The following is a 47,258-nucleotide window of genomic DNA, read 5'->3' on the forward strand; positions in this document are numbered from 1 at the left end:
TAATTAAAAAGAGCAAAAAAGAAAAGAATCCGACTAAAAATCGTCCAGTAGATTTTAAAAATAAAGAGCGATGTAAATTAGTTGTCCATTTAAAAATCGATGCTTTAGAAACGACACTACTTATTTTTTTACCCGTACTAGGGTTAATGTAAAAAGTTTTATTTTTTCCGTTTTTGGTAATCACTGCAGCGGTCACAAAATTATGTTCATCAACCTCTAAAGTAATTACTTCTTTATGTTCTTTTTTTAAAGAAGTAATTGTTTGAGAAATTGTAACATTATTAGTGGTTACAGCATAAGGTTTTAACTGATTTGATATCGGTTCAAAACTTAAAATAATACCGGTTACAGCAGCAATAAGTATAAAAATAGATGAAGATATAGCCAAAGCTAAGTGGCTATATCTCCATACAGAAGTTGTAATTTTCATTAAATGTTTTTTGTAAATTATTGAGGAATCATACGGATGTAGCGTATAAATCCTTTTCCTTCAACTTTACTTTTTACATTTTCAGTAGTAAGTTCAAACTCAACATCATCTTTATAGTATTCCTGATCTTCAACGGCAGATTCGAATCTGATTTTGTAACCGTTATTTATTTTGTTATTCGGTATTTTAAGAACACTAATAGTTCTGTTTCCTCCACTAACAGTTGCGCCTGTTATAGCGTCAATATCAGCCCTTTTTTTACCTTGAAACTTCCACCATTCGGTTATGTCAGAATACCAATCTTCATCGTCACCTTGCACGTATAAAGTTTCCTCATATTCTCCTTTAGGGTTTATTAAAGAAACGGTAATATAAGCACCTTCACCTGTATAATTTTTTAATTGAATCATACATTTATAAGTTGCACTATTTGAAGTAGTAAAAGCCATTACTCCAAATGCTAAAAATAAAATTAGAAATATTTTTTTCATGTTATTTGTTTTATTTTAAAAAGCTAATATCCGTATTTTTTAACGATTCATTTTCTTTAGCTAAATCATATAAAGTTTCATCAAAATCTGTTTTTACAGTTTTATCAGCTCCTTTACTAAGTAATAATTTTATGATTTTATCATTTTTAGCAATTAGAACTGCTTCTTGCAAAGCTGATAAGCCTTTGTTGTTTTTTGCGTTGATATCAATTTTATAATCAGCTATAAAGTTTAACATAGCAATACTTTGTTTTTTAACGGCTAAATGAAATAACGTGTTTCCGTTTTTTTGTGCTTGTTTAACACGCATTCCTTTAGCTTTTAAAAGTGTAAGTTTTTGTTGAAATTCTTTTGCTTTTTTAGAGTTAAAGGTTTTAAATAAATGATAATTTAAGTTGTTACCTTTGGTGTCAACAATAGTTGCGTTTGCTCCTTTTTCTAGTAAAAATTTAACGACCTCTGAATTGTTTCTTAAGCTATTGGTAAGCGCAGATTTTCCTTCATTGTTAGTATGATTTATATTTTTAGTTTTTGATGCTAACAATTGTATAATTTCGAAAGAGTTTCTTCTTGCAGCATTAATTAAAGGAGTGTTTCCATTGTTGTCAATTTGATTTGCATTAACTCCTTTGTTTAAAAAATAGTTATAAACGTTGATATCTTTATTACCATAAGCAATATTATGAAGTGGAGTTATACCATCATTATTGGTAACGTTAGGATTGATACCTAAATTTTCTAAATATTTAATAAAACTTAAAGGGTTATAGCCACTTCGTGAACCGATGGTTGATGCTAATATAGCATTATCTCCATTAGAACTAAGTTTCTTATAAGAGACTCCTTTTTTTATTAATAACTCTAGCATTGCTTTGTTGCCTTTGTATGCCGTGTAATTAAAAACCCCATTGCCGTGGTTATCTTTACTATTAAGGTTTAACCCTTTATTGATAAAATAATCTACCAGCTTAAAATCTTTTAAATGACCAATTAATAATAATAAGGCATTCGCACCTTTTTCGTCAACATCCGTTTTAATATCAATACCATTTTTGATAAATAAATCATATATATCTGTATTGGTTTGTCCTGCAACAGCAGCAAAAGTTAATGGTGAAAAGTTATGAGAATCTTTTAAATCTAACCTTGCTTTGTTCTTTATTAAATATTTAACCAATTCTAAATTACCTTTATAGGCTGCCCAAAACACATAAGTTCTTTTATCATGGGTTAGTTTATTAACATCATTACCCTTTATATTTAAAAGGTGTTTAATAACTGTATTTGAAGCTTCTGCTAAAATAGCATTGGTAACCGCATCAAATCCGCTAGGATTTAATGCGACTGCGTTATTGTTTTCTTTTATTTTTTGATTAATAATAGTAACAGTTGGTTTTGTTTTCCAAAAGGCACGATCAAAAAAAACGTTTTTCGTTTGTGCTTGTATCATACTTGCTATAAAAACAAGTAACAGTATTAAGTTTAATTTTTTCATTTATTCTTTATTAAAATTTATAACGTAAAGTTGTTCCGTAGCTAGTAGGTTGAATTCTGTTCAAATATACAGTACGGTAAGCATTATACCCCACCTCATTAAAAATATTGTTTCCATATATATCTAAACTTATTTTTTCATTAAATTTATATGAAGCTTGTAAATTTACAGTTGTGTATGCTTTTAAATTAAAGGGTTTTGTATTTGGCTGTACACCAACATGTGTGTACTTTCTAGACCATACATTATGTGGGCGTTCACCTAAAAAGTATGCTCCGGCTGCTAATGATAATCCATCTAAAGAATTATTGAATGCATATCTTGCCCAAAAATTTGCGGTATGTTTGGGTGTGTTTATTGGGCTTGAGTTGTAATAATAATCTACATGATCTTTGTATTTTGCATCTAAATATGAATATCCACCAATAATTTGTAAGTTAGGTAATACACGACCAATTAATTCGACCTCTACACCGTTTCTTGTATCTTCACCACCTTTAGTAAAATAACCTAAGCTATTTCCTGAAGCATCTAATACTTCTAAATTTAAGTTTTTACTGCTTGTAAAAAATGTAGTTATGTTAAAACGTAAAGCATTATTAAACCAAGTAGATTTTATTCCTGTTTCTAGTTGGTCCCAACGTTCGGTACCTAATTCGTTACCGTTAATATCTGTGTAAAAAGAGGTCATAGGATTAGAGCTACTAGCATACGAACCAAATACAACAATGTTTTCATTAGGTTTAATATTAAAACCAACTAAAGGATTAAATGCATTATCACGTTTAGAACCTGCTAGTGTTCTTCCTAAAAAGTTACCTTTTGTTCTTTCTAAAGAGCTGTAACGTAAACCTAAAAATACATCAGCCCAAGAGTTGATACTAATTTTATCTTGAATGGTAAAACCATATGATTTTGTTTTAGAACCTGAAGCTTTAGCTGGGTTTAAGGTAACACTAATTCCTGAAGGTAATTTATTGTCAATAGGACCTGTAAGGTCTATTACGTCAACATAAGGGTCAGTTGTTGTGTAATTAGTTGTGTATGCTGTATTGTCAAATTCATTAGTTCTATAATCTATTCCTATTTGAAACGTATGTTTTAATGATCCGGTTTCTACATCTTTGCCTATTAAATCTAATTGAAACACACTATTATTGTCGTCTCTACCACTAGCATAATACTCTCGATAACGTTGTTCATCTGTTAATTGATCTAATCCATTTCGAGGACTTGCTTGAAAAGCGTAAGAAGTTTCGGTATATGTATTTAAATTAGATGTAAAATAACCAGCTTTTAGAGTTAATTTATCGCTAATTTTTCTGTCAAAACGAATAGCATAAGTTGTATTAAGAGTACTGCTTCTGTCTGAATCAAACCCCATAAAGCGATCGTTTGATAATTTATAAATGTTGTTAACATCATAACTACCTATGTTTATGGTTCCTTGGTCAGGCGTACGGCTATCATCCATATAATCCATTTCTAAAATAATAGATGTTTTATCATTTGGTTTCCACGCTAAAGATGGATTGATGTATAAGCGATCAGAGCTTACGTTTACACGATAACTATCTGCTTTATCATAAGCACCAGCAACTCTAAAAGCTACTGTTTTTTTCTTATCTAAAGGACCATAAAAATCAAAAGTAGGGCGTAGTTTACCGTAGCTACCAGCTCTTAAACTAACTTCACCGCCTTCATAAAATTTAGGGGTTTTTGTAACTACGTTAATTACACCACCTGCAGAACCTAAATCGCCGCCTAAACCTTGACTAATGGCTGATATTCCTTTTAAAACTTGTATGTTATCTACACCAGCCATATCAGTAATAACACCGGTTCCTCTAAAATCAGAATTAATACGAACTCCGTTTTTTAGTATTGGAATACCTCTATAACCTCTTAACGACATACTTTCTTTAGTGTTACCATAGGTAGCAAAGGTGTATACACCAGCTACGTTTTTAGTAACATCACTAAGACTTAATGCATTTTGTTGATCAATAAGTTTATGCGATAAAACAGAAATACTTTGTAATTGTTCATTAGGTGCTAACGGTAATCTTGTAAGCGTTTCTAGTTTTTCAGCTCTTTTATTACGTGCTCCAAAAAGTTCAACTTCTTCTAACTGAGTGTCAGATTTTAAAATAAAAACTATATTATTTACATCTTTTTTTACAGTTATTTTTTTTGATAAAGAGGTAAAACCTACAGCACTTGCGGTTATTGTATAATTTGAAAATGGGATGTTTTTTAAAACAAAAGTTCCATCTTCTTTTGTTTCAGTACCTGCTGTTGTCCCTTTTATATAAACATTAGCATAAGGTATTATATTGTTGTTTTCTGATTTTACAATTCCTTTTAAGGTTGCTTGGCTAAATGCTGTTTGAATACAGCTACATATTAATAATACTATTGTAAAAATTCTCATTTTTTTTATTTGAGAGGTTATTTAAAAATTATTTTTTAACGAAAGATTCAATTGTTTCGTTGATAGTTTCTTCTTTGGTTATTTTATCAGAAAATAAATGCTTGTACAACGGTTTGTTTTGTACTTTTTTTTCTAATGAAAGGTTTTTGTTTCTTCCATAAACTTCATCCCATTTATTTCTAACCAATTGCCATTTGTTGGTGTTTTTTAACCACCAATTTTGAGCAGCTTTACACTTGCTATCAGCAACTTTAACGTAGGTGTTGTATCCTTTTTCGTTAGCTAGTACAATATCTTTTTTACCTGGTTTTCTAATAATTTTTTTGTTGTCTTGATCGTGTACCCATCCGTAGTTTGTAATTTCATGGCGGTTTCCTCTTTCGGTTACATTATAGTCGCTACGCTTTGTGTATTCTCTACGTGGTAAAGGCGCGTCTGTAGTATTTTCCCAATAACTTTTTCCGTCTACATGTACCCAAGATCCTGAACCTTCGTAACGCGGACTGTCATCAACTTGATATACTTTTTGTGTCCATTGTTTTTTTACATCAGCTTTTGTTTTCTTTTGATAAAGCCAATTATTATCACCATTAAACATGTAAAAATCTTGATTTTGATATGCCCAATCTTGTCGCCAATGTTTTACAATATGTGGTTTTGCAGGATTACCAACTTGTAATAAATGCTGAATTGAAATGTTGTTTTTACCATCTTCAATTAATTGTGCCCATTCTAAACCCTTAGCAATTTTTGTTTTTGATGGTTTATATAAAGAATCTTTACTGTTGTTAAAAGTTTCAGCAAAATTGAAAGTAACTTCAAAACAACCGCACATTTTTTTTATAGCTGCTTTGTCTTTTGTTTTTTTACTTTGAGCATTTATTGTTAAAGCAGTTAATAATAGCATGCTTCCTAATAATACTTTTTTCATTTTATGATTTATTTTTAGTTGAATTATTTTTTTGACAAAAATATAAATTTTATTTAGATTGATTTAAAATAAAAGATATATTTGCAGAAAATTATTAAGAATGTTTCTAAATAGAAAAATAATAGGTTTTTTTACTTTTATAAGTTTAGCTGCTTTTTCGCAAGAAAAAACAGTGCAAAATGATGAGGGTTTAGAAATAAATGAGTTAGATGAGGTAATTGTTACAGCAACAAGAACTGCACGTCAGTTATCATCAATACCAATGCCTGTTACATTAATATCTAAAGAGCAGATTATAAAATCGGGAGCAATACGTTTAAAAGATATTTTGTTAGAGCAAACAGGAATCGCTTTAGTTTCTGACTTTGGAGGTTCAGAAGGGGTACAGTTGCAAGGAGTTTCGGCAGATTATACTTTAATTTTAATTGATGGTGTTCCGGTTGTAGGAAGAACTTCTGGAAACATTGATTTAAACAGACTAACAGTTAATAACATAAAACAAATAGAAATAGTTAAAGGACCATCATCATCCTTATACGGTTCAGAAGCTATTGGTGGCGTAATAAATATAATTACAACACAACCTAAAAATGAAAAATTAAAAGGAACCGTTGGTTATTATGCAAAAGGCGGTGCTGCAAATGAGTTAGATATTAATACAAACGTTTATGTGAAAAGGAAGGGTTTTGGATTGGTTTCGGGAATAAATTTAAACTCCAGTAATGGTTTTGATTTATCACCTGAAACTACTCCAAAAACAACAGAAGCACACCAAAATTTTACTGGACATTTAAAGTTAAGTTACGATTTTTCTAATCAACTAAAAGTTAGTATAACAAATCGATTTTATCAACAAAATCAGCATAAAAGTAAACAAACCGATTGGAATGTTAATACCACAATTAATCATAAAATAACCGACAAATGGCAGTTAGATTATAATTTTTATACCACAAAATATAAGGCAGAAAGTGTATTTAATAATGATGAAACATTGTATAAACAAACTTTACTACGACCAGAAATTAAATCGACAAATAAGTTTAATTACGGAACTTTAATTGCAGGAGTAGGAGCTAATTTTGACGCTTTAGAAAGAACCGAGTTCAATGGTATTAAAAAATACGATACACCTTATGTATTTGGACAGTTTGATTTTAATCCAACCCATAATTTAAATGTAATTATAGGTGCTCGATTTGAAAATAGTAATCAATACAAATCAGCATTTACACCCAAAATATCATCAAGCTACAAAATTAATAATTGGCTCATTGCAAAAGCATCGGTAGGTTACGGATTTAAAGCACCTGATTTTAGGCAACTATATTTTAATTTTAGAAATTCCGCAAGCGGATACGTAGTTTTAGGAACCCAATCGTTACATGATTTATATGGTAATCTACCAGAAATACAATCAATTGATAAAGAATTAAAACCAGAAAGTTCTATTGGTTATAACTTCGGATTTGAATTAAAACCATTACCAAGCTTAAAACTAAATATTAATTTATTTAGAAATGATATTAAAGACTTGATTGATACGTATGATACTCAATTAAATGCTTCAATATTAGGTTTACCCGCCGGAACACGTACATTTTCGTACAGAAACACAAACAAAGTATACACACAAGGAGTAGAGCTAGAAGCGAATTATAAACTATCCTCAAATTTTAACATTTTAGGTGGTTATCAATTTTTAGATACAGGCGATAAATCGCAAGAAGATTTAATAAAGTCGGGCAAGGTTTTTTACAGAAGAACACCATCATCTTCATCAGAAAAAATGACAATTTCAAATTATTATGGGTTGCCAAATCGATCAAAGCACATGGCAAACTTTAAAATATTTTACGAAAATTATCAGCATGATTTTTCAGCAAACATAAGAGCAGTGTACCGAAGTAAATATGCTTTGTTTGATACTAATAACAGTCAAGGAATTATTGATGAGTATGATGATTTTGTTGTAAGTAATGCACAGGTTAATATAGCGGTATCAAAAACATTTTTCAATTTGATGAATGTTCAGTTAGGAGTTGATAACCTTTTTAATGAAAATGGAGTAGAGAATAAAAATACGTTTAAAAATAACGATAGTGTTTTGCGTATAGGAAGCACTTATTATGGTAGAATACAATTTAATTTTTAATATATAAATCAATAAAAAATGAGAATTTTAAAATCAGTTTTAATCGTTGCAATGTTAAGTTTTGTAGCTATATCATGTAGTGATAATAACGATATAGTACCAGATGAAGTTTCTGCGAAGCAAGTAGTTAATTTGTATGCTAAACAAACAACAGATCGTTCAGTACATCCAGCAGTTGAATCAGGAGAGTTTGTTAAGTTTAGTTTTAAGAGCGGTACAATTGTAACCAATGATAATTGGGATATTGCTTTTAGAGGAACTACTATTTTGGTAAATGGAGGAGAGCCAACAGGTAAGACTCAAGAACCAAATAGAACAGGTAATGCCGCTTTAACCATAGTAGAAGGTAAGTTTTCTGAAATAAAAAAAGTACCGTCAGCAGCAGTGTTTAAACAAGATGCCGCAGATGCATTGGCACTACCCAAAAGTACTTGGTATACTTATGATAGATCAGATCATAGTATAGATCCTGCAACAGGAAAAGTTTTAATTATAAAAACAAATGATGGTCATTATGCAAAAATGGAAATCATAAGTTATTATAAAGATATGGATAGCTCAAATTCAGCAGATCCTGCTAATTCAGGCGCACAATATTACACGTTTAATTATGTGTATAACGTTAATTCTGGAGATAAAAATTTTCAGTAATTGTTAATTATTTTGTTAGTTTTTGTTAATGAAAAGCTGTTCTGGTTATTAATCAGGCAGCTTTTTTATTGGTTTAATATGCGTTCGATATAAAAAATTTGATTTTTAAATTATCACTTCGAGTAATTTTTGACAGAAAATTGTATCGAGAAGTATAATTTTAAAAAACAAAAATGTTGTTTTCTATAATTAAATTTTTCCATAATTTCACTCGAATTGACACCTTTTCTTATACCGAACTTATATTAATTTATTTTCTCTTGTAAATACTTAGCGGTATAAGACGCTTTATTTTTAATTAACTCTTCAGGCGTTCCAGTAAAAATTAAATTCCCGCCATTTTTACCACCTTCTAAACCAAGATCTATAATATAATCGGCACATTTAATTAACTCAATATTATGTTCAATAACAATAATAGAATGTCCTTTTTCTATCAAGGCATTAAATGATGCTAATAGCTTTTTAATATCATGAAAATGCAATCCAGTTGTAGGTTCATCAAAAATAAATAAAGCTTTATCCTTAGTGTTTCCTTTTATTAAAAACGAGGCTAGTTTAATACGTTGCGCTTCTCCACCAGATAAGGTTGATGATGATTGTCCTAATTGTACATAACCCAAACCAACATCTTGTAAAGGTTTTAGTTTTTTTGCAATTTTTGTTTGCTCATGTTTTGCGAAAAAAGCAACGGCATCATCAATAGTTGAATTTAAAATATCATCGATAGATTTTCCTCCAAAAGTAACCTCTAATACTTCTTTTTTAAAGCGTTTTCCGTTACAAGTATCACATTGTAAATGCACATCTGCCATAAATTGCATTTCAATGGTAACTTCGCCTTCACCCTTACAAACCTCGCAACGACCACCTTCTACATTAAAAGAAAAATGTTTAGGTTGATAGTTTCTTATTTTTGATAATTTTTGTTCAGATAATAATTTACGAATATCATCATAAGCTTTTATATAGGTAACTGGGTTTGATCTTGATGAGCGACCAATTGGATTTTGATCAATAAATTCAATATGTTTTAAAGTGTCAAAACTACCAGTAATATCAGTATATTGACCAACTTTATCTCCATATCCGTTTAGCTTTTTCTGCATTGCAGGATATAAAATTTTCTTAACCAATGTACTTTTTCCACTACCTGAAACCCCTGTAATTACCGTTAAGTTATTTAAAGGAAAAGAAACATCTACATTTTTTAAGTTGTTTTCTCGTGCACCAATAATATTAATGGTGTTTTTTGATGTTCTGCGAGAAGTTGGAATATCAATTTTTAATTCTTCGGATAAATATTTGGCAGTTAACGAGTCAGATTTCATAATAGCATCAAAAGTACCTTCGGCAACTACGTGTCCACCATAAGTTCCTGCTTCAGGCCCGATATCAATAATATAATCAGCTTCTTTCATAATATCTTCATCATGTTCAACCACAATAACTGTGTTACCTAAATCGCGTAAATCTTTAAGTACATCAATTAATCGTTCAGTATCTTTAGGATGCAAACCAATACTAGGTTCATCTAAAATATACATAGATCCTACGAGCGAACTACCTAATGAAGTTGCTAAATTTATTCTTTGACTTTCACCACCAGAAAGTGTGTTAGATGTACGATTTAAGGTTAAATAATTTAAGCCAACGTTTGTTAAAAATAATAAACGACTGTTAATTTCGGTAAGTAATCGTTTACCAATGTTTTCTTCGTACTTGTTTAATTTTATGTTGTTGAAAAGTGCAGATAATTCATCTAATGGAAGCGTAACCAGTTCAGAGATGGTTTTGTTGTGCACCTGTACGTAGTTTGCTTCTTTTCGTAATCGTTTTCCGTTACAATCGGTACAGGTTGTTTTTCCGCGGTAGCGAGAAAGCATTACTCTGTTTTGAATTTTATAACTTTTTTCTTCTAACTTTTTAAATAAATCATGTATTCCCTCAAACTTATTTGTTCCGTTCCAAACAATATTTTTTTGCTTTTCTGATAATTCAAACCAAGGTTTATGAATTGGAATATCAAAAGCTTCAGCATTTAAAATTAACTCTTCTTTATATATTTTGTAGGCATCAGTTTTAAAAGGGAAAATAGCATCTTCAAAGATTGATAATCCTGTATTCGGAATCACTAAATCTTCATCAATACCAATTACACTTCCATAACCCTCACACGTAGGGCAGGCGCCATACGGATTGTTAAAGCTAAATAAATGCGTGTTTGGTTCTAAAAAAGTAATACCATCTAATTCGAACTTATTACTAAATTCGGTAGTTGTTTTAGTGTTTAAATTTTCAATAAAACAAATTCCTTTACCTTCAAAAAATGCAGTTTGAATGGCGTCTCCTAAACGGTTATAAAAATCTTCTTCATGTTTTAAAACAATTCTATCAACCACTAAAAATAAGGGTTCGTTTTTATAATCTTCAATAGGAAATTCATCAATTCTTAAAACAGTATCATTGTATTTTATACGCGCATATCCTTGCTGAGTTAATACTTGCAAAACAGTTTTTAAATCTCTATTTTCATTAATTGTAATTGGTGCAAGTAGTAAAAGTTTGGTGCGTTCTTCAAAAGTTTTAATAAAGTTAATTACATCAGATACAGTATGTTTTTTTACTTCATTACCAGATATTGGCGAAATTGTTTTACCAATACGGGCATATAATAGCTTTATATAATCGTAGATTTCGGTTGAGGTACCTACCGTTGATCTTGGATTTGTTGAATTTACTTTTTGCTCAATAGCAATTGCCGGAGCAATTCCTTTTATATAATCTACCTTAGGTTTATGTAATTTTCCTAAAAACTGACGAGCATAAGAACTTAAACTTTCTACATAACGACGTTGTCCTTCGGCATATAAAGTATCAAAAGCTAATGATGATTTTCCAGAGCCCGAAAGCCCCGTTATCACCACTAATTTATTTCGAGGAATAACAACGTCAATATTTTTTAAATTGTGCAGTTTAGCACCTTTTATAATTATGTTTTCTTTAGGATTAACGGTAGATATATCTGTTTTCATTTTGTTGAAAAATAAGCGATAAAAATACCATTTTTGTTAGTAAAAAACCTATATAAATTAGTAATTTTTAAAATATTTAAGATAAAATATATTGAATATTTGTATTTGTTAAAAAAAAAATGAATATTTGTAACTAACTATTAATCAATAAATAAAAGCCTATAGCTTAAATAATTACTTTTTAAAGACATAAACCCCTTAACAAAAGAGAATTTTAATTCTCTTAAAAAGTAATTATATGCATAAAGATGTTGTAAGTGATAGCACCCTAGTTAAAGACTATATTGGAGGAAGAGAGTTGGCGATAGAATTATTGATTAAACGCCACCAACAAAGATTGTACAGTTTTATATATAGTAAAGTACAAAATAGAGACACTACAGAAGATATTTTTCAGGATACTTTTATAAAAGTAATAAGAACGTTAAAGAAAGGGAATTATAATGAAGAAGGTAAATTTTTACCTTGGGTTATGCGGATTTCACATAACTTAATTATTGATTTTTTTAGAAAAAATAACAGAATGCCTACGTTTAATAACACAGAAGATTTTGATATATTTTCGGTACTAACAGATGGTTCTTTAAATGCAGAAAATAAAATTATAAAAGAGCAAATATTAGCTGATGTAAGAGAATTAGTAGAAGAGTTACCTGAAGAGCAAAAAGAAGTATTAAAAATGCGTATTTATAATGATATGAGTTTTAATGAGATATCAGAAAACACAGGCGTTAGTATAAATACCGCTTTAGGAAGAATGCGATATGCTTTAATTAATTTGAGAAAAATAATTGAAAAAAATAAAATAATTTTAGTAAACTAAACAATAATTATAAAATAGCATCGTTAAATACTTGAAAACAAAATATATAAAGGGGATATATGATGCAAATTTACTCGAAAAAATCTTCGGATTTTAAAATGAAACCTAAACAAGAAACAGTTCAATTTTTGATTAATTTTTCTAAATCGTTAAAAGTAGTTAAAACCAAATCAAACTATCTCATTGAATTGAATTTGAATTAAGAGAGGAAAAAGCTTCAACAAATGTTGAGGCTTTTTTTTATAGTTTATTGTTTTTATAATATTCTTGTATAACTGTTTTTCTACCAATAGTTTTAGTAATAATATCGTTATCTAAATTCCAACCACGAGCAGGAGAATAATCTCTACCATACCAAATTATTTGTAAGTGTAAATCATTCCATAATTCTTTTGGAAATAGTCGTTTTGCATCTTTTTCGGTTTGATTCACGCTTTTACCATTCGATAAATTCCAACGAAACATTAACCGATGTATATGAGTATCAATAGGAAATGCAGGAACACCAAAGGCTTGACTCATTACTACACCGGCAGTTTTGTGTCCAACGGCAGGTAATTCTTCTAAATATTCAAAACTTTCAGGAACTTGACCATTATGCTTTTCTATTAATATTTTTGATAAGCCATAAATTCCTTTCGATTTCATTGGCGATAATCCGCAAGGTCTAATAATTTCCTTAATCTCATCAATAGTCATTTTTACCATGTCGTAAGGATTATCCGCTTTAGCAAATAAAAGTGGTGTAATTTTATTTACACGAACATCTGTACATTGTGCAGATAGTAAAACGGCAATAAGTAATGTATACGGATCTTTATGATCTAAAGGAACGGGTATTTCAGGATATTTTTCTTGAAGTGTGTCAATTACAAATTGTACTTTTTCTGCTTTTGTCATAAAAATAGCGTTATAAAAAATGTAAAGTTATAAAGTTGTTGGTAAAATAATCCCTTTGGGATATTATTTTTTAAATTAAATTTGAATGAACTTTATAAACATTGTACTTTTAAGCTTTAAAAACTGAAACAAATGACAACATTAAAAATAGGAGATAAGGCTCCAAACTTTGAATCTGTTGATGAGAAAGGAAATAGCGTAAAACTTTCAGATTATAAGGGTAAAAAATTGGTATTATTTTTTTATCCAAAAGCAAGTACCCCTGGCTGTACAAATGAAGCGTGTGATTTAAGAGATAACTATCAAACTTTTTTATCAAAAGGGTATGAAATTTTAGGGGCAAGTGCAGATTCTGCTAAGCGTCAACAAAATTGGATAAATAAACATGAGTTACCTTTCCCTTTATTAGCAGATGAAACTAAAGAAGTGATTAATGCTTACGGTATTTGGGGGCCTAAAAAATTTATGGGACGTGAATATGATGGTATTCATAGAACGACTTTTGTTATTGATGAAAACGGAATTATAGAAGATGTAATTACTAAAGTAAAAACAAAAGAACATTCAAATCAAATTTTAAAGTAGTTGTAAAAATTACGACTAACTTACTTCATATAAGTTGCTTGACATTGTAAAATGAACAAGTTCGCCTATGGTGTGCAGGTTTAGTTTTTCTTTAATGTTTTTTTTATGTTTTTCAACTGTTAAGCTAGAAATGTTTAAAAGACAACCTGTTTCTTTACTTGTTTTTCCAGAAGCTAAAACAATTAAAACCTCCCTTTCTCTTTTGGTTAGGGAGTTTGTTTTTTCGATGTTTTCAATATCTTCTTTTATATTTAATTTTGTTTTTTTATAATTTAGCAAAGCTAACTCAATAGTTACCTTTAATTGGGTTTCATTAAAAGGTTTTAATAAATAAGAAAAAGGAGTGGTGTTTTTTGCTCTTTCAATAATATTAGGTTGGCTATAAGCAGTTAAATATATTACAGGAGTACTATTTACAGGAACAGTATTTTTTATAAAGTCAATACCGTCTTTATGGTCATTTAAATTTATGTCGCAGATAATAATGTCAATAGTTTCTTTTTGAAATTTCTCAACCGCTTGATTATAGTTTCTAGCAATACTTACAATGTATTCAGCTCCTTTTTCGAGCAAAATTTTTAGATCTTTAGCTATAATAAATTCATCTTCTACAAGTAAAATTTTTTTCATAGACAGTTTTTTTAAAGGTATATAAAATTACAGAGGTATTAAAATTTTATTACTAACACCTTGACTGTTGTCAGTAATTAATTTAGCATTTAACTGTGCTGTCATTTCAGCAACAAGTTCTAAGCCTAAAGATGATTTTTTATTTTTTGTAAAAGAGCATCCCACACCATTATCGGCTATTTTAATTTCAATATGGTCATCATTTTTTTTACAAGAAATACTTAAAATATTGCTATCGTTTTTTTCTTTAAAAGCATATTTATGGGTGTTTGTTATTAGTTCATTAAGTATTAAACCAATTAAAGATAAGTTTTTATTTGAGTAATCTTTAATAATATCAACATCATATATTTGTTTAAATATAGGATTATTTTCGTTAGAAAGTGTATGAATTATTTTGTTAGATATTTCTACAATAAATTTACCTAATTCAACATTTTCAGAGTTTGTATTTAACAACATTTGAATATGGGCTATTGATAAAATTCTATTTTTAGCTACTGTTAAAATGTTTTTTGTTTCTGTATTTTTTATAGAGTTAGCTTGTATGTTTAATAAACTAGAGATAATTTGTAGGTTATTTCTTACCCTATGATTCATTTCTTTCATTAAAAAAGAAATATTTTCTTTTTGTTTTTTTGTTAATGCGTGCGTATTTTTTAAGGTTTTATTTTTTTCAATTAACTCATGAGTTCTTTCATAAACAATTTTTTCAAGTTTAATTTTATCATTTTTTAACCTATTTATTTTATAAAAGTAAAATAAGATAATCGAAAAAAATATACTTAAAATACTTAATATTTTAAACCATAATTGAGCGTACCAAGGTGGTGTTATTTTAATTTTTAATGCTATTGGTTCTTTGTTCCAAATACCAACATCATTTGTAGCTTTAACCTTAAAGGTATATTCACCAGGATTTAAGTTCGTGTAAGTTGTTGCTCTGTCTTTTGTTACTGGTCTCCAATCATTATCAAAACCTTTCATTTTATATTGATATAAAACTTTTTCAGGGTTAAGATAATTTAACGCCGTGTAGTTAAAGGTTAATACATTTTCAGAGCTTTTAAACTCTAATTTGTTTTTAAAAGACTCATTTTTATTAAGAGGCTTGTTAAATAAATCAACAGATTTGATGTAAACCCTTGGTTGGTTTGGATTTTCGTTTATTGTTGCTGGGTTAAAAATATTAATACCGTTGATGCCACCAAAATAAAAATTACCCTTTTGGTCTTGATATCCTGCTTTACCGTTAAACTCAATATTTTGTAAACCATCTTTATCGGTATAATTTTTAAAGGTGTTTTTAGTAACATCTAAAACAGAAATACCATAATTGGTACTTACCCAAATATTATCTTTTTTATCTATATTAATACTATAAATAAAATCATTTGGTAGGCCTTGCTGCTTGTAATAAAGAGTGGTTTTTTCATCATTATCTATCTTTGTTAAACCAGAAGCAGTACCTACCCAATAGTTACCTTTACTATCTTCTTTTATTGCAAAAATTCGATTATTTGATATTTTTCTAGTCACAGGAAGCTCAAAACTATAAAGTTTGGTTTTGTTTTTAGATACTTTATATAGCCCTTCATCTGACCCTAGCCATATGTTTTTTTTAGAATCAACTAGTGATATACGAGCTCTATTTAATTGCTTACCATTAATAAGAACAGGTTTAAATTTTTCAGCATTAATATCAAATTCAAAAATACCAGCGGTCCAGGTAGCTATCCATAAAGTATTTTTATTTATTGGAATGATTTCGATGACCTCGTTATCTGTAATTCCATAATTATTATTAGGTAAAAACTGTTTAAAAGTGTCTTTTTTGTAATTGTATTTTAACAACCCTGAACCAAAACCTCCTGCCCATATATTTTTATAATAATCTTCTTTAATAGTATATATTAAAGTACCTTTAGCTTCGTTGTATAATTTAAATTTATTTGATTTATTGTTGTATTTAATAATACCTTGTCCACTAGCAATCCATAATAAAGAATCTTTGTTTTTTAAAAAATTATAAGAACTTATCTTTTCAATATTAGGAAACTCTTTTAGCTTTATCTTGGTGGTTTTAAATTTTTTTTGATATTTACTGTAATGAAATAATCCCTCACCTTCACTTCCAAACCAAATATTACCTTCTTTGTCACTTATTATTTTAATGATATTTACGGGGTGTATTATTTTATTACTACTTTTAAAAATAATGCGAGTAAATTTTTTACTAGATAAATTATATTTATAAACTCCTTTTTTTGTGGCTACATATAATATTTCTTCTATCTTATAAAAAAATTGAACAAAAGATTTTATAATTGTTTTTTCTAAATTTTTATTGTTATCTAATATTTTTAAACCCAAAGGAGTTCCTATAATTATTTCGTCTTTATTTTTATAAACGGCCGTGGTATTACTAATATCACTATATAAAGATGTTAATCTTAATGATTTCAAGTTTAGGTTTAAAATTCCAGAATTACTGGTAGCTATTAAAATATTGCTATTATTTGTTTTAAAGAAATCTAACGCAATATTTTCTTTTTGAGATTTTGGAAGGCGTATATAATTTGATTTTTTGTTTTTCTGATTATATAAAATGATATGATTTTTTGTAGAAAAAATCATTTTCTCATTAGATATTTTAACTACTCGATACCCAAATTGATTCTCTTTATTTTTTGTCGAATTATAAATATCAAAAAAATGATTAGTTGAAAACTCATACCCTACAATGCCATTTGTGTTAGTGGCTATAAATAGAGTGTCATTTACAGCATTTAAATCTCTAATATGATCATCTTTTATACTTAAAGAATCTTTAGGGTTGTGAACAAAATTATCAAATTCATATGCATTAAATCGATGAAGCCCGTCTTCTGTTCCTGACCAAATATAGCCTTGTTTGTCTTGTGTTAATCCTTTAATATTTAACTGTAATAATCCATGTTCTTGACCAAAGACATTAACAAAAACGGTGTCTTTTTTTATTTGACAAAAAGCATTATTCAAAAATAAAAGAAGTGAAACTGTAAGAATTTTTTTCATAAAATAAATAAAGACAATATATATATAAAATAGTGAAGTTACAAATCGTTAGTTTGTAGTAGTTTGTTGTTTTTTTGTTTGAATTAAAAAAAAAACCGAGCTTAAAGCTCGGTTTTTTATTATTATTGTTTTGTAGCAAATTCTTTTTGAAGCTCTTTACTTGTTAGTGAACTTCCGTCATGGCTCCATCCAGGAGGCATAAAAACATATTTTAATCGGGTACCTAAAGGCAAGTGCTTTTTTCTGTCAAAAAAGTCTCTAAAAATCTCTTTCCATTCATGAAAAATCACATTAACAGGCCCTTTATCTTCTAAATCTTTAGTTAAACCGAATTTTAATTTTTCATATTCCATTTCAGTTTCTTCAGCCTGAAAAGTTCCAAACATTCTGTCCCAAATAATTAAGAACATTCCCATGTTTTTATCTAAATATTTAGTGTTTGAAGCATGATGAACTCTGTGGTGAGAAGGAGTAACAAAAATATATTCCCATACATTTAATAAAAAACCAGCAATTCCTTTTTTGTTGTTTTTTTTGATAAAATTAGTATGACATAAAGTTCCGTAATTTTGATTCATTGCATAAGCAAACATAATATGTAGTGGCTCAATCCCAATTAAAATAAGTGGTATTAAGAACACAAAACGGTAAAAAGGTTGTAGTACTGGCGATCTAAAACCTGTTGTAATATTATAAAATTGTGAGTTGTGATGCGTTACATGGACTGCCCAGAAAAAACGAGAATGATGATCAACATAATGGTGTATGTAATATAAAAAATCTTGTCCAATAAAAGCAATAAACCAATATAGTACGCCAGTGTTTTCCCAAGTAATTATTTTATACTCATAAAAAAAGTCCATGACAATAAAAGAAATTCCGTACATTAAAGCATCTAAAAAAACATTACAAATAGCAAAATAGACATTAGTTGAAACATCTTTAAAATTGTAATTTTTAGCTTTTCTTTTATAGCTGAAATAAATTTCAAGTAAAATTGCTAAAGCACAAATAGGCACAAACCATTTGTAAGCATTTTCGTGTGTAAAAATATCCATATATTTTGTTGTTTTATTTTAAGCGTTTTTCAATCCAATTTTTAAAACTGTAAAAGTTTTGCGGAGCAACTCCATGCCCCACAGGATATTCAGAGTATTCATTTTTAAGTCCAGTTTCTTTTAATAAAATAGGCGCTTTTCTAGCCCATTCTATAGGTAATACCTGATCAACCGTACCATGCGAAATATAATAATCAGTAGTAATAGTATTAGGTATTTCTTTAGGTAGCAACTCTTCATTAATATAACCGCTTAAAGCAACAACGTGTTGTACCTTGTTAGGATAATTAAAACTCAAGGCATAACTTAAAATTGCTCCTTGACTAAAACCTAATAAAAATGTTTTATCAGGGTTGGTGTTGTATTTTGCTTTAATTTCATCAATAAATACAGCAATTTTATCTACAGATTCTTTTGCTTGTATTAAATCAGAAAACTTACCATTAACGGCATCAAAATTAATAGCATACCAAGCATAAGCTCCAAAGCTCATACTATGAGGTGCCTGAGCGCTTACAATAAGCAAATCGTCTGGTAGTTCTTCAGCAAATGAAAATAAATCTTGCTCGTTACTTCCGTATCCGTGTAGTAAAATTAATAAAGGCGGATTTGTAGTTGTTTCTTTAGGTTCTCTTACGATGTAATGTAAACTCATTTTATGAATTTAAAACTAATTGATTGTTATTATAAATACCGTATACTCTTCCTTTTAGTTCTTTATTTAAAAAGAGGCTGTTTTTTGAAGTAGATAAGATGTTTTCTTTTGAAAAAGTATAAAACTCATCAGGATTGAAAATCGATAAAATTGCTTTTTCGTTTTCTTTAATGGTTGTTTTTTTAACATCAAAACGTTCTTTTGGATTGTTAGATAAACACTTAATTATAGTTTCGATATCTAAAATTGAATTTAAAACTCCAAAAGCACTTTCTAATCCAATAGTACCATCTTTAGCGGTTGAAAATTCTACTTTTTTATGCTCAATATCAATTGGATTATGATCAGAAGTAATTATATCAATTGTTCCGTCTTTTAATCCTTCTATTAAAGCATTTGTATCATTTTGAGTTCTTAATGGCGGATTTACCTTTTTGTTACCATCAAAACCATGTAATTCATCATCTGTTAAAAATAAATTATGAATAGCAACACTACAACTAACATCTAATCCTTTCTTTTTTGCTTCTTTAATTAAAGCAACCGATTTTTTTGTTGAAATTGTCGGAATGTGAAGTTTACCACCAGTATATTCTAATAAAAACAAATCACGAGAAATCTGAAGCTCTTCAGCCAAAGCAGGCATCCCTTTTAAACCTAAAAGCGTACTGTTTTTACCTTCGTTAGCAACACCTTCACCAGCAATTAAATTGTTTTTAGGAAAGCTTAATACTAATCCATTAAAATTTTGAGCATACAATAAAGCTATTTTTAATAAATTGTCGTTTGTAACGGGTCTTTTATAATCACCAAAAGCAATTGCGCCACTTTGTTGCATATCGTACAATTCGGCCATTTCTATACCTTTATTTTGCTGTGTTAAATTTGCAATAGGGTATAGGTTTGTGGCAAAATTATTTGCTTTATTAATTAAAAACTCAACTGCCGATTTATTATCAATAACAGGATTTGTGTTTGGATTTACAGCAACATCGGTAAAACCACTTTTTGCAGCAACAGTTAAACCATTTTTAATAGTTTCGCGCTCTTCATACCCAGGTTCACCAAATGAAACGCTAGTATCAAACCAACCTGTAGAAACATGAAGGTTGTCAAGTTTAACAACCTGATCGTTGTTTTTTACAGTAATAGAATCATCTATTTTGGTAATTATTCCATCTGTAATTAAAATATCTTTAGTTTGTTTGTGGTATGGGCTAGAGGCATCAATAATGGTAGCCGATTTTAGCAACGTTGTCATGGTTTAAAGAATTTTAAAATCAAAATTTCTATAAGCAAAGATACAATGGCTAAGGCTAAAAACCATTTCCAAAGCCATTGAATTTTATTTTCATCATTACTTTTTTTTAAGGTAGTTTCTATTGAATTAGAAAATAAACTCGACTTTGTGTCTGAAATATTTAAAAAGTAAAGTGAACTTTCTTCTTTAGGATAATTAAAAGCGATGTTTTTTAAAACGGTTTCTTGTTGTTTTATCTGATAAAAACCAGCGGTTAGTGGTTGTTCTTTTAAAGAGATTTTTATACTGTTTTGAAGTGTTTGTTGTAATGGTATAAACGAGTTTTTAGTATTTGAAACGACTACAACTTCATTTTTATCTAATTGTTTATTAATAGTAATGTTTGTTTCTTTATCAACTAAATAATACAATTCAGAGCGCTGTGAACTTTGTTTACCTATATTATAAAAAATAGGTACAATTAAAGGGGAATTTGTAAAATTACTATTTTGTTTATTCAAAGGAGAAGCAACCCAGTAAATAGAAGAATTTATAGTGTTTATTTGCTTAATAAAAGCTTTTTTGTTATCAAAAGACATAATAGTACTTGCATTTTTTAATGAAGTTACATAGGATGTTTTTACAAAAGGGTATTGAAAATTAGTTGTTTTTTTTTCGAAAACATTTTTTAAAAGTGGATGCTTATAATTTATAGTTGTAATTTTTAAACTATCATTTTTTTGTGATAATAATTGACCAATTTTAAGTTGATTAAACAAATTATTATAAGAAGAAATTGCAATGTTTTTTGCCGGTATAATAAGAATGGTTCCGCCTTTTTTTGAAAATTCAGTTAAATAATCGCTAAGGTTTTTTGGTAAGTTGTCAATCTCATTTAAAACGATTAAATTTTGTTTACTTATTAAATTATAATCTAAATTTTGAAGTGTAGTGTTGGTTAACGTAAACTCTTTTTCAGTATAAATTTTACTAATAAAATCGGCAGGTTTACCAATGTTTAAAACAGTAGTTTTTAAATTAGGGTTTATTGAAAAGTAAAAAGAATTATCAAAGTTATAAGTATCGCTATAACTTAATGTTATTTTCCCTAAAAACACGGATGATTTTAGAATCGAAAAAGCAACTTTTTGTGTGCTGTTTTCTTTAATTGAAAACAATTGTTTATTGATAAGTTTATCTTTATTGTAAATAGCAATCGGAACATTGGTTTTTGCTTTTCCTTGGTTTTTAACAAAAATAACAACATTAAAATTAGTGTTATCAGTATCATTTACAAAAACACTATCAATAGCCAAATTATCCTTTAATTGTGGACTTAGTTTTACAAACGAAGTGTTTTTAGTAAAACCTTCAAGTTCTTCTTTTTTTATATTTTGAAAATCAGAAATAATGATGTTTTTAAAAAGGGAATTGTTGTTATAGGCGCTCGAAATTTTTAACGAAACACTTTTTAAGCTTTTCTTTTTAGCAGTATTTTTTATTTGAAGTAAAATATCTTTTAACTCAACAGCAGCTTTTTTCTTGTAAAAATTATTGTTTGTTAACAATGAATAAGTAGCTTTTTTTGAAATATTTTCTATAATTTCTTGAGCGCTTACTTGTAATAAATTTCCTTTATCACCTTGCGCATTTGTGCTTAAAGAATTATCTAAGTATATAAAAAAATGTTGTTGCTCATTAATTTTACGATTTCCAAAATAAGGTTGTGCAAAAGCAATAATTAAAGCGGTAAATAATAGCATACGTGTAGCTAAGATTAACCATTTTTTTATGCGCGAACTTTTACGGGTTTGGAGTGCTATTTTTTTTAAAAAAGCAACATTGGTAAACGGAGTTTTTACAAATCGTTGTAGTTGAAATAAATGAACTATTATTGGAATAATTAAGAGTCCTAAGAAGTATAAAATTTCAGGATTTTTAAATTGCATAATTCATTTTAAGTTGATGATTTGTTAATTGTAAAAATAGCTAAAATGATGGTTAAAAAAAGAATGTAGTTAAAAATCTGTTAGAAAGTTGTTTTGTTTTCGACAACGTATCAAATTTCACTATTTTTGAACTATGACTACAAACGAAAGTGATTGTAAAAATCCAACTGAAATTAATTATCTAAATCATTGGAATACTGCATACACAAAAAATACAACCGAAAAGTTAGGTTGGTTTGAAAAAAAGGCAGCACAAACAATGTCTTTAATTTCTAAATCAGGATTAAAAAAGACTGCATCGATTTTAAATATTGGTGTTGGTTCATCGGTTATAGTTGATGAATTATTGGCAGATGATTATACAAACATAATAGCAAACGATTTATCTGAAAAAGCATTAACTACTTTAAAAAATCGTTTAGGCGAACAAGCATCAAAAGTTACTTTTATTGCAGATGATTTAATGCATCCAAAAAAATTAAACAAGCTAAGTAATATTGATTTATGGAACGATAGAGCAGTGTTACATTTCTTTTTAAAGGAAGAAGAAAAGATTGCTTATTTTAATTTATTAAAGCAAGTTGTGGCTAAAAATGGACTCGTAATTATAGCAGTTTTTGCTTTAGATGGCGCAGAAAAATGTTGTGGTTTAGAATTACAAAAGTACAATGCCATAATGCTGCAAGAACGTTTAGGAGATGAATTTAAATTAATTGAAGCGTTTAATTACACGTTTGTAAATCCGTATGGCGGAAAAAGACCTTATATTTACACACTGTTTCAAAGAATAAATAAGTAGATGAAAGTAACACATATTCCCTTTAAAAAAACCGGTTTTTTCTCTAAAACAATGATTGATTATTTAGAGCAATCAGAAAAAATAAAACCCTTTTACAATAACTTTCCTGCTTTAGATAATTTCAAAAATCAAATAGAAAGCAAAACGTTTTCAAAAACAACGAGAACAGCTTTAGTTACCGTTTTAAAAGAGCAGTATTCAGCAGTAAAAACAACAGTAGCTACACAGCAAAATATTGATAATTTATTGTTAGATAATACTTTTACGGTAACCACAGGGCATCAATTAAATTTGTTTACAGGGCCGTTGTATTTTTTGTATAAAATAATGTCAACCATTAATTTATGTGAGGAGTTAAGAGTTAATTATCCACAGCAAAATTTTGTGCCAATTTATTGGATGGCAACTGAAGATCATGATTTTGATGAGATAAATTATTTTAATTTTAAAGGGAAAAAAGTACAGTGGAATTCTACTCAAACAGGTGGAGTAGGGCGATTTTCAACAGAGGGTTTACAAGACGTTTTAACTGTTTTTTCAAGCCATTTAGGAACTTCAAAAAATGCACAATATCTTATCAACCTTTTTGAAGAGGCGTATATAAAGCACACTAATTTAGCAGATGCTACAAGATACATAGCAAATAAATTGTTTGGCGAATACGGATTGGTAATTATTGATGCCGATAATCGTAGTTTAAAACAAGAATTTATTCCGTTTATAGAACGCGAGCTAGAAGAACAAATATCACATAAAAAAGTAACCGAAACGATTAATAACTTAGGAAAAGAATATAAAATTCAAGTAAACCCTAGAGAAATTAATTTATTTTATTTAACAGATAAAATTCGCGAACGTATTGTTTTTGAAGAAGGAGTTTATAAAGTAAACAACACCAATATTTCTTTGAGTTTTGATGAATTACAAAAAGAAGTTCATGATTTTCCTGAACGTTTTTCGCCTAATGTAATTATGCGCCCGTTATATCAAGAAGTTATTTTACCAAACTTATGTTACATTGGTGGAGGAGGAGAATTAGCCTACTGGATGCAATTAAAAAGTTATTTTGATGGGGTAAAAGTCCCATTTCCTATTTTGTTATTGCGTAATTCGGTGCAAATAATTTCAGAAAAGCAAGCAAAAAAATTAAAGAAATTAAATATTTCATTAGAAGAGTCTTTTCAAAACCAAAACAGTTTATTAAAAAATAAGGTGTTAGAAACTTCTGATGAAAAAGTTGATTTTACAAGTCAAAAAGAATTTTTACAGCAGCAATTTGTTGGTTTAAAAGAATTAGCTAAAAAAACAGATGTTTCATTTTTAGGGGCTGTAAAAGCTCAAGAAAAAAAGCAGTTAAAAGGATTAGATAATCTTGAAAAACGTTGGTTGCGAGCAGAAAAGCGAAAGCAAAATGAGTTGGTTGAAAGAATTGTAATATTACAAAATGAATTATTACCAAATCAAAGTTTAGAAGAACGTCAACGTAATTTTTCTGAATATTATTTAGAGTATGGAGCTACTTTAGTTAAAGTTTTAAAAGAAAGTATACAACCATTACAACTAGAGTTTACGGTAATAGAAATGTAAGATTAAAACCCCTGTTTTTTATATTTTTGATAACTATTTTCATTGAATTTATAAGAAATGAAATAAGCAAAAAGAAAATAGATTGCCATATTTATAAAGAAAAATAACGGAAATTTATAAAAGAATTTTTCAGAAAAACCAACTTCAAAAAAGATAAATATAAAAGAAAAAGGAAGTGAAAATGTTAACGCTTGTTTAAAAGCATATAAAGGTCTGTTACTCCTTTTTATTTCCCATTTTTTTACAAATTGAGCGGTTTTATTTTTATAGTATTCGTTTGAATTTGAGTTCATAAACATAAATTAATGAGTAGCAAAGAAAGTAAATTACATAAAAATAACAAACACAAAAACGGATATAATTTTAAGTTTTTAAAAGAGCAATATCCTAAAATAAGTGAATTTGTTATCGAAAAGTTTGATAAAGAAACAATCGATTTTTCTAATCCAATAGCTGTAAAGGAATTTAATAAGGCGTTATTAGTAGCACACTATAATATAAAAGATTGGAATTTTTCTGATGAAAATTTATGTCCGCCAATACCGGGTAGAGTTGATTATATACACCACTTAGCAGATTTAGTAGCTGCTGAAAAAAATGTAAAAGTATTAGATATTGGTACCGGAGCAAGTTGTATTTATCCGCTTTTAGGAAGCGTAGTATATAATTGGGATTTTGTTGCGACTGATATTGCGTTAGATTCATTAGACTATGCGCAAGATATTATTGATGATAATAATTTAAGTACTAAAATTATCTTACGACAACAGTTTGATGAAAGGCATATTTTAAAAGATGTTTTAGAGGATTATGACGCTTTTACAGTAACAATGTGTAATCCGCCATTTTATAAATCGGCAGAGGAAGCAAGAGGAGCAAACCGACGAAAATCTAGAAATTTAGGAAATAATACTGTTAGAAACTTTGCAGGAAATTCAAATGAATTATGGTATGTTGGTGGCGAAAAGGCGTTTTTACATACCTATTTGTATGAAAGTTCATTATATCCTAAGGTAAGTAAATGGTTTACAAGTTTGGTGTCAAATAAAGACAATGTAAAATCGTTAGAAAAATCATCAAAAAAATTAGGAGCCAAAGAATTTAAAGTAATACCGATGCATCAAGGAAACAAAGTAACACGAATTGTTTGTTGGCGATTTTAAGTATTTAAAAAATTAGATAATTTAATATTAATGAGTAGAAATAATATTAATTACACTACAATCAATAGTGTTTGTTATTACTTTTTTAGTGTTTATGATCATGATCTTCATTATTCATATGTTTAACTTCATCTCTTAATTGTTCTAATGTTTTTACACCTAATTTAATCCTTTCTTTGTCTGAGATTTTAGTGGTATCAATTTTAGCAATAATCCAGGGTTTGTTGTAAGCTTCTTTATAAAATTGAGTTCCATAAATTTGAGGTTTTCCTAGGCTTAATAAATATCTGTCTGTTGTTTCAGCTAAAAGTAATTTATTAATTGTGCTATCTAATTGAATGGCTTTCTTAATTAAGGTAATTGTTTTTAATTGGTTAATTGAGTCATTTCCATATTTAAAAATCTTTGAAGCATTCAAATAATCTTTTCCAGTTTTAATTTTACTTGAGTTTAAAATAACATCTACTTTTTTTCTCCTAATGCTGTCTCGTTTAAGAATTTCATTCCAAGTTATATTGTAGTTTTTTCTGTCATTTATACTGTTTTTGTAAATTTCGATTAATTGATAATTGTTAACTGTGTTATTTTTATTTTCTGTTTTACATCCAAAAAATATAATGAATAAAATGATAATAATATTTTTTCTCATGAGTTTTGTTCAGTTTTTTGGTTTCAAATTCGGCTTTAAATCCTGAACTATAAGTGCAGGATGATTTATTTGTTATTCTTTAATAAAGTTTGGCCATCTTTTTAAATAGGTAATAAAAGTATCACTTAAACCTTCTTTTTTTAAATGTTCTTCAGAAACAGGAATGTTAATAGGTTCAAATTCAGGGTTGTCGATAACCAGTCTTGGAAAATTATGATGTAAAATTCCAGAAGTTCCTATCGAAACAAAATCGACACCCGCATCTAGTATTTTTTGAACATCAATAGCGTTAATAATTTTACCGGCAACAGTCCATTTAACATTTTTAAAGTCTAAACTTTTAAAATGTTCTAACAACGTCATATCTTGGTGTTTTTCTTCATTTGGCATTTTAAAGCAATCCCATAATGAGATATCTAAAAAATCAATATTTCCTTGATTAATTAGCTGTTGAGAAACCCATTTAACTTCATCAATATTCATTCCGAATCTTTCAGGAGATAAGCGAACACCTAAAAGAAACTCTCTTCCGCATCTTTCTCTAATTCCATTAACAATTTCAAATATTAAACGCGCTCTATTTTCAAGTGAGCCACCATATTCATCGGTTCTAAAATTTATTTCAGCGCTTAAAAACTGTGTTAAAATATAACCGTGAGCTCCGTGTACTTCAGCACCATCATAACCACATTTTTTGGCACGGACAGCAGCAGTTATAAAGTCATCTCTTAATTGATGCACTTCTTGTAGTGTAAGTGCTCTAGCGTTTGTCTTTTCGTTGTTTGAAGGACAAACAGGTTTTTTGTCAATCAATTCATGTGGAGTTCGCATTCCTGCATGATGCAATTGAATTACCGCTAAACTTCCTTCTGAGTTTATAGCTTTTGCTAATTTTTTATGACCGTTATTTAAAGCATCACTAAAAACCCCTAATTGACCGTTAAAACCTTTTCCAATTTCTTGAACGTGAGAAGCACATGTCATAACCATACCAAATTCTCCTTTTGCGCGCATGGTTAGCCATTTAAATTCATCGTCAGAGAGTTGGCCGCTTTCATGACTTTGTCTGTTTGTTAAAGGGGCTAACATAAAACGATTGTTCATAGTTAAGCCGTTAGAAAAAGTTATTTTTGAGTTCGGTTTATTCATACTTAAATTTAGTTATATATAGATATCAAATTTAAGTAGAATTTTGATATTACTATAAATACAATTTAAGGATATCGTAAAATAAATAAATAAATGGTTTATTTATTAAGTAAGCTTTTTTTAATTCTACTTAACTGTACTGGTGAAACATTTAGGTAAGAGGCTATGTAGCGTTGTGCAATTAAATTATCAACATTTGGAACTTTTTTTCTTAACATTAAGTACCTTTCAGTTGCATTATATGTAGAAATGTCTAAAATAATTTTTTCAGCTTTTAAGTATGATTGTTCTAATGCTTTTACATAAAAAAGACTTAATTCGTGGTTTTTTAAGGCAAGTTCTTTAAATTTATAAAAATTACCTTTATAACCTGTAACTTTGGTTAAGGCTTGGTAATTAAAATCAGCAGGTGTTTTTTTTACCATAGAAGATAAGTTACTGGTTAAATTACCAGGGGTAAATAAATGTCTGGTAATCTCTTTACCATCTTCGGTTTCTAGGTAGGATCTTATTAATCCAGTTTTTATTAGAAAAAAATATTTAGGCTGCTCGTTAATTTTAATAAAAAAATCAAGAGGTGCTAGTTCTTCATAGGTTAATAGTTCTTTAAAAATAGAAAAAGTGTTTTCTGATAAATTTATAAATTGAGAAACAAAATTCTCTATATCATTATTCATAAAATAAAGGTAATTAACAAGTTGTATCTTTATAAAAAGTGCAATGTAAATTTAGTGAAAATGAGTATAAAAAAAAACAAAAACACGAAAAATCAAACTTACTTTATTTGTAAATTTGATTTTACACTAAAAATTTATGTGGGGGCTTAAACCTTTAGTAATGTAACTTGTTAAGTACACTTCAAATATATAAGGTTTTTTAAATGTGAACATTAACATATGTTAATATATTTAATGTAGATGGCTTTTTCTAATTCTACTTAACTGAACTGGTGTTATGTTTAGGTATGATGCTATATGATATTGATTGATTAAATTATCTATACCAGGAAATTTTTCTTTTAATAGTTCGTATCGTTGAGTAGCAGTTAACATTGATAATTCTAATATTTTTGCTTCTTCTCGTATATATACTGATTGCAATACTTTATAATGAAAAATACAAATATCATGATGTTTAATAGATAAATTATAAAAATCCTTATAGCTGCATTCTATAACCTCACAATCAGTTAGGCATTCATAAATTAAATTAGAAGGTTCTTTTTTTATCAATGCACCTAAATTACCTGAAGTTACGATAGGTGTAAATATGGTTTTAGTATGTTCTTTCCCTTTTTCATCAATAATATATGCTCTTATAATTCCTTTCTTGAGAATATAAAAATTAATAGGAATTTGTCTTATTTTAACTATTTGATGGTTTTTATAAAGAGTTTTATTTTTTACAATAGCTTTAAATTCATCAAAAGAGTCATCTGAAAGTTTGTGAAAATTGATAATAAATTTTTTTAAGAAATCCATAGTAATAGTTTTTTTGAGGAAAAAAATATATTATTATAAAATAATAAAAAGTACTGTAAAAATGAGGTATTAGTTTTTTATTGTTTTATATGAAAGTATTTTTTTCGTATCCTACTTAACTGCACAGGAGTAATATTTAAAAAAGAAGCAATATGGTATTGATTTATTAAATTATCAATTTTGGGTAGTTTTATTTTTAATTGTTGATACCTTTGTGTTGCATTTAACATTAGTAGTTCTAAAATTTTTGCTTCTTCTCTTGTGTAAATAGCTTCCATAACTTTAAAGTGAAAAATTGCTAGATCGTGATATTTTCTAGATAAAGAATAAAAAGAATCATAATTACACTCTAATATTTCACAATCGGTAAGGCATTCGTAAATTAAATCAGAGCGTTCTTTTTTTATTAAAGCTCTTAGGTTACCAGAGGTACCAACAGGTGTATATATTGTTCTAGTATGCTCTTTACCATTGTTGTCTATAAAATAAGCTCTAATAATTCCTTTTCTTAAAACGTAAAAGTTAACGGGTATATCTCCAATATTAACAATAATTTCGTTTTTTTTTGTGCTTACCCTTTTTGTAAGGTTACTAAATTCAGTTAATGAGTTTTCTGAAACACGATGAATATTATAAACAAATTTTTTAAAAAAACTCATAGCAAATTTTTTGGAGTGTTACACTCAAATTTACATTTTTTTATTTAAAAAAAAAAACATTTTTTTTACTTTAATGTTCTATAAGCGTATTGTTTACCTGTTTTTTAATTGGGTTTTTTCCAAGAAAGTAATAGCGTTTGGTCCTTCCATAAAAAGTAAATCTAAAATAGATAAGTTTGATAAAAAACCGTGCTTATCATCAAACATTTGAATATAATGTTCTGTTTGAATTTCAATTCCTTTTTTAGCGACAGCTAAATTTCTATAATCAACAATAGTAGGTAACACTTCGTAATTTGTTGTTTTAGCGTATGTATTATCTATTTGTAAGGCATCTGTTATAAATAAATGTGTATCAATATTTACATCTTGTAAATAGATGTAATCTTTTGTGAATATTTGTTGAATATCATCTTCAAAAAATTCAAAGAAAGGTGACGATCGATAAGCAGATTGTAATGATTTAAAATGTTGTTGTTGCCAATTAACAGTATTGTCAACTAAAGTGTCTTTTGTTTTTTTTCGTCCTTCTTTAGTTAAATGTTTTACAGGTATATTTAGGCTTAACTTTCCATTAGCTCCATAAATATAACACCTGTTTCGGTAAGTTTGTTTTTGATAATTATCATCAATTTCAAAAACAACCGAATCAGATTTGTTAATTGCTGCGTATTGTGCAATAGGAGCAAAGTAAGTAGGTATAAAAAGTGACATTAAGCTTTCTTTTTACCTTTTTTAAAACTATATACAGTATAACCAGCGATTAAAAGCATTACCAACCATAAATACGAAGTAGGTTTACCGCTACCACCAACAGTTGTAAACATTCTATCCCAACGAATAGATTGTAATTTTGCAACAAAACTAGGTGCGTTTGGATCCCAGCTTAACCAAATCATTACAGGTTTACCCACAACATGATCAAACGGTACATATCCCCAATTTCTGGCATCTAATGAGTTTTGACGATTATCACCCATCATCCAGTAATAATCTTGTTTAAAAGTATAGTTTTTAGCCTTTTTTCCGTTGATGTAAATATCGTTTCCAAAAATTGTTAAATCATTGTTTTCATATCTTCGGATGATTTGCTCGTAAAAAGGAATCGTATTTTCATTTAAGGCAATAGTTACCCCTTTTTTAGGTATGTAAATCGGACCAAAATTATCTGATGACCAAGCGTATTTTGGATCGTGAGGAAAAACACTAGCATCATAATTACCTTTAGGAGTTAAGTGCTTTTCAATGCTTTTTACAATAGGGTTTTTAGCAATTAAAGCAGCTTCTTCATCGGTAAGGTTTAAGTAATAACGCCCGTCATTTAATAATTTTCCTTCACGAATATTATATCGATTAATTGCTCCTTGCGAAAATTTTTGATTATCAGTATCAACAAGATGCATCCATTGTGGTTTAGCTCTGTCTGGTAATATCGTTTTTTTTCCGTTTATATATACATAACCTTCACGAACTTCTAAAGTGTCCCCAGGAATACCAGTGGCTCTTTTTACGTAATTCGTTCTTTTATCCATTGGTTTGTAGGTTGCTTTTCCCGAATTGTCATGATACATTGTAGCTAAAGTATCAGCAGGCCAACTAAATACAACAATATCGTTGCGTTTAATTTTTTGAAAACCAGGAATACGCATGTACGGTAAAGACAGTTTGTTTAAAATTCCGTCTTTATTTTTATCATCAGAAATAAATGATTTTGTTCCCAAAACAGGAATTGTATCATGTGCCATTGGTGCAGCTATTGCTGTACTTGGTACACGTGCACCGTAATGAAACTTACTAACAAATAAATAATCACCTACTAATAATGTTTTTTCTAAAGATGAAGTAGGAATTGTGTAGGGCTGCATAAAATAAGTGTGTACTAGAGTTGCAGCAATAATTGCAAAAGCAATAGAACTTACCCATTCTCCTAATGCAGACCGTGGTTGTAAACTTCTATTTTCTATATAAGGAGTGTTGGTAATATAATTGATATAAAAAATATAAAATCCTAAAGTAAAAATAGCTAAAAGCGTGTCTTTTTTTTGATTAAAACCAAAACTACGGCAAGTCTCAATCCAAATAATAGGAAACATTAATAGGTTTACTATAGGTATAAATAACAAAATAACCCACCATTTTGGACGGTTGATTATTTGCATTAAAATAACGGCGTTATAAATAGGTATGGCAGCTTGCCATACTTTTTTTCCTGCTTTAACATATAATTTCCAAGTTCCTAAAAAATGGATGACTTGAATTATTAAGAAACATAAAAACCATTCAGTAAATGTCATAATGTATATATTTGTTTTCCTAATTGATAGGAATAAATTCTATATTATTAGTGTATTTTTTATCTATTAGTTACGTAATTAACCTAAATTTAACACATCTCTCATTGTGTAAACCCCCGTTTTATTAACTAACCATTCGGCTGCAACCACAGCTCCTAAAGCAAACCCATGCCTATTATGAGCAGTGTGCTTAATATCAATAGTATCAATTGTAGATTGGTAACTTACTGTATGTGTACCAGGAACATCAGGCGTTCTAATAGCTGTAATTGGAATGTTTTTTTCTGATGTGTTTTTATCTAATTCCCAATTTTCTTTTTCTGAGTTATCAATAATACCTTCTGCTAAAGTAATTGCAGTTCCGCTAGGAGCATCTAATTTTTGGGTATGATGAATTTCTTCAATAGCAATATTATAATCACTTAAAGTATGCATCATTTTAGCTAATTGTTTATTTAATTCAAAAAAAACATTAACTCCTAAACTAAAGTTTGAAGCATAAATAAAAGCACCTTTTTTTTGGTTACACAAATCAACGATAGTATTATAGCTAGCTAACCATCCTGTGGTTCCTGAAATAACAGGTGTGTTATTATTGATACAATTGCTAATATTTGTAAAGGCAGATGTAGGAATGCTAAAATCAATGGCGATATCAGCTTTTGTAATATCGTACTCTTCTTTTCCTGAGGTTTTTATGACTATTTCATGACCTCTTTGTAAAGCAATTTTTTCAATTTCTTTACCCATTCTTCCATAACCAAGTAAGGCAATTTTCATTTTTAAAAAGTATATTTTAAGTTTAACCCAACTTTTGGAGCTTCAATAAATAAAGGGTCGGGAGTTATTGTAGGGTTTATAGAAAGACTATCGTCAGTGTCAAATTGTAAAAGGTGTGCATTTACACTAGCTTCTACAATTTGAAGTACATATAGTAAAAGTCCTGTTAATAAGGACAAATCTCGGTTTTTCCGAAATACTTTTTGTGCATTTTCAAGACCGGTTGTTGAAATTAGAGCTGTGCCATTTTCACTAGTAAACTCATCTTTTAAACCTTGTTTTCGTAATTTAAAAGCGGTTCGGTAACGATTATACTCATTGTTGTTATCAAAATAAAAGTATGCGCTAGCTCCTATGGCTCCCCATACGATTGGGGCTTTCCAGTATTTTTTATTATAAATTTGACCTCCACCAGGAAAAATAGCAGAATAAAAAGCTGCTTTTGACGGTGATAAAGGGTTGTATTTGCTACTGCCTATTTGTAATTGTTTTGCTCTAATTGCGGTAGAATCTTTTTGAGAAAATAAATTTTTACTCAAAAAAAGACTTAAAAAAACGAATATGAAACCTTTAAAATTCAATTATTTTAATAAGTTTTTAATGCGATTAAAATCTTCTTCAGAAGTAAAAGGAATAGAAATTTTTCCTTTTCCACGATTGTTAACACTTACATCTACTTTGTTTCCAAAATAATCACTTATGTCTTTTACACTGTCAGAAACAAAGCTAGGTAACGCTTTTTTCTTTGTTGTTTTAGTTACAGCTCCTGATTTTAAGCTTTTAACTAATTCTTCTGTTTGACGAACAGATAATTTATCTTTAACTATTTTTTCGTAAACCGTTAATTGATTTTCGGTATTAAAAATACTAATTAAAGCACGTCCATGTCCCATAGAAATAAAACCATCACGCATACCAGTTTGTATGATTGGGTCTAATTTTAATAAACGCAAATAATTGGTTACTGTTGATCGTTTTTTACCCACACGAACACTTAATTCTTCTTGAGTTAATTGAATTTCGTCAATTAAACGTTGGTAAGAAAGTGCTACCTCAATAGGATCAAGGTTTTTACGTTGAATGTTTTCAACCAATGCCATTTCTAGCATTTCTTGATCATTTGCCAAACGTATATAGGCGGGTACTGTTTTATTACCTATTAGTTTTGAAGCTCTAAAACGACGCTCACCAGAAACTAATTGAAATGTATTATTTGGTAATTTTCTTACAGTAATAGGTTGTATAACTCCTAACTGCTCGATAGAATTTGCTAATTCACGTAAAGCTTCTTCATCAAAATAGGTTCTAGGTTGATAAGGGTTCATTTCTATTGAATTTAATTCAATTTCAATGATGTTACCTACTAATTTATCAGCATTTTTATCTTCTGCTGAATTTACTTCTGCAGTTTCTGTTAATAAGGCTGATAAACCTCTTCCTAAAGCTCGTTTTTTAGTTGCTTTTGCCATGTACAGTAATTATGCGTTTTTTGTTAAAATTTCGTTTGCCAAATTTAAGTAATTTACGGCACCTTTACTGGTTGCATCGTATGAAATTATACTTTCACCATAACTAGGTGCTTCACTTAAACGAATATTTCGATGAACTATGGTGTCAAATACCATTGAGCTAAAGTGTTTTTTCACTTCTTCTACAACTTGATTTGAAAGACGTAAACGAGAATCAAACATGGTTAATAATAAACCTTCAATGTCTAAGTCTGGATTATGAATTTTTTGAACACTTTTAATCGTATTTAAAAGTTTTCCTAATCCTTCTAAGGCAAAATATTCACACTGAATAGGTATAATCACAGAATCTGAAGCTACTAAAGAGTTTAATGTAATTAAACCTAAAGACGGGGCACAATCAATTAAAATATAATCGTAATCGTCTTTTATATCTTTTAATGCTTTTTTAAGCATATATTCTCTTTCCTGTTTATCTACCAATTCTATTTCAATAGCAACAAGATCAATATGTGCCGGAATTAAATCTACATTAGGAGAATCGGTTTTTAAAATAGTGTCTTTAGCGCTTACAGTATGTTCTAAAACTTGATAAGTTCCAGATTCTATTGATTCAACATCTAAACCTAAACCAGAAGTAGCATTTGCTTGTGGGTCAGCATCAATTAATAAGACTTTTTTTTCTAATACGCCTAATGATGCAGCTAAGTTTACAGAGCTAGTAGTTTTACCTACGCCACCTTTTTGATTTGCAATTGCTATTATTTTACCCATAGTGATTTATAAAAGTTTGAAAGAGGTAAATTTACAATTATTTATGATTATTAAAAGCGAAAGATGTTAACAAAACTCATAATTTAATTAATGAAGTTTCCTATTTAGTAAGGAATGTTAATTTTTAGGTTGTTAAACCCTCATAATAAGCGTTTTTCAAACCATGTTATAATCATACTTGTGCTTTAATTTTGCTTTAATTCTTTGTGATACTAGTTAAAAGAATTTCTATACTTAAATAAATATAGAGTTAATTAAATGATATCGCGTAAACCGAAAAGCGTAAGAGTAGGTAAAAGTTAAAACAAGTTATTATGAAAAAGTATTTTTTAGTATTGATGCTGGGTATTATTACTATGGCATGTCAAAGTGAACAAGAACAGGGGATTATTGAAAATGAGGCGCAAAGAAGCATTGCATCTAAAAACATTGCATCTAAAATGCTGCAATTTGAAACGGTTAAAGAGCTTAAGAGTTTTATTAATGATCGGCTAGAGTCAGATTCTGACCTATTAGAAGAAGCAAAAGAAATGAGTAGTTCTGGTAGATATAATCCTTTGTTATTGATTTATAATTTAGAATCAAGTGAGGCAAAAAGCCTAGGGATAAATATAAAAGAGGTAGCTAAAGTTGGTTCTGATGATAATATGTTATTGTTTTTATTAAATCAAAATGGAGAAATAGCCATCGAAGGAAAAATTTTTAGAATTGATGGTGATTTTGTGTATACGTATACGAAAGGTTTTAGTAATACAATAAATGAGTTTTTAGAAAAGTATAATTCAGGGGTAATTAAACTTGAAAAAGGAAAAAGAATTGATTACTCTAAAGAGTTAAATGTTTATGCACATACTAATACTTTTATTGATGTTAATGTAAAAGAAAAAGCAATGGCAAGAGGAGTCACAGCACATAAGTATTTTGATAGTAATCATAGAATGAGAGCTAGACAATTTAATGGTTTTTGGGGTTTTTATAGTGCTATTGGGGCAAATACATTGGTTCAAGAAAAAAAGAAGTTTTTATGGTGGTCTTGGTGGAAAACAGTAAAAACAGATAATAGGTTAGAGTATAATATGGCTTTTAGATCAAAAGTAACGCCTGGTTATCCTGGTTACCCATCATCAATTAATGTAGCTAAATCTGGACACAAATATTGTAATTGTAGTCAAGCACAAGCCGTTTATAGTTGGGCTGTTGGTTTTCCATGGGCTCCAGAAATTTATACACCTTTAGAGGGAGAATCTAAGCATTGGGCACACTGGTATAGCTCTAATCCTAATACGGTGTCAATAACATTACAATATTAAATTTAAGAAATATTCAGATAATTATTTAATGTTATTCTAAAATAGTAAAGTAAAAAGCCACATTTTTTTAAGTATGTGGCTTTTATTGTTTTGTTTTAAATATTTTATCCGTTTAACATTACTGGCATAACTAACATAGTAACTTGTTCTCCTTCGTCAGTTCCATCAATTGGAGTTAAAATTCCAGCCCTGTTTGGTAATGACATTTCTATTAATACATCATTGGCACTTAAGTTGTTTAACATTTCGCTTAAAAAACGTGAGTTAAAGCCTATTTGCATATCATCACCTTGATAATCACAATGTAATCGCTCGTCGGCTTTGTTTGAGTAGTCTAAATCTTCAGCAGAAATATTTAATTCTGTTCCTGCCATTTTTAAACGTATTTGATGTGTTGTTTTACTAGAAAAAATAGAAACACGGCGTACAGAGTTTAAAAAAGATGCTCTGTCTACGGTTAATTTATTTGGATTTTCTTTAGGAATTACTGCTTCGTAATTCGGGTATTTTCCGTCAATTAAACGACATACTAAAACAACATTGTCAAACGTAAATTTGGCGTTTGTGTCGTTGTATTCAATAGTAACGTTGTTTTCTGAGCCTCCTAAAATTCCTTTTAATAAATTTAAAGGCTTTTTAGGCATTATAAATTCGGCAGATTTATCGGCAGTAACATCAGTACGTGTATATTTTACTAATTTATGTGCATCAGTAGCTACAAAAGTTAATTCTTTTGAGTTGAATTGAAAAAATACACCACTCATTACTGGTCTTAAATCATCATTACCAGCAGCAAAAATTGTTTTTGAAATAGCGGTAGCTAAAATGTGCGACGGAATTTCAGTACTACTTGGTGATGGTAATTCAACAGCTTTCGGAAACTCTTCTCCACTAAAATATGCCATATCATATTTACCTTGCTCAGAAATAATTTCGATAGTACTATCACTTTCTACTTTAAAAGTAAGTGGTTGTTCAGGAAAAGTTTTTAAAGTATCTAATAATAAACGAGCATTAATAGCTATTGATCCTGTGTCAGTACTTTCTACCTCTATAACAGAAGTCATAGTTGTTTCAAGATCAGAAGATGATATTTGAAGTTCATTGTTAGCTAGTTCGAACAAAAAGTTGTCTAAAATAGGTAATGTGTTATTGCTGTTTATAACCCCTCCTAAAACTTGTAGTTGTTTTAATAACTGAGAGCTAGATACGATAAATTTCATTTAGTATAGTTTCTATTTATTAGAGTTACAAATATATCTTAATTTGATGATTTTAAAAATTATTTTTTTAATAAGAAAAAATAGTTAGTTAAATTGGTAGTTTACTAGTATTGTGCCATAAAAATTTTTTTTAGGTACACGTAGGCTTTTAAGTTTTTTAGTGTGGTAGTTTACTATATATCCAAAGTTAAATCGATTTGCGGTAAAGCGTATTCCTATTTCGGTTGTAAATTTAAATGGTTCGATATTGTAGGTAATAGGGCTGTTGGTATTTAAAAAACTGCCTTCAATAGTTGCGTCATAAACAACATAATGTACCATTGGTTTTATATATATAAATGCTTCGCTTTTGTTATTGTAGTTTGTGTTGTTGTTGTTTAGATTACCGTTAAATGCGATGGAATTAATTATTTTTTGCAAAGGTTTTAAGCCTACTCGTCCGTATAATCCTGATGAAAAATCAGTATAAACTGTTCCAGTTTTTAGGTTATTAACCCAGTTGATGTCGAAATAATTATCGCCACCTAAATTTTTTATATAATCAATATTTAAATTTACGCCAAAAGCATTGGCTATTTGATATTTCCATCCGATTGCTTTTTTGTAGCCATAAATATCATGAATAAAGTCTTGCAATTCTTTACTCATTGCAGAAGTGCCTATTATACCAATTTCTAAAGATGTTTTTAATATACTGTTGTTTTTGTAAAAATTATGTACTCCGTAACGGCCAAATAAATAGCCAGCAAAAGGGCGATCATGATCCATATGTTGGTTAACAGTTGCTTTAAAAGGTGTGTACATGTGATGACCAAGTTGTAATTCAATTATTTTTTTTTCAATTTTTTTTGATGTCTTATTACTTAAATACCTGTAAGATAAAAACATTCCATTGGTGTAGTATCGGTCTTGACTGGTTGAAATATATAAGTCATTATCATTAAGGAAACTAAATTCTTTAGCGTATTTGTGTTGTGAAAAAATATTTATAGTAATAAAGATAAATAAAAAAAATATTTTTTGTTTCATAGCTGCTAATATCGTCTTATTTTAGCAAAGCTATAGTTAAATAAATAAAAATTCAACATGCTGTTTTAAATGGGGAATAAAATAAAACTTACAATTAACGACTTTGAAAATGTATCGTCAAATGATGAATTATTGCATTTGATAAATGAAAAAGGAGTATCGATAGAAAAGGTCAAAGAAAAGATGGCCTATGAAGAAGAATTGAAAAAATTACAAATCGAGTTGGTAAAACTGCAACAATGGATTGCTAAGAACAATAAAAGGGTGGCAGTCATATTTGAAGGAAGAGATGCTGCTGGTAAAGGAGGTAATATCCGTCGCTTTATGGAACATTTAAATCCACGATCTATGCGATTAGTCGCTTTAAATAAACCAACCGTAGTTGAACGAGGGCAATGGTATTTTCAAAGATATATTAAGGAGTTGCCAAACCCTGGTGAAATAGTGTTTTTTGACCGCAGTTGGTATAATAGGGCAGTTGTTGAGCCTGTAATGGGTTTTTGTACAAAAGATGAGTATAAAAAATTTTTGGTGCAAGTGCCGGAGTTTGAGCATATGTTGTATGAAGATGGCGTAACGATTATTAAATTTTGGTTGTCAATATCAAAAGAAGAACAAGAGCGTAGGTTTAATGCTCGTAATGATGATCCTTTAAAAAGATGGAAGTTTAGTCCTGTTGATAAAAGAGGGCAAGAGCTGTGGAGTGAATACACTTATTATAAAAGCGAAATGTTTAGTAAAACACACACTGCTTATAGTCCTTGGATTGTGGTTAAAACAAATGATAAGAAAAAAGCAAGAGTAGAGTGTATACGTCATGTGTTGTCTCAATTTGATTATCAGGAAGGAAAGGAAGAAAAAGTAATAACAAATCCAGATCCCAATATAGTAATGCGTTACTATCGTTCAACAAAACATTTAGATTAATATGGGTAAGTTAACACAAAAAGACGTAGATAAATTAAATTCTACCAAAGGATTAAAAGCAATTTTATCAAAACCTTTTAATTTAGAGCGAGCTATTCGGTATGTAGATTACGAACGAAAACTGAAAAAATTACAAGTAGAATTAATACGCTTGCAAAAGTGGGCTATCAATAAAAATGAACGTATAATCATTATTTTTGAAGGACGAGATGCTGCAGGAAAAGGTGGAGCGATACGAAGAATAACCGAACGTATAAATCCGCGTCATATGCGAATTGTTGCATTGCCAAAACCTAATGAAGATGAAAAAACCCAATGGTATTTTCAGCGATATGTTGAGCAGTTTCCAAAAGCAGGTGAAATGGTTTTTTTTGATCGTAGTTGGTATAATAGAGCTGTAGTAGAGCCGGTAAACGGATTTTGTACCCAAGAAGAGTATAAGGTGTTTATGAATCAAGTAAATGATTTTGAAAGAATGATTTTAGAGTCTGGTATTCGATTGGTGAAAATATACATGTCAATTAATAAAAGAGAACAGGCTAAGCGATTTCTTGATATAAAAAATAACCCTTTAAAACAGTGGAAAATCACACCAGTTGATGAAAAAGCACAAGAGTTGTGGGATGATTATACCGAATATAAAAAAGCAATGTTTAGTAAAACAAACACTGAAATATCACCTTGGAAAGTAATACAAGCAAATAGAAAAACAATTGCTCGTGTTAATGCTATAAATCATGTGTTAAAAAGTATACCTTATGATAAAAGTACAGTAGTGTAGTTTTTATCATAATATAGTTAATTGATTTTTTTATAGTATTTAGTTTTAAACGAGTTTAGGTTGGTTTAGGTAAAATAAAAAAAAGATGATTTAAAATTAGTGTAACTGTTGTCTAAAATAGCTCTGATGTTAGGTTATCTATTTCTTTTTTTATAAACTCAAAAATAAAAAACACCTCACAAGCAATTATTTTACTTGTATTTAAATAATTTTCAGAAACTAAGTCAGTGTTGTCAAAATTTTTCGAATCTACGTATGGTAAATGAAACCTAGTTATTGCATCAGGAATAAAAGGGCAATTTTCATCAGCATTATCACAAGTTGTAATGGCTATGTATGGATAACTGTTGTTTGGGTGGTCGTAAATTTTAGAAAACCCTAAAATAGATTTTTTTGAGCCTTTAAAAGTAATTAGATAGCGCGGGTTTTGGTGTGAAAAATCAACAATATTAAAGTTAAAACCCGTTTTTTGTAAGCTTTTTACGGTGTTTCTATGAAAAGCGGTGGTTTCGGTTCCGCCAGAATACGCAAAAATATTTCTCAAGTTAAAGTATTCAATAGCATAAAAACTCCAAACTTGTGCAAATTGACTTCTTCGAGAGTTGTGCGTGCAAATAAAATTTAAATTTATCTTTTCTCTATCTTCGTATTCATTAACAATTGATTGCGCGATATCGGTTAGTAGTTTTTTACGCTCAATGCTAATAATTATTTCTTTTCTTGCATCTTCAAAAAATGCTTTTGTGTCAATATTTTTAGTGTTTATCATTTTTTTACAGTTCTTTTGTAAGAAAGAATTACTGCAAAAATACGCTGTAAAACTCTTTTAATTAATTAAGTAAAGGTTAAGGATGTGTTTAGAAATAGGTAATAAAGTATCAGTTTTAGATGCTGATATTAAAGGGTTGATAACTAAAATAGAAAATAATCTATTTTTTGTTAAAGATGAAGATGGAATGGAGTTTTCTTTTTTTGCACATGAGTTGGTAAAAATTAAAGTTGAGCAAAACGAGTTAAGTAGGCAAGTGCGCGTTAGTAGTTCGTTGTTAAAATCAAAAATGAATGAAGTTAAAAAAACTAAAAAATCATTATTTGTAAAAGCAAAAAACGAAGTGGTGATGGAGGTGGATTTACATGCTGAAAAATTATTAAAATCGACTAAAGGAATGGATAATTATGATGTGTTATCATTGCAATTGCAAACAGCAAAGCATAAATTAGAGTATTGTATTGCTAAACGTATTTCAAAATTAGTGTTAATTCACGGAGTAGGTGAAGGAGTTTTAAAAACAGAATTGCTATATTTATTAAATAATTATCCAGTAAAATATTACGATGCTTCCTATCAAAAGTATGGCCAAGGAGCCACAGAGGTTTATGTATATCAAAATGCAAACTAATTAAGAACTAAATTATGAAAACTGTATATTTAGATAATGCAGCAACAACACCTATGTTACCAGAGGTGATTGAGGTTATGCAGCAATCAATGCAAGTTAATTTTGGAAACCCGTCATCCATTCATCAATTTGGTAGAAAAGCAAAAGCAGCGGTTGAAACGGCGCGAAAAAATATAGCTAAGCATTTTAATGTATCTGCTGCTGAAATTGTTTTTACAGCAGGTGGTACCGAAGCAGATAATTTAATTTTATATAACGCAGTATTAAACTTAGGAGTAAAAAAAATAATTACCTCTAAAATTGAGCATCATGCGGTTTTACGTACTGTACAGTATTTGCAAAAGCAGTATAATATATTGGTTGAATATGTTGAGGTTGATAAAAACGGGTCGGTAGTTTTAAGCGATTTAGAAAAACACTTACAAGAGTCAACTCAAAAAACGCTGGTAAGTTTAATGTATGTAAATAATGAAATAGGAAACCTGCTTTCTGTTAATAAGGTAGCTGATGTATGTAAAAAATACGACGCTTATTTTCATTCAGATACTGTGCAGGCGATAGGGCATTATCAAATAGATTTACAAAAAACACCTATTGATTTTATAGTAGCAAGCGCACATAAGTTTCATGGGCCAAAAGGAGTTGGATTTGCTTATATTAAAAAAGGTATTAGTATGCGACCGATTTTACATGGAGGAGAGCAGGAAAAAGGAATGCGTTCTAGTACTGAAAATGTACATGCAATTTTAGGGATGGAAAAAGCTTTAAAAATTGCTTATGATAATTTAGAGGAAGATAAATTATATATTTTGAAAATAAAATCGTACTTTATAACGCAATTAGAGGAGCATTTTAAAAACGTGCAGTTTAATGGGATGTCTTGTAATTTGGATAAAAGTAGTTACACGATACTAAATGTACGTTTTAATATAAAAGATAAAATGATGCTTTTTAATTTAGATTTACAGGGGGTTGCGGTTTCCGGAGGTAGTGCTTGTCAAAGTGGAGCAAATAAAGGATCGCATGTGTTAGTTGCTTTTTTAAGTGAACAAGAAGCTGATAAAACTTCAATTAGGTTTTCATTTAGTAAGTTAACTACGGTAAATGATGTGGATTATTGTATTTTTAAATTAAAAAACAATAAATACTTACAGTAAGAGGTTTTAAAGAAGTTAAAAATTATTTAATACCATATTGTCGTTGTTTTTGTTTTAATTGCTTATATTAGTTGAATAGTTGTTAGTTTTAATAGTTATTATTTATTTAACTTCATTATTGTATAAGTAATTATTATTTAAAATTATTGTGACTAATTAAATGAAAAAGTGTCTAATAATATATGTGTCATACTTAAAAGTTAATTATATTTGCAACGTTTAATAAAAATAACCCCCGAAACAATACATTTGTCTTTAAAAAAAAGACTGAATGCGTTTTTTTGGGGTTTTTTTATGCTTCAAAATAAAAACAAAGAGTAATTATAGTAAATAATTATAGTGAATTTTATGGAAAATAACTACTATTCAAAAAAAATACAGTTTTGTAATAAAGTAACAATAAGTTTAATTTTATTGTTGTTTACTTCGTTTTTAGTAAACGCGCAAGCTACTTTTAATGCAAACCCAACGGCAGCTGCAATAGCTGCTGAGTTGCAGTCTTCAGGGGTTATAATAACTAACCCTGTTATTACACGAAGCGGTAATAATCCAAGTCAAGCAACAACTGCTTCTAATCAAATAGCTACCTTTTCTAACGGTTTAGCTGGGGCAGGTTTAGAGGTTGATCAAGGTATTGCTTTTACAACGTCAGATGTTAATAATGTTTTTGGAACTAATAATGCTAATAGTGGAACTTTTGGTCCTGGATTCAGTGCTTATAATGATTTAGATTTAGTAAATATAGATGCGAATGCAAATAATGATGTAGTAGTTTTTGAGTTCGATTTTGAAGCCTTACCTAATTATACAGGGGTTTTATTAGAATACCAATTTGGTTCAGAAGAGTATCCAGATTATGTAGGTTCTGTATATAATGATGTTTTTGGTTTTTTTGTGTCTGATCCTTCGGGTGCAGATGCTACCATACCTGATGGAGATACCAATAGTAATGGTGTGTACGATGGTGGAGAGCAACCAGCTCTTAACTTAGCCTTTGTGCCAGGTACCACAAACCCAGTGTCCATTAACAATGTAAATGCAGGTTTTATAGGGTGTTCCGGAGGTAGTTCGCCAGCAGATGTAGGGCAAGCAGCTTGGTATATAAATAATGGGCATTATTTAGACGATGATGGAGATCCTAATACTAGCCCTGCGCTTTGTAATGATAATATAGGGCCTTACCCAGTGTATGTGCAGTTTAATGGAATAACCAAAAAGTTTTCAGCAAATATAAATTTAACACCAGGTATTGTATACCATATGAAAATTGCCATTGCAGATGTTGTTGATACGACTTTAGATTCAGGCGTTTTTATATCAAGTGTTGGGGGGGTGCCTATAATAGAAGCTGATAATGATGCCGGTGAAGTGGTTGCTACTACAGGTGGTGTTGCCGTAGCAAATGTGTTAACTAACGATACCGTAGGGGGTACTTTAAACCCTGATGTTGCAGATGTAGAGTTAAACCAAATAAGTACAGCAAACCCAGGAGTAACTTTAAATACCGCTACTGGTGAGGTAAATGTTGTACCAGGTACCGCAGCTGGTGTATACGATTTAGTATATACAGTATGTAAGCCATCTACAAATTGTGATACTGCAACTGTTACTGTAACAGTATTAGTAGATACAGATGGTGATGGAGTTGCAGATAGAGATGATTTAGACGATGATAATGATGGAGTTTTAGATACTGACGAAAAAGGGTGTATAACACCAGAGTCTATGGCGCCTTCATCAGGTACAACCGAATTAAATGCTGCAATAACAGTAATTAATAGCGGTGAAAAATACACGATATCTAGTGATTTAGATATGGGTTTAAGTTCTTTAACTATAAACGCAGGTGGGGAGTTGTATATACTTCCAGGAGCAGAATTAACAACAGTTAATTTAAATGCTAACGGTAAGCTTTTTGTTTCAGATACAGGAGGAGCTATTGTAACGGGTTCAATGACTATTGGTCAAAACGCAGCATCTGGTTCAGCAACATCAGAAGTACATATGGGTAAAGGTGCTTATTTTATAGCAAAAGGATCTTTATTGATAAATGAAGCAGGTACTTTTGGGTCTAACACTACAACTGTAGATGTGTTTATGGATTCAGCAGCTGTAATTGAAGTTTGTGGTACGCTTTCTGTTGGAGAGCCAGATGCACTTCATAAAGTAGGAGATAATTCAAACGGAGCAGCATATTTAATTACAAGAGCACAAGCTACTTCTAACAACACAGGTGGAGCGCCATCAATAACATTATCAAACACAGTAGGCGGAGGTATCAATTGGATAGCTTTAAGTACTACAGGAACTACAGGTAGCTCTAATAAATTAAATCCAGGAACTGCAGCCTTTTGTGGTGATAATGCAACACAAGCTACTTGTTCAATATGGCCAGATAACTTAAATTCAGGAAATTGTGAAGAAGCAGAAGCTATAATAGGTGGGTTAATAGACTTTTGTGGAAGTGGGCCATCTATTAGTAATGATATCGATGGTGACGGTATTCCAAATCAATTAGATTTAGATTCTGATGGCGATGGTTGTTCTGATGCAATAGAAGCAGGTACAACAACAAATCAAACAACAAATTACCAATTTCCATCAAACGATGTAGATGGAGATGGAGTGCCTAATACAGCGGCAGCTTCAAATGCTACAGGTGATTTTCAAAATCCAGCAGTAGCATCATGTAACTGTCCTTTTGCTTCAGGAGTAGATACTGACGGAGACGGGTTAGACGATACCTGTGATTTAGATGATGATAATGATGGTATTTTAGATATTGATGAAAGTTGTGTAGGGTATTTGTCACAAAATAATTCAGGAGCTTGGGCAGGAACAACATCAACTGTAACAGCGACCTTACCAGGAAGTGTTTCTCAAACGAATGCAGGTTTTTTTAATGATGGGCAAATAAATTATAGCATTAATCAAAATGGAGCTGGGCAGCGTATAGCTAATACTGGCGATGTTGATTTCGAATTAACATTTTCTCCTGCAGTGCCAGTAAGTGAAATTGCACTATGGATAAACGATGTTGATCCTACAAGTTTTTCATTACCAGCTACAGCAAAATACACTATTACAATAAATGGAGGTTCTGCTGATGGGTTATTTCTTAAAACTAGAGGTGATTTAAGCTATAACGATACTAGTGGTGTAATATCATTAAATGGAACAGCTGATAATCAGGATATAACAATAAAAGGACGAGGAACAACTTTAGTTTCAAGTATAAAAATAGTAAGTGAAGATTTAGGTGCTGATTTTATTGCGTATTCATTTTTTGCAAAAGTAAAATGTGATACAGATAACGATAATACTCCAGATTATCTAGATGTAGATTCTGATGGTGATGGGTGTTATGATGCTATTGAGGGAGATGAAGATGTTGAGTTATCACACTTGCTAGCTTCAGGAATCCATCAAGGAAGAATAGATATAGCAGTAAACGGAGGTGTTAACTCAAATGGGGTACCTGATTTAGTAAACACATCAGGAACAGCTGATGGAGCAAATGATGATCAAGGTCAAGGAGTAGGTGCTAGTACGGTAGTTAATCCTGCACCTAATGCGGGTACAATATCTGGAGGAACTTCTGTTTGTACTACAAAAACATTAAATTTAAGTTCTGATGGAGATGCAGGAGGTGTATGGAGCTCTTCAGATATCGCTCGTGCTACTGTTGATGCATCAGGTGTTGTAACAGGTATAAGTAGTGGTACTGTAACAATTACATACACTATTACGTCAGCAGGAGGTTGTGTTGAAGAGTCTGATGTATTAGTAACAGTAAATAAAACACCAACTGCAAGCATTACTAATGATCATGGATTGGCATTAACTTGTGCAACACCAAGTACTACGTTAACAGCAAGTGGTGGAACAAGTTACTCTTGGTCAGATGGATCAACAGTAGTTGGAACAGCTTCAACATTATTAGTAAGTACCGCAGGAACGTTTACGGTAACAGTAACAGCGGCTAATGGATGTACAGATACAGCATCAGTAACAACGACATTAGATAATACAGCACCAACAGCAGAAGCAGGAGCAACTGCAGAGTTAACATGTGGAACAACTACATTAACCTTAGATGGATCAGGAT

General features: G+C 29.6%; 41 protein-coding genes (1 of these 41 cut by a window edge). 13 read left to right on the forward strand and 28 right to left on the reverse strand.

Features of this window, described 5'->3' with window-relative positions; all coding sequences use genetic code 11:
• The 5 genes in view from Q4586_RS12810 to Q4586_RS12830 are tightly spaced (at most 28 nt apart) and all read right to left on the reverse strand, a layout consistent with a single transcriptional unit that may run on beyond the window.
• Positions 1-430, reverse strand: the 5' portion of a protein-coding gene (locus tag Q4586_RS12810; RefSeq protein WP_303529579.1) for a PepSY domain-containing protein. 1,745 nt of this gene lie to the left of the window's left edge; the window shows 430 of its 2,175 coding nt (coding positions 1-430); the start codon lies at positions 428-430; its stop codon lies off the left edge, out of view.
• Between the two features lie 17 nt (positions 431-447).
• A complete protein-coding gene (locus Q4586_RS12815) occupies positions 448-921 on the reverse strand; it encodes a DUF2271 domain-containing protein (RefSeq protein WP_303529582.1) in 474 nt (157 codons plus the stop codon).
• A gap of 10 nt (positions 922-931) precedes the next feature.
• Complete coding sequence (locus Q4586_RS12820; RefSeq protein ID WP_303529585.1) at positions 932-2,416, reverse strand: ankyrin repeat domain-containing protein; 1,485 nt, start codon at positions 2,414-2,416, stop codon at positions 932-934.
• 10 nt (positions 2,417-2,426) lie between these two features.
• Entirely contained in the window at positions 2,427-4,850 is a 2,424-nt protein-coding gene (locus tag Q4586_RS12825; protein WP_303529588.1) for a TonB-dependent receptor, read from the reverse strand.
• A gap of 28 nt (positions 4,851-4,878) precedes the next feature.
• Positions 4,879-5,781 (reverse strand): DUF6607 family protein, encoded by a 903-nt coding sequence (locus Q4586_RS12830; RefSeq protein WP_068703774.1) that lies wholly within the window; start codon positions 5,779-5,781, stop codon positions 4,879-4,881.
• Positions 5,782-5,881: 100 nt separating this feature from the next.
• On the opposite strand from Q4586_RS12830, the gene Q4586_RS12835 reads away from it, so the two are divergent.
• Both Q4586_RS12835 and Q4586_RS12840 read left to right on the forward strand, forming a co-directional pair.
• Positions 5,882-7,936, forward strand: a complete 2,055-nt coding sequence (locus Q4586_RS12835; RefSeq protein WP_303529590.1) for a TonB-dependent receptor plug domain-containing protein — start codon at positions 5,882-5,884, stop codon at positions 7,934-7,936.
• A gap of 18 nt (positions 7,937-7,954) precedes the next feature.
• The gene (locus Q4586_RS12840; protein WP_303529592.1) at positions 7,955-8,587 is read left to right on the forward strand and encodes an HmuY family protein; all 633 of its coding nucleotides are present in this window, start codon (positions 7,955-7,957) and stop codon (positions 8,585-8,587) included.
• A gap of 245 nt (positions 8,588-8,832) precedes the next feature.
• On the opposite strand, the gene uvrA is transcribed toward Q4586_RS12840, so the two are convergent.
• The gene (gene uvrA / locus Q4586_RS12845; RefSeq protein ID WP_303529593.1) at positions 8,833-11,622 is read right to left on the reverse strand and encodes an excinuclease ABC subunit UvrA; all 2,790 of its coding nucleotides are present in this window, start codon (positions 11,620-11,622) and stop codon (positions 8,833-8,835) included.
• Positions 11,623-11,860: 238 nt separating this feature from the next.
• Between uvrA and Q4586_RS12850 the strand changes: the two genes are divergently transcribed.
• Complete coding sequence (locus Q4586_RS12850; protein WP_068703782.1) at positions 11,861-12,445, forward strand: RNA polymerase sigma factor; 585 nt, start codon at positions 11,861-11,863, stop codon at positions 12,443-12,445.
• Positions 12,446-12,685: 240 nt separating this feature from the next.
• On the opposite strand, the gene Q4586_RS12855 is transcribed toward Q4586_RS12850, so the two are convergent.
• The gene (locus Q4586_RS12855; protein WP_068703784.1) at positions 12,686-13,345 is read right to left on the reverse strand and encodes an endonuclease III domain-containing protein; all 660 of its coding nucleotides are present in this window, start codon (positions 13,343-13,345) and stop codon (positions 12,686-12,688) included.
• A 132-nt stretch (positions 13,346-13,477) separates the two neighbouring features.
• On the opposite strand from Q4586_RS12855, the gene bcp reads away from it, so the two are divergent.
• On the forward strand, positions 13,478-13,930 hold the full coding sequence (bcp, locus tag Q4586_RS12860; RefSeq protein ID WP_068703786.1) for a thioredoxin-dependent thiol peroxidase: 453 nt from the start codon (positions 13,478-13,480) through the stop codon (positions 13,928-13,930).
• Positions 13,931-13,945: 15 nt separating this feature from the next.
• On the opposite strand, the gene Q4586_RS12865 is transcribed toward bcp, so the two are convergent.
• The 6 genes from Q4586_RS12865 to Q4586_RS12890 all read right to left on the reverse strand — a co-directional run bounded on the left by Q4586_RS12865 (position 13,946) and on the right by Q4586_RS12890 (position 22,519).
• Positions 13,946-14,560, reverse strand: a complete 615-nt coding sequence (locus Q4586_RS12865) for a response regulator (RefSeq protein ID WP_068703788.1) — start codon at positions 14,558-14,560, stop codon at positions 13,946-13,948.
• Between the two features lie 27 nt (positions 14,561-14,587).
• The gene (locus Q4586_RS12870) at positions 14,588-17,617 is read right to left on the reverse strand and encodes a two-component regulator propeller domain-containing protein (RefSeq protein WP_303529599.1); all 3,030 of its coding nucleotides are present in this window, start codon (positions 17,615-17,617) and stop codon (positions 14,588-14,590) included.
• Between the two features lie 122 nt (positions 17,618-17,739).
• Entirely contained in the window at positions 17,740-18,675 is a 936-nt protein-coding gene (locus tag Q4586_RS12875; protein WP_303529602.1) for a sterol desaturase family protein, read from the reverse strand.
• Between the two features lie 13 nt (positions 18,676-18,688).
• Complete coding sequence (locus Q4586_RS12880) at positions 18,689-19,330, reverse strand: alpha/beta hydrolase (RefSeq protein WP_303529607.1); 642 nt, start codon at positions 19,328-19,330, stop codon at positions 18,689-18,691.
• Position 19,331: 1 nt separating this feature from the next.
• Positions 19,332-20,591 (reverse strand): dihydroorotase, encoded by a 1,260-nt coding sequence (locus Q4586_RS12885; RefSeq protein ID WP_303529612.1) that lies wholly within the window; start codon positions 20,589-20,591, stop codon positions 19,332-19,334.
• Complete coding sequence (locus tag Q4586_RS12890; protein WP_303529615.1) at positions 20,588-22,519, reverse strand: BatA domain-containing protein; 1,932 nt, start codon at positions 22,517-22,519, stop codon at positions 20,588-20,590. Before Q4586_RS12890 ends, Q4586_RS12885 begins: the two co-directional genes overlap by 4 nt.
• A gap of 133 nt (positions 22,520-22,652) precedes the next feature.
• Between Q4586_RS12890 and Q4586_RS12895 the strand changes: the two genes are divergently transcribed.
• On the forward strand, positions 22,653-23,318 hold the full coding sequence (locus Q4586_RS12895; RefSeq protein ID WP_303529618.1) for a class I SAM-dependent methyltransferase: 666 nt from the start codon (positions 22,653-22,655) through the stop codon (positions 23,316-23,318).
• A complete protein-coding gene (gene bshC / locus Q4586_RS12900) occupies positions 23,319-24,905 on the forward strand; it encodes a bacillithiol biosynthesis cysteine-adding enzyme BshC (protein ID WP_303529621.1) in 1,587 nt (528 codons plus the stop codon).
• Positions 24,906-24,907: 2 nt separating this feature from the next.
• On the opposite strand, the gene Q4586_RS12905 is transcribed toward bshC, so the two are convergent.
• On the reverse strand, positions 24,908-25,198 hold the full coding sequence (locus Q4586_RS12905; RefSeq protein WP_303529622.1) for a hypothetical protein: 291 nt from the start codon (positions 25,196-25,198) through the stop codon (positions 24,908-24,910).
• Between the two features lie 12 nt (positions 25,199-25,210).
• Between Q4586_RS12905 and rlmF the strand changes: the two genes are divergently transcribed.
• Positions 25,211-26,068 carry a 23S rRNA (adenine(1618)-N(6))-methyltransferase RlmF gene (rlmF, locus tag Q4586_RS12910; protein ID WP_303529625.1) on the forward strand — a complete coding sequence of 286 codons (858 nt, stop codon included), beginning with the start codon at positions 25,211-25,213 and terminating at the stop codon, positions 26,066-26,068.
• 85 nt (positions 26,069-26,153) lie between these two features.
• Here rlmF and Q4586_RS12915 read toward each other — a convergent pair whose 3' ends face one another.
• The 11 genes from Q4586_RS12915 to Q4586_RS12965 all read right to left on the reverse strand — a co-directional run bounded on the left by Q4586_RS12915 (position 26,154) and on the right by Q4586_RS12965 (position 35,323).
• On the reverse strand, positions 26,154-26,717 hold the full coding sequence (locus tag Q4586_RS12915) for a hypothetical protein (protein WP_303529628.1): 564 nt from the start codon (positions 26,715-26,717) through the stop codon (positions 26,154-26,156).
• Between the two features lie 72 nt (positions 26,718-26,789).
• Positions 26,790-27,866, reverse strand: a complete 1,077-nt coding sequence (locus Q4586_RS12920) for an NADH:flavin oxidoreductase (RefSeq protein ID WP_303529631.1) — start codon at positions 27,864-27,866, stop codon at positions 26,790-26,792.
• A gap of 98 nt (positions 27,867-27,964) precedes the next feature.
• Positions 27,965-28,543: a Crp/Fnr family transcriptional regulator gene (locus Q4586_RS12925; RefSeq protein ID WP_303529633.1), complete on the reverse strand. Its 579-nt coding sequence runs from the start codon at positions 28,541-28,543 to the stop codon at positions 27,965-27,967.
• A gap of 231 nt (positions 28,544-28,774) precedes the next feature.
• Entirely contained in the window at positions 28,775-29,347 is a 573-nt protein-coding gene (locus tag Q4586_RS12930) for a Crp/Fnr family transcriptional regulator (RefSeq protein ID WP_303529634.1), read from the reverse strand.
• 77 nt (positions 29,348-29,424) lie between these two features.
• The gene (locus tag Q4586_RS12935) at positions 29,425-30,006 is read right to left on the reverse strand and encodes a Crp/Fnr family transcriptional regulator (protein ID WP_303529636.1); all 582 of its coding nucleotides are present in this window, start codon (positions 30,004-30,006) and stop codon (positions 29,425-29,427) included.
• Between the two features lie 93 nt (positions 30,007-30,099).
• Complete coding sequence (locus Q4586_RS12940; RefSeq protein WP_303529639.1) at positions 30,100-30,720, reverse strand: WbqC family protein; 621 nt, start codon at positions 30,718-30,720, stop codon at positions 30,100-30,102.
• Entirely contained in the window at positions 30,720-32,300 is a 1,581-nt protein-coding gene (gene lepB, locus Q4586_RS12945) for a signal peptidase I (RefSeq protein WP_303529641.1), read from the reverse strand. Before lepB ends, Q4586_RS12940 begins: the two co-directional genes overlap by 1 nt.
• A 78-nt stretch (positions 32,301-32,378) precedes the next feature.
• Positions 32,379-33,080, reverse strand: coding sequence for a 4-hydroxy-tetrahydrodipicolinate reductase (gene dapB / locus Q4586_RS12950; RefSeq protein WP_303529642.1), 702 nt, complete (start codon positions 33,078-33,080; stop codon positions 32,379-32,381).
• Positions 33,081-33,082: 2 nt separating this feature from the next.
• Positions 33,083-33,619 carry a DUF5683 domain-containing protein gene (locus Q4586_RS12955; protein WP_303529643.1) on the reverse strand — a complete coding sequence of 179 codons (537 nt, stop codon included), beginning with the start codon at positions 33,617-33,619 and terminating at the stop codon, positions 33,083-33,085.
• Between the two features lie 42 nt (positions 33,620-33,661).
• Positions 33,662-34,549, reverse strand: coding sequence for a ParB/RepB/Spo0J family partition protein (locus Q4586_RS12960; RefSeq protein WP_068703824.1), 888 nt, complete (start codon positions 34,547-34,549; stop codon positions 33,662-33,664).
• 9 nt (positions 34,550-34,558) lie between these two features.
• Complete coding sequence (locus Q4586_RS12965) at positions 34,559-35,323, reverse strand: ParA family protein (RefSeq protein WP_068703826.1); 765 nt, start codon at positions 35,321-35,323, stop codon at positions 34,559-34,561.
• A gap of 314 nt (positions 35,324-35,637) precedes the next feature.
• Here Q4586_RS12965 and Q4586_RS12970 point away from each other — a divergent pair, with 314 nt between their 5' ends.
• Positions 35,638-36,633 (forward strand): hypothetical protein, encoded by a 996-nt coding sequence (locus tag Q4586_RS12970; RefSeq protein WP_303529645.1) that lies wholly within the window; start codon positions 35,638-35,640, stop codon positions 36,631-36,633.
• A 104-nt stretch (positions 36,634-36,737) separates the two neighbouring features.
• On the opposite strand, the gene dnaN is transcribed toward Q4586_RS12970, so the two are convergent.
• Positions 36,738-37,856 carry a DNA polymerase III subunit beta gene (gene dnaN, locus Q4586_RS12975; RefSeq protein WP_271407229.1) on the reverse strand — a complete coding sequence of 373 codons (1,119 nt, stop codon included), beginning with the start codon at positions 37,854-37,856 and terminating at the stop codon, positions 36,738-36,740.
• Between the two features lie 84 nt (positions 37,857-37,940).
• A complete protein-coding gene (locus tag Q4586_RS12980; protein WP_303529649.1) occupies positions 37,941-38,885 on the reverse strand; it encodes a lipid A deacylase LpxR family protein in 945 nt (314 codons plus the stop codon).
• Positions 38,886-38,954: 69 nt separating this feature from the next.
• Between Q4586_RS12980 and ppk2 (Q4586_RS12985) the strand changes: the two genes are divergently transcribed.
• Both ppk2 (Q4586_RS12985) and ppk2 (Q4586_RS12990) read left to right on the forward strand, forming a co-directional pair.
• A complete protein-coding gene (gene ppk2 / locus Q4586_RS12985; protein WP_303529651.1) occupies positions 38,955-39,812 on the forward strand; it encodes a polyphosphate kinase 2 in 858 nt (285 codons plus the stop codon).
• A gap of 1 nt (position 39,813) precedes the next feature.
• Entirely contained in the window at positions 39,814-40,593 is a 780-nt protein-coding gene (ppk2, locus tag Q4586_RS12990) for a polyphosphate kinase 2 (protein ID WP_068703836.1), read from the forward strand.
• Between the two features lie 112 nt (positions 40,594-40,705).
• Here ppk2 (Q4586_RS12990) and Q4586_RS12995 read toward each other — a convergent pair whose 3' ends face one another.
• Positions 40,706-41,362 carry a low molecular weight phosphatase family protein gene (locus Q4586_RS12995; RefSeq protein ID WP_303529654.1) on the reverse strand — a complete coding sequence of 219 codons (657 nt, stop codon included), beginning with the start codon at positions 41,360-41,362 and terminating at the stop codon, positions 40,706-40,708.
• Between the two features lie 82 nt (positions 41,363-41,444).
• On the opposite strand from Q4586_RS12995, the gene Q4586_RS13000 reads away from it, so the two are divergent.
• The 3 genes from Q4586_RS13000 to Q4586_RS13010 all read left to right on the forward strand — a co-directional run.
• Positions 41,445-41,993 (forward strand): DUF8465 domain-containing protein, encoded by a 549-nt coding sequence (locus Q4586_RS13000; protein WP_271407224.1) that lies wholly within the window; start codon positions 41,445-41,447, stop codon positions 41,991-41,993.
• A 14-nt stretch (positions 41,994-42,007) separates the two neighbouring features.
• On the forward strand, positions 42,008-43,150 hold the full coding sequence (locus Q4586_RS13005; protein ID WP_303529656.1) for a cysteine desulfurase family protein: 1,143 nt from the start codon (positions 42,008-42,010) through the stop codon (positions 43,148-43,150).
• Between the two features lie 348 nt (positions 43,151-43,498).
• Positions 43,499-47,258: choice-of-anchor L domain-containing protein (locus tag Q4586_RS13010; protein ID WP_303529658.1), on the forward strand; the 3,760-nt coding region annotated here is incomplete at its 3' end.

Origin of the sequence: Tenacibaculum soleae (genome assembly GCF_030549005.1) — a bacterium.
GTDB classification, from domain to species: Bacteria; Bacteroidota; Bacteroidia; order Flavobacteriales; family Flavobacteriaceae; genus Polaribacter; species Polaribacter soleae.

What these genes read in the sequence shown, in the direction of transcription:
- Q4586_RS12970 (WP_303529645.1), top strand. Translation starts at nt 35,638, where the DNA reads ATGAAAAAGTATTTTTTAGTATTGATGCTGGGTATTATTACTATGGCA.
- Q4586_RS12830 (WP_068703774.1), bottom strand. Translation starts at nt 5,781, where the DNA reads ATGAAAAAAGTATTATTAGGAAGCATGCTATTATTAACTGCTTTAACA.
- Q4586_RS12870 (WP_303529599.1), bottom strand. Translation starts at nt 17,617, where the DNA reads ATGAAAAAAATTCTTACAGTTTCACTTCTTTTATTTTTGAATAATGCT.
- Q4586_RS12825 (WP_303529588.1), bottom strand. Translation starts at nt 4,850, where the DNA reads ATGAGAATTTTTACAATAGTATTATTAATATGTAGCTGTATTCAAACA.
- Q4586_RS12855 (WP_068703784.1), bottom strand. Translation starts at nt 13,345, where the DNA reads ATGACAAAAGCAGAAAAAGTACAATTTGTAATTGACACACTTCAAGAA.
- Q4586_RS12875 (WP_303529602.1), bottom strand. Translation starts at nt 18,675, where the DNA reads ATGGATATTTTTACACACGAAAATGCTTACAAATGGTTTGTGCCTATT.
- Q4586_RS12840 (WP_303529592.1), top strand. Translation starts at nt 7,955, where the DNA reads ATGAGAATTTTAAAATCAGTTTTAATCGTTGCAATGTTAAGTTTTGTA.
- Q4586_RS12930 (WP_303529634.1), bottom strand. Translation starts at nt 29,347, where the DNA reads ATGGATTTCTTAAAAAAATTTATTATCAATTTTCACAAACTTTCAGAT.
- Q4586_RS12935 (WP_303529636.1), bottom strand. Translation starts at nt 30,006, where the DNA reads ATGAGTTTTTTTAAAAAATTTGTTTATAATATTCATCGTGTTTCAGAA.
- uvrA (WP_303529593.1), bottom strand. Translation starts at nt 11,622, where the DNA reads ATGAAAACAGATATATCTACCGTTAATCCTAAAGAAAACATAATTATA.
- Q4586_RS13005 (WP_303529656.1), top strand. Translation starts at nt 42,008, where the DNA reads ATGAAAACTGTATATTTAGATAATGCAGCAACAACACCTATGTTACCA.
- Q4586_RS12815 (WP_303529582.1), bottom strand. Translation starts at nt 921, where the DNA reads ATGAAAAAAATATTTCTAATTTTATTTTTAGCATTTGGAGTAATGGCT.
- lepB (WP_303529641.1), bottom strand. Translation starts at nt 32,300, where the DNA reads ATGACATTTACTGAATGGTTTTTATGTTTCTTAATAATTCAAGTCATC.
- Q4586_RS12905 (WP_303529622.1), bottom strand. Translation starts at nt 25,198, where the DNA reads ATGAACTCAAATTCAAACGAATACTATAAAAATAAAACCGCTCAATTT.
- rlmF (WP_303529625.1), top strand. Translation starts at nt 25,211, where the DNA reads ATGAGTAGCAAAGAAAGTAAATTACATAAAAATAACAAACACAAAAAC.
- Q4586_RS13000 (WP_271407224.1), top strand. Translation starts at nt 41,445, where the DNA reads ATGTGTTTAGAAATAGGTAATAAAGTATCAGTTTTAGATGCTGATATT.
- bcp (WP_068703786.1), top strand. Translation starts at nt 13,478, where the DNA reads ATGACAACATTAAAAATAGGAGATAAGGCTCCAAACTTTGAATCTGTT.
- Q4586_RS12890 (WP_303529615.1), bottom strand. Translation starts at nt 22,519, where the DNA reads ATGCAATTTAAAAATCCTGAAATTTTATACTTCTTAGGACTCTTAATT.
- Q4586_RS12895 (WP_303529618.1), top strand. Translation starts at nt 22,653, where the DNA reads ATGACTACAAACGAAAGTGATTGTAAAAATCCAACTGAAATTAATTAT.
- Q4586_RS12885 (WP_303529612.1), bottom strand. Translation starts at nt 20,591, where the DNA reads ATGACAACGTTGCTAAAATCGGCTACCATTATTGATGCCTCTAGCCCA.
- Q4586_RS12965 (WP_068703826.1), bottom strand. Translation starts at nt 35,323, where the DNA reads ATGGGTAAAATAATAGCAATTGCAAATCAAAAAGGTGGCGTAGGTAAA.
- Q4586_RS12835 (WP_303529590.1), top strand. Translation starts at nt 5,882, where the DNA reads ATGTTTCTAAATAGAAAAATAATAGGTTTTTTTACTTTTATAAGTTTA.
- ppk2 (WP_303529651.1), top strand. Translation starts at nt 38,955, where the DNA reads ATGGGGAATAAAATAAAACTTACAATTAACGACTTTGAAAATGTATCG.
- Q4586_RS12865 (WP_068703788.1), bottom strand. Translation starts at nt 14,560, where the DNA reads ATGAAAAAAATTTTACTTGTAGAAGATGAATTTATTATAGCTAAAGAT.
- dapB (WP_303529642.1), bottom strand. Translation starts at nt 33,080, where the DNA reads ATGAAAATTGCCTTACTTGGTTATGGAAGAATGGGTAAAGAAATTGAA.
- bshC (WP_303529621.1), top strand. Translation starts at nt 23,319, where the DNA reads ATGAAAGTAACACATATTCCCTTTAAAAAAACCGGTTTTTTCTCTAAA.
- Q4586_RS12920 (WP_303529631.1), bottom strand. Translation starts at nt 27,866, where the DNA reads ATGAATAAACCGAACTCAAAAATAACTTTTTCTAACGGCTTAACTATG.
- ppk2 (WP_068703836.1), top strand. Translation starts at nt 39,814, where the DNA reads ATGGGTAAGTTAACACAAAAAGACGTAGATAAATTAAATTCTACCAAA.
- dnaN (WP_271407229.1), bottom strand. Translation starts at nt 37,856, where the DNA reads ATGAAATTTATCGTATCTAGCTCTCAGTTATTAAAACAACTACAAGTT.
- Q4586_RS12915 (WP_303529628.1), bottom strand. Translation starts at nt 26,717, where the DNA reads ATGAGAAAAAATATTATTATCATTTTATTCATTATATTTTTTGGATGT.
- Q4586_RS12960 (WP_068703824.1), bottom strand. Translation starts at nt 34,549, where the DNA reads ATGGCAAAAGCAACTAAAAAACGAGCTTTAGGAAGAGGTTTATCAGCC.
- Q4586_RS12880 (WP_303529607.1), bottom strand. Translation starts at nt 19,330, where the DNA reads ATGAGTTTACATTACATCGTAAGAGAACCTAAAGAAACAACTACAAAT.
- Q4586_RS12850 (WP_068703782.1), top strand. Translation starts at nt 11,861, where the DNA reads ATGCATAAAGATGTTGTAAGTGATAGCACCCTAGTTAAAGACTATATT.
- Q4586_RS12940 (WP_303529639.1), bottom strand. Translation starts at nt 30,720, where the DNA reads ATGTCACTTTTTATACCTACTTACTTTGCTCCTATTGCACAATACGCA.
- Q4586_RS12925 (WP_303529633.1), bottom strand. Translation starts at nt 28,543, where the DNA reads ATGAATAATGATATAGAGAATTTTGTTTCTCAATTTATAAATTTATCA.
- Q4586_RS12820 (WP_303529585.1), bottom strand. Translation starts at nt 2,416, where the DNA reads ATGAAAAAATTAAACTTAATACTGTTACTTGTTTTTATAGCAAGTATG.
- Q4586_RS12995 (WP_303529654.1), bottom strand. Translation starts at nt 41,362, where the DNA reads ATGATAAACACTAAAAATATTGACACAAAAGCATTTTTTGAAGATGCA.
- Q4586_RS12980 (WP_303529649.1), bottom strand. Translation starts at nt 38,885, where the DNA reads ATGAAACAAAAAATATTTTTTTTATTTATCTTTATTACTATAAATATT.